Here is a 55,276-nt window from a genome sequence, read left to right as displayed (position 1 = left end):
CTGGTGGGCGGCTGCTTGTCGACAAAGCGGATCTTCACGATCGACTTGGCGCTCTTGAAGCCGTATTTCCACGGCAGCACCATGCGCACCGGCGCACCGTTCTGGTTGGGCAGCACCTCGCCGTACAGGCCGAAGGTCAGCAACGCCAGCGGATGCATGGCCTCATCCATGCGCAGGCCCTCGCTATACGGCCAGTCGAGCACGCCGCTGCTGAGGCCGGGCATCTGCTTCTTGTCGGCCAGCGTGATGAACTGAACGTACTTCGCGCCCGGCTGCGGCTCGACGCGGCGGATCAGCTCGGCCAGCGGATAGCCGATCCAAGGGATCACCATCGACCAGCCCTCGACGCAGCGCAGCCGATAGACGCGCTCCTCCATCGGCGCCAGTTTGGTCAGCTCGTCCAGGTCATAGACCTTCGGCTTCTTCACCAGCCCTTCGACCGCCACCTGCCACGGGCGCGGACGCAGCGTGCCGGCATGGCGTGCCGGGTCGGACTTGTCGGTGCCGAACTCATAGAAGTTGTTGTAGGTGGTCACCTCTTCGTACGGCGTGCGCTTCTCGGTGATGACGTAGGCGTTGTTGGGTGCGGCGGGCAGCCGGGCGCCATGCTGCCCTTGCGCGAAGGCCTGGCGCGCGAACCACGGCGCCAGCGTGCCGCCGGCAGCACCGGCGGCAGCGAGCGCCAGCATGCGGCGGCGCGCTTCGAAGACATGGCGCGGCGTGATCTCGCTGGCGGCAATGTCGCCGCCGCGCAGCCATTTGGGGGAAGGAATCAGCATGTTTTTCCTCGATTGCCTGGTGGTGCCGGCGCTGGTGGCGCCGCGTGCTTGCAGGGTTGGACTCCGGGCTTGGTCGTGGAGTGCGAGCCAGTCCTGACAGTTTTTTGTGATGGCGTCGAAATGACGCGGGCCTGCGCCTGCCATGTGCCGCAAACGAGGCGCGGGTGCGTTATCCGCCCTGGTATTGCTGGTACACCACCTGCGCCAGCGTCAGCAGCCGGGCGCGTTCCAGCGGCCCCGCCAGCGCGAAGCCCAGGTCGCGGTCGATCCAGTAGAACGCCATCATCGGGTCGCGGCCCGGCGCCCGCCGGCGCGCGCCCTCGCCGGTCATGCGCTCGACGCGGAAGCCGGTATCTGGCGTTCCCTGCGCCATGCGCCGCAGCTGCAGCGACAGGCGCGTGCCGTCATCGGCTTCATACATCAGGATGGCCGACGGGCCGCCCTCGGCCACGCCCAGCCGGCCGCCGATCAGGTGAAAGCCCTGCGCGCGCAGGTCGGGCACCTGCAGCGCCGTGCCCAGGCGCCGGGACAGCCAGGCGACCAGATGGGCCTCATCGGTTGCCGCGACTTCCACCGGATGGCGCATCTCCGGGGCGTAGACCGCGTGCGTGGCGAGCGCCTCGCGCGCAAAGCGCTCGCCGGGCGCCAGCACCAGCGTGCCCCCCCCCAGGCGGCTGTGCGCCAGCCAGCCCAGCGTACCGCCCACGGCCAGCAGCGCGACCGACGCGCAAGTGGCCGCCATCGCCATGGTCCAGTGCGTCCAGGGCCGGGCGCCATCACGCCGGCCGTCGCGGCCGCGGTTGCGTCCCTGGTCGCCGTGCAAACCCGGCGGCAGGGCCGCCAGGGGCACCGGTTCATTGAGTACGGGGTCGAGCGCGCGGTGCAGCGCCTCGGCCTGCCGGCGCCAGGCCGCCACTTGTGCCGCCGCGTCCGGGTGCTGCGCCAGGTAGGCCTCGACGGCGGCACGGCGCGCGCCGGCCAGCTGGCCGTCGGCATAGGCGTGGAGATCGGCTTCGTGGATGCCCGGCATCATTTCACCCGTTGCAGCGCATTGGCAGCCGTGGCAGTTCGGTTCGGCGCCGCGCCGTCGAGCAGCCGCCGCATCTGTTCGCGTGCCCGCGCCAGCCGGGACATCACCGTACCTTGAGGGATGTCGAGCACGCGCGCGGCCTCGGCGTAGGTCAATTGTTCCAGGCTGACCAGCAGCAGCACCGCGCGCTGCGGCTCGGGCAGCTGTGCCAGCGCCTGCGACAGGTCGCGGCGCAGGCCCGGGTCTTCGGCGGGGCCGCTGACCTCGGGCAGGGTGTCGGTAGCCACCACCAGGTCCTTGCGGCGCAAAGCGTTCAGGCGCAGGCGGTGCATCAGCGTCAGCAACCACGGCAGCAGGCCATCGGCGCCGTCGCCCCACCACGCGCCGGGACGCAGGCGGAAGCGCCAGCGGTAGCGCAGCGCGCGCTCGAGCGTGTCCTGCACCAGGTCGTCGGCCAGCGCCGCGTCGCCGGTGAGGCCGCGCGCATGGCGCCGCAGCCGCGGCGCCAGCGCAACGAGTTGGCCGTCAAACCCTTCCATGCCGTGATGGCTGCAGTGACCGGGGTGGCTCAGGTGGTGGCTGCCGCGTCAGGGCTTGACCACGTGCCAGACGTTGTTGACGTTGTCGCCGGTGCGGTCGCCCGGCTTGGCGTCCTTGGCGAAGCGGTACAGCGGCAGGCCGCGGTAGGCCCACTGCTTGCTGCCGTCATCGCGCGTGATGATGGTGTACTGGCCCGAACCGCTGGTGCCCGGGGCCGCCATCAGCGGCGGCCAGTTGGTGGCGCAGGGCCCGTTGCAGGCGCTCTTGCCGCTGCCGGCGGTGTCGCGGTCAAAGGTGTACAGCGTCAGGCCCTGCGGATCGGTCAGCACGCCGTTGGTCACCTTGACCGTGGGCGGCAGATTGCCGGCGCTGCCGCCGCCCATGCCCATGCCGGCACAACCGGCGAGCAGGACGGCCGCGCAGCCGAGCGCGAGCGCGCCCGGACGAACCAGGGATGCAGCAGCGTTACGACGCAGACTTGCCATGATCTTGTTCTCCATGCAATTCGGTGCCGCCAGCCGGCACCGTCCCTCCAGTAAACACTGGATGTGATCTCTTTATTCCCGCAGCGGCCAAAAAAATTCAAAAAAACCAAAAAAAAACCTGCCCGAAGGCAGGTCTTTTGCATCGCAGCATGCGCGCGTCAGAGTTCACCGTAGCTGTGCAGGCCCGACAGGAACATGTTCACGCCCAGGAACGCAAAGGTCGTCACCAGCAGGCCGACCAGCGCCCACCAGGCCGCCACCGTGCCGCGCAGCCCTTTCATCAGCCGCATATGCAGCCAGGCCGCGTAGTTCAGCCAGACGATCAGCGCCCAGGTTTCCTTGGGATCCCAGCTCCAGTAGCCGCCCCAGGCCTCGGCCGCCCACAGCGCCCCAAGGATGGTGGCGATGGTGAAGAAGGCAAAGCCGACCGCGATCGCCTTGTACATCACGTCGTCGAGCAGCTCCAGCGACGGCAGGCGCTCGGCCAGGACGCCGCGCTGCTTGAGCAGGTAAGCCACCGCGACCATCGCCGCCAGCGCAAAGGTGCCGTAGCCGATAAAGTTGGCCGGCACATGGATCTTCATCCACCAGCTTTGCAGCGCGGGCACCAGCGGCTGGATCTCCTGCGCATTGCGGCTGACCGTGTACCACAGCAGAAAGCCCACCGCGGCCGACACCACCAGCATCACGAACGGGCCCAGCGCGCGCGTGGCGTAACGGCCTTCGTAGTACAGGTAGAACAGCGAAGTGATCAGGGTGAACAGCACGAAAACTTCGTACAGGTTCGAGATCGGAATGTGTCCGATGTCGGCGCCGAGCAGGTAGGACTCGTACCAGCGCACCAGCATGCCGGTGAAGCCCAGCACCACCGCGCCCCAGCACAGCTTGCTGCCGAGGCTGTACCCCGTGTCCGAGCGCGTGGCCAGCCCAACCCAGTAGAACAGCGTCGACAGGAACACCAGTGCGCTCATCCACAGGATGGCCGACTGGCTCGACAGGAAGTACTTGAGAAAGAAGGCCTGTTCGGCGCGCGCGAGCTGGCCCTGGTAGAGCTGGATCGCGAACAGCGACAGCACCGCCAGCGCTACCATCAGCGGCCGCACCGGCTTCCAGTGCCATCCGAGCAGCGCGAAGGTGGGGACAGCGCCGATCAGCACGGCCTTGTCGTAGCCGTCCATCCACTGCCCGTATTGCGCCAGCGCCACGCCGGCACCGGCGGCCAGCGCCAGCGCGAACAGCCAGTCCACCCAGCTCAGGCGGCGCAGGAAGGAAGGTTCGAGGTAGGCCTCGTCGGCACCGCTAGCGGCGCGCGGCGTGCCGCGCATGGTGCGATCGGCCTGGTTCACATTAGAGGACATAGTACCTGCTCGATTCAGTGGGGAGTGCCGGCGGGCTCCTGGGCGGCGCTGCGGCCCCCTGCGGCGCGGCCGATGTCGTCGCGCAGCGCCGTGAATTCCTTTTCGAAATCCATGGTGCGGCGCTGGGTCGACATCGCCATCAGCACGTGGCTGCCGGCATCGCCGTCGCCGGTGTTGCCCGCGGCGGGCTGGTCGGCAGACAGGTCGGTGGACTTGTCCTTCACCCAGACCCAGACCCGGCGCTCGCGGATATAGAACATTGCGAACACGCCCAGCACCAGCAGCAGACACCCAAGATACACGATGTTCTTGCCCGGCGCACGGGTCAGCTGGAACACGCTGGCCTTGATTTCCTGGAAGTCGTCGAGCTGCAGAAACACCGGAGCGCCGTAGAAGAAACTATCCGACAGCGCATTGATGGCCTGCTGCAGGAAGGCGCCGCTCTGGGCACTGTTGGCCACCACCGGCAGCTGCTCCTGCGCGCGCGCGAGCTGCCACAGTTCCCACATCGAGCCGTTCAGGATCTTCAGCAGCACGTCGGCCGCCTTCTGCTGCTCGGCCGGCGGCACGGACTTTTCCAGGAAGGCGGCGATGGCGGTGAAGCCGCCCGGCGGCGAATCCGGTGTGGGACGCGTCGCCCCCGCGAACAGGTCGAGCGCGCGCAGCGCGCTTTCGGCCAGCTGACGGCGCAGCTCGGCCTTGTCGTCGCCAGGCATCGACGCCAGCGCAAAGCGGCGCGCGGCCTCGCCGCGCAGCGCGCGGTCCTGCAAGGCGGCGCGCAGGCGCATCCAGTCGGCCACGCTGCCCTGGTCATCGGCGGGAATGCGCAGGTAGCGGAACTGCTCGCTGGGCGACTCGCGCATGCCGGCCAGGAACACCGACTGGCCGTCCATCTGCACCGGCACCATGTAGTTGTTGTACTCGCGCGCCTGTCCGGTGCGGTCGCGCAGCTTGTACTGCACCGACGGGCCGACATTGCGCAGGGTCTTGGCGCGGTCGGTGCTGGCGGCGGCGCCGAGATGCTTGTCCAGCGTTTGGTTGAAGGACTTGCGCGCCACGCCGCGCGCATCGGGCTTGCCCGAGGCATCGGTGACGTTCTCGATGTTCATCAGCCGGAAGTCGCTGAACTCCACCGTCAGTCCGTCGCTGTCCGCGCTGGTGCCGGTGCCGGCCAGCGGCTTGTTGCCGCCCACCGCGCCGTCGATGGTGAAGGTGGCATGGCCGCTGCCCTGCATCGGGTAGCCGACGAACTTCAGGCGCGAGCCGCCGTCCTCGAAGCTGGACTGGTAGATGGCGATGCCGTCGACGATCAGCGGCTCGTTCACCTTGATGGTGGCCTCGGTGCGCTTGCCGGTGGCGCGATCGGTCACGACCACGTCCGAGGCAAACAGCTTGGGCATGCCGGTCTGGTAGAAGTCGACCTTGAACTTCTTCAGCGTGATCGCGAACGGCAGGTCCTGCACCAGCGCGCCGTCGGCAATGTTGAGGATGGCGGTGGAGACGGTCGAGCCCTCGGGCACGTAGGCGTTGCCACGAAAGCCGGGGTTGTTCACCGACAGCCGGTGCTGCGGCGGGATCTCGCTGATTACCGCGTTGCCGCGGATCGGGGTCTTGTCGCCCAGCCACATCTGGGCGCGGATCAGCAGGTCGCCGTCGAGCAGGCCGCCGATGCAGATCACCACGATGGCGGTGTGCGCCAGGATATAGCCGGCCTTGTTGGCGGCGCCGGCCTTGGCCGCAAGCAGCGTGGCGCCGTCGTGCTCGACCGCCTTGACGCGGTAGCCGCGGTTGCGCAGCAATGCCGTCAGCCGGCCGACAGTCTCGGCGCGAGCACGCGCGCCGTCGAACTCGCCGCGATGATGGAAGGCGCGCAGGCTGCGCTCGCGCACATGGTCCTTCCATGAGCGCATGTCCGCGATCATCTTGGGCGCGTTGCGCACCAGGCACAGGCTGGTGGACACCACCAGGAAGGCCAGGATCAGCAGGAACCACCACGACCCGTAAACCTTCTGCAGCGACAGCGTGTGGAACACCTCGGCCCAGAACGGTCCGAACTGGTTGACGTAGTTCGGGTACGGCTCGTTCTGCTTGAGCACGGTGCCGATCACGCTGGCGATGGATATCACCGTCAGCAGCGCGATCGCAAAGCGCATCGAGGACAACAATTCGACCGCGTCGCGCAGCACGCGGTGAGAGGTCTTCAGGTGCAGCCCTGAAGTGGAAGCGGTCGACATGTGCAGTGAAACCTAAAACAGCGTACGGCCTGGAAATGAATAAAGGGTGGACATGCTTTGGCAAGCAGGCCACCCTTTTCGATTGTGACAAGCGCGTTCGGTTGCATGCCTGGCCGCGCCATCCGGCGGCGACCGCTCAACCGATGCGCCGGCGCGCAAAGGCGCCAGCGTCGCGGAATCCCGGATCGTCAGCGAACCCCGGCGACGTAGTCCGCCACCGCCTTGATCTCGGCATCCGACATCTTGGCGGCGATGGTCGTCATGACCGGGTTGTTCTTGCGGGTGCCCTGGCGGAATGCCACCAGTTGTGCCTCGGTATAGTCGGCCCACTGGCCGCCGATGCGCGGATACTGCGCCGGCATGCCTGCGCCGGTGGGGCCATGGCAGGCGGCGCAGGCCGGCACGCCCTTGGCGGCGATGCCGGCGCGGTAGATCTTCTGGCCGGCTTCGATGCTGTCCTTGTTCTTGGCGGTGGCCGGCTTGAGCGACTGCTTGGCGAGGTAGGCGCCGACGTTGCGCATTTCCTCGTCGGTCAGCACCGATGCCATTGGCACCATGATCGCGTTGCTGCGGGCCTTGGCCTTGAAGTCCGCCAGCTGCTTGTGGACGTATTCCGGATGCTGCGCGGCCAGCTTGGGATTGGCGGCGGCCGCGCTGTTGCCGGCGGCACCGTGGCAGCTCAGGCAAGCGGGCACATTGCGATCGGGGGCACCTTGCGTGTACAGCGTTTCACCCTTGGCCGGGTCCGCCTTCGCGGCGGCCTGCTCTGCGGCAGATGCCAGACCGGAAAGGGCGGCGGCAGGAACGGCCAGAGCCAGGACACCCAGAATCTTCGCAATGCGGTTCATTCGCACACCTTCTCTGAATTGTTTTGGATACCGTGATGCGTGCCGCTCCGGAGCTTTGCCGGCGGTGAGGACGCGCCGGTGCAAAAGGCTGGAAATCGTGGCGACCCGCGTGCGGCTGACCGATCCGCGCAACGCTGGCCGTGGCGGCAGACCCCGCCAGCCCGCGCCCGCCGCCGCCGCACCGTTCGGTGCAATGCGCGATGCGGGGCAAGGCCTTGCCCACGATGGAACGACACACTAGGCTTCCCGCCCGGACGACGGCAGCCGAGGCACGCGGCATGGATGCCACGCGTCACCCGTTCAGGAGACCGTAAACCGGCGTATTGTACAATAAGTTATGTGCCGGATTGATGCCTTGCGCCTTGTCGTGCCCGCTTCGGGCTGCGCCACATCAAGCCCGGCGGGCGGCTCAGGCCGCAGCCATCCCACCCTGGCGAGACCCCGGCCCTGGCATGCGCTTGCGCGCGGCCTCCGCGGCCCGCCCCACCGCTCTAGCGCATGTCCCTTCTTCACCAGGCCCGCTTCTTCATTACCGTGAACCATCTGCGCGACCTGCCCGCCACAGCCGTGCCCGAAGTCGCGTTCGCCGGCCGCTCCAACGCGGGCAAGTCCACGGCGATCAACATCTTGTGCAACCAGAAGCGGCTGGCGTTCTCGTCGCGCACGCCCGGGCGCACCCAGCACATCAACTATTTCTCGGTGGCGCCGGTCAAGGCGCCCGACCCGCTCGCGTTCCTGGTCGACCTGCCCGGCTACGGCTATGCCGAGGTCTCGGGCTCGGCCAAGTACCACTGGCAGGGCCTGCTCAGCGATTACGTGCAGACCCGCCAGCAGTTGGCCGGCCTGATCCTGATGATGGATGCGCGCCGGCCGTTCACGGATCTCGATTGCCAGATGGTCGAGTGGTTCCTGCCCACCGGACGACCGATCCACGTGCTGCTGACCAAGGCCGACAAGCTCACCAACAGCGAAAACGCCAAGGCCCTGCGCGAGACCCGCAAGATGCTGCAAGGCTATGCCGAGCAGCTGGAAACGCCGGTGCCGATGACGGCGCAGCTGTTCTCCAGCCTGAAGCGCCGCGGCATCGAGGAGGCACAGGGTGTGATCGCCGGCTGGCTGAACCTGCCGGAAGCGCAAAAGGCTGAACGCGGGCCCACCGCCGCAAACACAGTGCCGCCCGCGTCCGATCCTGCCGCGTGACCCTGGCAGCGAGCGCGCAAAAAAAAAGCCCCGTCGCAAGCAACGGGGACAAACTTTCCCGCCAGTGGGGCGGGTACCCGCTCAGGGAGGAGTAGCGGGGGACACCGCGCCACGCAGCGCGCAACGCAAAGTGTCCGCGAGTATGATGGCGGGCACGCACAAAAGTTTAGTTTTTCTTCGGCCAGCCGCACGACGCTGCGCGCGCCGCGCTTGCCGGCCCTGCATTCCGTCCTCTTCCGTCAAGAAGCCGCCATGTCCACCTTCCCCGAGTTCCGCCCGCGCCGCATGCGCCGCGATGATTTCTCCCGCCGCATGATGCGCGAGCATCGCCTGTCCCCGGACAACCTGATCTACCCGGTCTTCATCCTCGACGGCCAGAACCAGCGCCAGGCCGTGGCGTCGATGCCGGGCGTGGAGCGCGTCTCGGTCGACCTGCTGATGCCGGTGGCCGAAGACTGCGTCAAGCTCGGCATCCCCGTGCTGGCGCTGTTCCCGGTAATCGACCCGTCGCTGAAGACGCCCGACGGCATCGAGGCCACCAACGCCAACGGACTGGTACCGCGCGCCGTGCGCGCGCTGAAGGACCGCTTCCCCGAACTGGGCGTGCTGTGCGACGTGGCGCTCGACCCGTACACCAGCCATGGCCAGGACGGCGTGCTCGACGACAACGGCTACGTGATCAACGATGCGACGGTGGAGATCCTGGTGCGCCAGGCGCTGGCGCAGGCCGAGGCCGGGGTCGACATCGTCGCGCCGTCCGACATGATGGACGGCCGCATCGGCGCGGTGCGCACCGCGCTGGAAGACAACGGCCATATCCATACCCGCATCATGGCGTACTCGGCCAAATACGCGTCGGCGTTCTACGGCCCGTTCCGCGACGCGGTGGGCTCGGCCGCCAACCTGGGCAAGGGCAACAAGATGACCTACCAGATGGATCCGGCCAACACCGACGAGGCCCTGCGCGAAGTGGCGCAGGACATCCTGGAAGGCGCCGACATGGTGATGGTCAAGCCCGGCATGCCGTACCTGGACATCGTGCGCCGCGTGAAGGACGAGTTCCGCTTCCCCACCTACGTGTACCAGGTCAGCGGCGAGTACGCGATGCTCAAGGCCGCCGCGCAGAACGGCTGGCTGGACCACGACAAGGTCATGATGGAATCGCTGCTGGCCTTCCGCCGCGCCGGTGCCGACGGCATCCTGACCTATTTCGCGCGCGACGCCGCGCGGCTGCTGCAGGCCTGACGGCCGAACCGACTGCGCATGGAGTTGCTAGGGTTCTCCGCCAGCCAGGTACACCCGCTCGCCTCGCTCACCGAGGCGGGCAGCTTTCTGTCTGGCAATGCCGCGTCGCTGTTCGTGTGGGCGGATTTTTCCACCGAAGAGGTCACCGCGGCGCCCGACGCCTGGCGTGAGCAGGTGCGCCAGCTGGCCGGCGCGCCCATCCTCGACCTGCACCTGGCCGACGCCACCAACGCCGCGCATCCGTCGTACTTCGATACGACCCATGCGTACGACATGGTGATCTTCCGCAAGCTGACCTTCGAAACCAGCCGCGCCATTGTCGAGGCCGAGCCCCAGGACGCCACCGGCACCGCTAGCACCACCAAGCCGGCCGCGGCCGAGGCCGCGGCCCGGCAGAAGCGTTATGCGCCCGGCTTCCTGCCGGCACTGGCCAAGATCGATACCCAGCCGGTCACGTTCTTCATGTTCGACACCGTGCTGGTGACGGTGCGCTCGGGGCCGTCGCGCACCATCGATCAGGTGCGCCAGCGCTTGCTCGAGCTGTGCCAGGCCCCGCGTCCACAAGCCGCGCCCGCGCGTGGCAACGGCCAGTCCCTGCTGCACGGCATCCGTCCGCCGAGCCGGCCCGAGGACCTGATGCTGCGGCTGCTCAACGCCATGGTCGACCGCTACCTGGAACTGCGCGCGCCGCTGACGCGCCAGCTCGACCGCTGGCAGCGCGCGCTGCTGAACTCGCGCCGCAGCTTCTCCAGCTGGGAGGGCCTGCTGGATGCGCGCATCCAGCTGCGCAAGCTGGAACACCTGAGCGAGGAGCAGCGCGACGCGCTGCAGGAATTCCGCGACAGCCTGCTCGACAATCGCTACAGCAGCGACCAGCCGGGCGGCGCGGCCAATGCGCCGGGGCGCGACGAGGTGCTGCTGGTGCGCATCAACGACGTGATGGAGCATATCCAGCGAGTGCTGGCGCATGCTCGCCGGCTGGAGGATTCGATCGAATCGGCGGTGCAGATCCACTTCTCGGCGGTGGCGCACCGGACCAACCGCACCATGCGCGCGCTGACGCTGATCACGGCGCTGTTCATGCCGCTGACGCTGATCACCGGCGTCTTCGGCATGAACTTCGAGCGCATGCCCTGGCTGCAAGAGCCGCAGGGCTTCTGGTGGTCGATCGGATTGATGGGTGCCGTGGCGGTGGTACTGGCGGCGCTGTGGGGACTGGCGCGGCAGCTGGAGCGCTAGCCGCAGGCCTGGGTACGCCTCGCGTGCAGATCAGGTGCGCGTACGCGTACCGAAAGCGCGCTCCAGGCTTTCCAGGAAGCGGTTGGCCGACTGGTAGCCGATCACGCGCACCGGGCGCTCGCGACCATCCGGGCCGAACAGGATGATGCCGGGCGGGCCGAACAGCCCGAAGCGCTTGAGCAGGGCCCTGTCGTCGGCATTGTTGGCGGTCACGTCCGCCTGCAGCAGCACGATCTCCGACAGCCGCGCGCGCACGCGCGGATCGACGAAGGTCATGCGCTCCATTTCCTTGCAGCTGACGCACCAGTCGGCATAGAAATCCAGCAGCACCGGCTTGCCCGCGGCGGCGGCCTGCGCCACGCGGGCGTCGAGCTCGGCCACGCTGCGCACACGCTCGAAGCGCACCACCTCCGCACCGCCGGCGCTTTCGCCGCCGCTACGCGCCACGCTCAAATGCGACAGCGGCTGCAGCGGGTCGCGCCCGCCCGAAGCCACGCCGATCAGCACGATTGCGGCGGCGATGGCAAACAGCACGCCCACGCCCTTGCCCACCCGCACCAGGTTGCGCGGCTCCGGCCCCAGCCCATCGAAGGCACCGAGAAAAACCGCCGCCACCAGCAGCAGCGCCGCCACCAGCAGCATCGTGGTCCATGCCGGCAGCACCGGCCCAAGCATCCACAGCGCCACGCCCAGCAGCAGGAAGCCAAAGAAGCGCTTGGTCACCTCCATCCAGCGGCCGGCGCGTGGCAGCAGGTTGCCCGCGCCCACGCCGACCAGCACCAGCGGCACGCCCATGCCCAGCGCCATCGCGAACAGCGCGGCGCCGCCGATCACGGCATCGCGGCTCTGCGCGATATAGGCCAGCGCCCCCGCCAGCGGCGCCGTCACGCACGGCCCGACGATCAGCGCGGAGATCGCTCCCATCGCCGCGGCCCCGGCCACCTGGCCACCCTGGCGGCGGTTGGACGATTCCGTCAGCCGGGTCTGCCAGCGCTGCGGCAGTTGCAGCTCGTACAGGCCGAACATCGACAGCGCCAGCGCCACCATCAGCGCCGCGAAGGCGCCCAGCACCCAGGGCGTCTGCAGCGCGGCCGACAGCCCCTCGCCGAGCAGGCCCGCGGCCACGCCAACCGCGGTGTACACCACCGCCATGCCCAGCACATAGGCCAGCGACACCAGCAGCGCGCGGCCGCGCGTAACGTGCTCGCCCACCACGATCGATGACAAGATCGGCACCATCGGCAGCACGCACGGCGTAAAGGTCAGCAGCAAGCCCAGGCCGAAGAACAGTGCCGCGATCAGGCCCGGGTTGCGGCTGGCCAGCGCGCCGGCGATGCGGTCGCTGTCGTCGGCGCGCAGGGTCGCGGTCGAACCCGGTACGGCGGGTACCGCGGGTACCGCGGGCGCCGGAACCGGCTCGAACGCCGGGGCGTCGCTGCGGCCGCGCTTGCCGAACAGGTCGGCCAGCGCGCTGTCGCCCACCTTGTGGACGCTTTCCATCGGGGGATAGCACAGGCCCTTGTCGGCGCAGCCCTGCGAGGTCACCGTCAGCGTCCATTTGCCATCGGCTGGCGCTGCCTCGACCGGCACGCGGATGACCACGCTGTCGCGGTAGGTCTCCATCTCCTTGCCGAAGGTCTCGTCGAACTTGACCTTGCCCTGCGGGTAGGCTGGCGCGCCCAGCTTCACTCCGGCCGGCTGCGCGGCGAAGGCAAAGCGCTCTCGGTACATGTAGTAGCCGGGCGCGACGTCAAAGCGCACTTCGATGGTCTTGTCGTCCGGCTGGCTGGCGGCAAAGCGAAAGGCTTGCTCGGGCGGCAGGAAGTCGTCCTCGGTGGCGGCGTGGAGGCTGCCCGCCAGGCACAGCCAGGCCAGCGCCGCCAGCAGCGCTGCGGCAATATGCCGCACCCACATCTGCGCGGGCGTGCCCACCCGCCGTGCCAAACCAATGTTCATGAATCCGATTCCTGTTGGTCTTGATCCTGGGGCGCTGCCGTACCTGGCGCTGCGCCGCGGGCATCGGCGCCCGGTGCCCACGTTCCTGGCTGCGCCGGCACGCCGGCGGATTCGCTGCGCACCCATGCCAGGTAGGGACCGTAGCCCGCTGACACGGGCCACGCGAGCAGCTCCGGCACGTCGTAGGGGTGATGTTGCCGGATCACGGCCTCGAGCGCAGCGTAGCGCGCGCGCGTGGTCTTGATCAGCAGCGGCCATTCCTGCGCCCGTTCGAGCTTGCCCTGCCACCAGTACTCGGATTCCGCCGGGGCCAGACGGTTCACACAGGCAGCCGCGCGCGCCTGCAGCACGGCCCGCGAGAGACGCGCCGCGGTATCGGCGTCGGGTGCATTGGTGACGACGACGAGCACCTCGTCCGGACCGGCACCCTGCTCAGTATGGTTTTGCATCGACACTCTCCGTGCGGCCGTCTGCACCCGGCCCGCGCAAAACAAAAGAGCCAGGCGATTGCCTGGCTCGATTGTAAGCGGTGTGCCCGCAACCGTCGCGCGACGGCAGCGGGCGGGAAACGCACTTATTCCGCGGCTTCTTCGGCCGGGGCTTCGGTGATTTCCGGACGATCCACCAGCTCGACCAGCGCCATCGGCGCGTTGTCGCCCTGACGGAAGCCGAACTTCAGGATGCGGGTGTAGCCGCCCGGACGGGTGGCATAGCGCGGACCCAGTTCGGTGAACAGCTTGGTGACCATGTCGCGGTCGCGCAGGCGTGCGAAAGCCAGGCGGCGGTTGGCAACGGTGTCCTTCTTGGCCAGCGTGATCAGCGGCTCGACAACCTTGCGCAGTTCCTTGGCCTTGGGCACGGTGGTCTTGATCAGCTCGTGCTGGAACAGCGAGTTGGACATGTTGCGCAGCATCGCGAGACGGTGCGACGAGGTGCGGTTCAGTTTCCGCAGACCATGACGGTGACGCATGATGATTCCTTTCAGTTAAGTGTTTGACCAGCTCTTCTATCGTCCGATGCGGCTGGACGCGGGCCGGTACTCATACATGCCCCGGCCACAGCCGGGGCGGTTGCTGCGATGCGGGACGGATGCCCCGCGCCACAATTACTTCTCCAGACCTGCGGGCGGCCAGTTCTCGAGCTTCATGCCGAGGGTCAGGCCACGCGAGGCGAGGACTTCCTTGATCTCGTTGAGCGACTTGCGACCCAGGTTCGGGGTCTTGAGCAGCTCGTTCTCGGTACGCTGGATCAGGTCGCCGATGTAGTAGATGTTTTCGGCCTTCAGGCAGTTGGCCGAACGCACCGTCAGCTCCAGGTCGTCGACCGGGCGCAGCAGGATCGGGTCGATCTGCGGCGTGCGGCTCGAAGCGGCCTCGGCGGCCGACTCGGTGCCTTCCAGCGCGGCGAACACGGACAGCTGGTCGACCAGGATGCGGGCCGACTGGCGGATCGCTTCCTCGGGCGAGATCACGCCGTCGGTTTCGATGTTCATCACCAGCTTGTCGAGGTCGGTACGCTGCTCCACACGGGCGGATTCAACCGCGTACGACACGCGGCGCACCGGCGAGAACGAGGCGTCCAGCACGATGCGGCCGATGACCTTGCCGGATTCGTCGCCGAACTTGCGCACGTTGCCCGGCACATAGCCGCGGCCCTGCTCGACCTTGATCTGCATGTCCAGCTTGCCGCCGGCCGACAGATGGGCGATCACGTGGTTCGGGTTGATGATCTCGACGTCGTGCGGCAGCTCGATATCGGCGGCCGTGACCACGCCTTCGCCATCCTTGCGCAGCGACACCGTGACTTCGTCACGGTTGTGCAGCTTGAACACCACGCCCTTCAGGTTGAGCAGCAGGTTGACGACGTCTTCCTGCACGCCGTCGATGGTGGAATACTCGTGGACCACCCCAGCGATCGTAACTTCGGTCGGGGCATAACCGACCATCGACGACAGCAGCACGCGACGCAGGGCGTTACCGAGCGTATGGCCGTAGCCGCGCTCGAACGGCTCCATCACGACTTTGGCGTGATGGTCGCCCAGAGGCTCGACGGCGATGATTTTTGGCTTGAGGAGTGCTGTTTGCATTAGGTTGTCCTTTTCAATACCCTCGGCTCGTTACACCGATAAGGCTGACGTTTGGAACCTGGAAATCCCATCGTAACGATGGGCGAAGCCCGACGCGCGCCAGGCGCGTCGGGCTGAAGGAGAAGCTTTGCGACGAACGCAAGCTCTGGGCCGGCTGCTCGCGGATTAACGCGAGTACAGTTCGACGATCAGGCTTTCGTTGATGTCGCCCGAGATATCGGCGCGATCCGGGACTTGCTTGAAGGTGCCTTCGAACTTCTTGGCATCCACTGCGACCCAGGTCGGGAAGCCCGACTGCTCGGCCAGCGACAGTGCTTCGGCGATACGGACCTGCTTCTTCGACTGCTCGCGGATGGTGATGATGTCGCCCGACTTGATCTGGGCCGACGGCACGTTCAGGGTCTGGCCGTTCACCAGGATCGCCTTGTGCGACACCAGCTGACGCGCTTCAGCGCGGGTCGAGCCAAAGCCCATGCGGTACACCACGTTGTCCAGGCGCGATTCCAGCAGTTGCAGCAGGTTTTCGCCGGTGTTGCCCTTGCGGCGGTCGGCTTCGGCGAAGTAGCGGCGGAACTGGCGCTCGAGCACGCCGTAGATGCGCTTGACCTTCTGCTTTTCGCGCAGCTGGTTGCCGTAGTCCGAGGTGCGGGCACCCGAGGTGCGGCCATGCTGGCCCGGCTTGCTGTCCAGCTTGCACTTGTCGGCCAGCGAGCGGCGAGAGCTCTTCAGGAACAGGTCGGTGCCTTCACGGCGGGAAAGTTTGGCCTTCGGGCCGGTATAACGTGCCACGTTGTCTTCCTTTGATCGATCACGGCGCCTTCAGGACGCGCCGTGAGTCCGCCAACGCAGTGCTGCCGCAGTGCCTCGGGGCACGCGCCAGACCGTGACGGACGGTGGGCTTATTAAGCGCGCTCCGTTGTTGGAGGCGTCGCTGCAAGCATTTACCAATACGCCGATGCGCAAATGTGCCTTGAAAGACACTGCTCCGGCGCAAAACGAAAACCTGCCGCATTAAAATGCAGCAGGTGAACGCGCGATACTACCATATCCAAAACCGGCAGGTAAACCCGCCGGCTCGGGACACGCCAGCGCATCAGATGCGGCGGCGCTTCGGCGGACGGCAGCCGTTGTGCGGAATCGGCGTGACGTCTTCGATGATCGCGATCTTGATGCCCAGCGCGTTCAGCGCGCGGACAGCCGATTCACGACCCGGGCCGGGGCCCTTGATACGCACTTCCAGGTTCTTGATGCCCTGGTCTTGCGCCACGCGGCCGGCGTTCTCGGCAGCAACCTGGGCAGCGAACGGGGTCGACTTGCGCGAACCCTTGAAGCCCTGGCCACCGGCGGTCGCCCACGACAGGGCGTTGCCCTGGCGGTCGGTGATCGTGATGATGGTGTTGTTGAACGAGGCGTGGACGTGCGCAATGCCGTCGGCAACGTTCTTCTTGACCTTTTTACGCGCGCGAGCGGCGTTATTCGGACCTTTTGCCATTAGTTTCTTCCTCTGCCTTCGGCTTTACTTCTTCAGAGCCACGCCGGCCTTGCGCGGACCCTTGCGGGTACGGGCGTTGGTACGGGTACGCTGACCGCGCATGGGCAGGCCCTTGCGGTGACGCATGCCACGATAGCAACCAAGGTCCATCAGACGCTTGATGTTCATCGTGGTTTCACGACGCAGGTCACCCTCGACCGTGACCTTGCCCACTTCGTCACGAAGCTTTTCCAGGTCGGCGTCGGTCAGATCCTTGACCTTCTTGTCAAACGGTACACCGGTGGCCTCGCAAATCTTGCGAGCGCGCGAGCGGCCGACACCATAAATGGCGGTCAAGCCGATTTCGGTGTGCTTGTGGTTCGGGATGTTAACCCCTGCGATACGTGCCATTCGTCAATCCTCTTTCCGATTAGCCTTGGCGTTGCTTGTGGCGGGGATCCGACGAGCAGATCACGCGCACGACACCGTTGCGCTTGATGATTTTGCAGTTGCGGCAAATGCGCTTAACAGAAGCCAGCACTTTCATAATTTTCCTCTTCCTTCAATTCCTGTTCGCTCACTTCGTCCGGAAGACGATTCGTGCGCGCGACAGATCATATGGGGTCAGCTCGACCGTCACCTTGTCACCCGGAAGGATCCGGATGTAGTTCATTCTCATCTTGCCGGAGATATGGCCCAGCACTACATGGCCATTCTCCAGCTTGACTCGGAACGTCGCATTGGGCAGGTTTTCCAGGACCTCGCCCTGCATCTGGATGACGTCGTCTTTAGCCATACCTAGCCTGTACCGATCCGAAGTCAGCGCAAGGTCAGATTGCCCTTGAAATTCGCCTTCTTCAGCAGCGACTCATACTGCTGCGACATGACATAGGACTGAACCTGGGCCATGAAGTCCATCGTGACGACCACGATGATCAGCAGGGAGGTTCCGCCGAAATAGAACGGAACGTTCCAGCGCAGCACCAGGAATTCCGGCAACAGGCAGACCAGTGTGATGTAGATCGCACCAGCCAGCGTCAGACGCACCAGGATCTTGTCGATATAGCGCGTCGTCTGCTCGCCCGGACGAATGCCTGGAATGAAGGCACCGCTTTTCTTCAGGTTGTCTGCCACTTCACGGCTGTTGTACACCAGGGCCGTGTAGAAGAAGCAGAAAAATACAATCGCAGCAGCGTACAGCAGGATGTAGACCGGCTGGCCCGGCGACAGCGTGGCAGCCAGGTCCTTGATGAACCGGCCGACCGTGCCCGTCGAGTCAGACGTGAACCAGCCCGCGATCGTCGCCGGGAACAGGATGATCGACGATGCGAAGATCGGCGGAATCACCCCTGCCATGTTCAGCTTCAGCGGCAGGTGCGACGACTGGCCGCCGTACACCTTGTTGCCGACCTGACGCTTGGCATAGTTCACCAGGATCTTGCGCTGGCCACGCTCGACGAACACCACGGCGAAGGTCACACCGATCACGATCGCCACGATGAAGATCGCCGCGATGATGCTCATGGACCCCGTGCGGACCAGTTCGAACAGTCCGCCGATCGCGTTGGGCAGACCCGCCGCGATACCGCCGAAGATGATGATCGAGATGCCGTTGCCCAGACCGCGCTCGGTGATCTGCTCACCCAGCCACATCAGGAACATCGTGCCGGTCACCAGCGTGATCACTGCCGTGGCCCGGAACATCAGGCCCGGATCCAGCACCAGCCCCGGCTGCGACTCCAGCGCGACCGCGATCGACAGCGCCTGGAACGTGGCCAGAACCACGGTGCCGTAGCGCGTGTACTGCGTGATCTTGCGCTGCCCTGCCTGCCCTTCCTTCTTCAGCGACTCCAGCTGCGGCAGCACGATCGTCAGCAACTGCATGATGATCGACGCCGAGATGTACGGCATGATGCCGAGCGCGAAGACGGTAAAGCGCGACAGCGCCCCGCCCGAGAACAGGTTGAACATCCCGAGGATGCCACCCGACTGACTCTGGAAAAGCTTCGCAAGCTGCTCCGGATCGATACCGGGCACCGGAATATGAGCGCCGATGCGGTACACGATCAGGGCCAGCACCAGAAACATCAGCCGGCGCTTGAGGTCGCCGTACTTCGCCGTGTTCCTGGCTTGCGCGCTTGCATTGGGTTTCGCCGTGGCCAAACGATGCTCCGACTATGACTGCCTATGCTGCGATGAATGCTGCCGTATCAGGCTGCGATCTGGCCGCCGGCGGCTTCGATCGCGGCCTTGGCGCCAGCGGTGGCGCCCAGACCCTTGATCGTCACCTTGCGGGTCAGCTCGCCGGCCTTGATGACCTTGGCGCTCTTGACCAGGTCGCCGACCAGGCCAGCCTGCTTCAGGACCAGCAGGTCGACTTCGGCCGCTTCCAGGCGCTCGATGTCACGCAGCGTGACTTCGGCGGTGAACGCCTTGGTCAGCGAGGTGAAGCCGCGCTTCGGCAGGCGACGATACAGCGGCATCTGGCCGCCTTCGAAGCCCACCTTGTGGAAGCCGCCCGAACGCGACTTCTGACCCTTGTGACCGCGACCGGCGGTCTTGCCCAGGCCGGAGCCGATACCGCGGCCGACGCGACGCTTGGCGTGCTTCGAACCGGCAGCCGGTTTCAGGTTGTTCAGTTGCATCTTGCTCTCCAAGTCCCGATCAGGCCAGAACCTTGACCAGGTACGAGACCTTGTTGATCATGCCGCGCACGGCGGGCGTGTCCTGCAGCTCCGACACCGAGTTGATGCGGCGCAGGCCCAGGCCACGGACGGTGGCGCGATGATCCTCGCGCGTGCCGATCAGGCTGCGCACGAGTTGCACTTTTACGGTTTTCTGCGACATTGCGTTCACCTTAACCCAGGATGTCTTCGACCGACTTGCCACGCTTGGCGGCGATTTCGCCCGGCGTGCTCATCTTCTGAAGGCCGTCCAGCGTGGCGCGAACCATGTTGTACGGGTTGGTGGAGCCGTGCGACTTGGTCACCACGTTGGTGACGCCCATCACTTCGAAGATCGCGCGCATCGGGCCGCCGGCGATCACGCCGGTACCTTCCTTGGCGGGCATCATCAGCACCTTGGCGGCGCCGTGCTTGCCAACGACTTCATGTTGCAGCGTGCCGTTCTTCAGCGAGACCTTGACCATCTTGCGACGGGCTTCGTCCATTGCCTTCTGAACGGCGACCGGCACTTCCTTGGCCTTGCCCTTGCCCATGCCGATGCGGCCATCGCCGTCACCAACCACGGTCAGCGCAGCGAAACCGAGAATCCGGCCACCCTTCACCACCTTGGTGACACGGTTGACCGAGATCATCTTCTCGCGGAGGCCGTCGTCGCGTTCGTCCTGTTGGACTTTTGCTTGCATCTTTGCCATGACGTATCTCTCTTTATGCGCTTAGAACTTCAGGCCGGCTTCGCGGGCGGCGTCTGCCAGGGCCTTCACGCGGCCATGGAAACGGAAGCCGGCGCGATCGAAGGCGACGGTTTCCACGCCGGCAGCCTTCGCCTTCTCGGCGATGCGCTTGCCCACGACGGTAGCGGCAGCGGCGGTAGCGCCCTTGCCATCCAGTTCCTTGCGCACTTCCACCTCTGCGGTCGAAGCCGAAGCCAGCACCTTGGTGCCGCACTCCGAGAAGACCTGGGCGTAAATATGCGAATTCGTACGGAACACGGTCAGACGATTGACTTTCATCTCCGCGATCTTGGCGCGGGTCTGACGTGCACGGCGCAAACGAGCGTCTTTCTTGTTCATCATTGCACCCCTTACTTCTTCTTGGTTTCCTTCAGGATGACGCGCTCGTCGCTGTAACGCACACCCTTGCCCTTGTAGGGCTCGGGCGGGCGGTACGCGCGGACTTCCGCGGCAACCTGACCGACTTTCTGCTTGTCCGCACCCTTGATCAGGATTTCGGTCTGCGTCGGCGTTTCGGCCTTCACGCCTTCCGGCATCTCATGGATCACGTCGTGCGAGAAACCAAGCTGGAGCTTCAGCGCAGTGCCTTGCAGCTGGGCACGATAGCCCACGCCAACGAGGTTCAGCTTGCGCTCGAAACCGGTGGTCACGCCCTTGACCATGTTCGCCGCCAGGGCGCGCATGGTGCCTTGCAGGGCGTTTGCTTCACGCGACTCGTCAGCCGGCGCGAAGGTCAGCGTGTCGTTCTCGACATTGACCTTGACCAGGCTGTGAATCGGCTGCGACAGCGTACCCAGCGGACCCTTCACGGAGAGCACGCCAGCTGCCACGTTCACTTCCGCGCCCTTGGGGAGCGCGATGGGAGCCTTACCTACACGGGACATGGTTCTCTCCTTAAGCGACGTAGCAGAGAACTTCGCCGCCCACGCCGGTGGCGCGAGCCTTGCGGTCGGTCATCAGACCCTGCGGGGTCGAGATGATCGCCACACCGAGGCCGTTCATCACTTGCGGAATGTCGCTGCGGCCCTTGTACACGCGCAGGCCCGGCTTCGAGACGCGTTCGATGCGCTCGATCACCGGACGGCCGGCGTAGTACTTGAGACCGATGCTCAGTTGTGCCTTGCCGCCATCTTCCTGGACGGCGTAGTCGTCGATGTAGCCTTCGTCCTTCAGGACCTTGGCGATTGCCACTTTCAGCTTCGACGACGGCATGACAACCGACGCTTTCTGCACGCCCTGGGCGTTGCGGATGCGCGTCAGCATATCGGCGATAGGATCGCTCATGCTCATACTGTTTCTCCTGTAGCCTGTGCGTAATTACCAGCTGGCTTTCGTCAGACCCGGGATTTCGCCCTTGAAGGCGATTTCGCGGATCTTGTTACGCGCCAGGCCAAACTTGCGGAAGGTACCGCGGGGACGACCGGTGATCGCGCAGCGGTTGCGCTGGCGGGTCGGGTTCGCGTTGCGCGGGAGCTGTTGCAGCTCGAGACGCGCGCTGTAACGCTCTTCTTCCGACTTTTCTTGGTCGTCGATAATGGCCTTGAGGTTGGCGCGCTTGGCGGCATACTTCGCCACCAGCTTGGCGCGCTTCTTCTCACGTTCAATCAGAGCCAGTTTAGCCACGGTTACCCCTTAATTGCGGAACGGGAACTTGAACGCACCGAGGAGGGCCTTGGCTTCCTCGTCGTTCTTTGCCGTCGTCGTGATGCTGATGTTCAGACCACGCAGTGCGTCGATCTTGTCGTACTCGATTTCGGGGAAAATGATCTGCTCTTTCACACCGATGTTGTAGTTGCCACGACCGTCGAACGAACGGCCCGACACACCACGGAAGTCACGCACGCGCGGCAGGGCCACGGTGACGAAACGATCGAGGAATTCGAACATGCGCTCGCCGCGCAGGGTCACCATCGCACCGATGGGGTAGCCCTGGCGGATCTTGAAGCCGGCGATGGCCTTCTTGGCCTTCGTCACGACCGGCTTCTGACCGGCGATCTTGGTCAGGTCGCCCACGGCGTTTTCAATGATCTTCTTGTCATTGATGGCTTCGCCAAGACCCATGTTCAGGGTGATCTTGGTGATGCGCGGCACTTCCATGACCGACTTGTAGCCGAACTGCTCGATCAGCTTCGGCACAACCTGTTCTTTGTAAAACTCTTGCAGACGTGCTGCCATGCTCAACTCCTATACGTGCCCAGAATCAAGCTGCCACGACGGCGCCGGTGGTCTTCAGCACGCGCACGCGCTTGCCGTCTTCCACCTTGATGCCGACGCGCGACGGCTTGCCATTGGCATCCACGAGCGCAACGTTGGAAATATGCAGCGGCATGACCTTGTCGACCACACCACCGGTAGTGCCCAGCATCGGGTTCGGGCGGGCATGCTTCTTGGCGATGTTCACGCCTTGCACCGCAACCTTGTCGCCGAGGACGGCTTGCACGGTACCGCGCTTGCCCTTGTCCTTGCCGGTCAGCACGATGACTTCGTCGCCTTTGCGAATCTTGTTCATGGCGGCTCCTTACAGCACTTCCGGAGCGAGCGACACGATCTTCATGAAGCGCTCGGTACGGAGTTCACGAGTCACCGGCCCGAAGATACGGGTGCCGATCGGCTCGAGCTTGTTGTTCAGCAGGACGGCGGCGTTGCCGTCGAACTTGATCAGCGAACCGTCAGCGCGGCGCACGCCCTTGGCGGTACGCACGACGACGGCGTTGTAGATGTCGCCCTTCTTCACGCGACCGCGCGGCGCTGCGTCCTTGACGGTCACCTTGATGATGTCGCCAACGCTTGCGTAGCGGCGCTTGGAGCCACCCAGCACCTTGATGCACAGCACTTCGCGCGCACCAGTGTTATCGGCCACTTCGAGCCGGCTTTCTGTCTGAATCATGGTGTTTGTCTTCCCAACTTAATCCGCCAGGTGCGATAGCGCCCGTCGGTCAGTCTTGGTCCCGTCGGTTCCGGCCTTGCGCCAGCACCGTATGGGTTGATCAACTTTGAAGTCGGTAGGAACCTGGCAAATCCGACTGAAAAACATCGGAGCCACCTGGCCCTGGCTCGCTCAACAGGCCCGCCCGGGTGGTACAGCTAAGGCGAACGCAATAAAGCGGAAGTCCAGGATTATAGCTACATAATCCTGGACTTGCAAGTCAAGCTAAGAACGTGTTGTTCTTAGATGACGCGTGCAGCCTCTACCAGCCGGGAAACCACCCAGGACTTGGTCCGCGACAGCGGACGGCCTTCCTGGATTTCGACCTTGTCGCCTTCCTTGTACTGGTTGGCTTCGTCGTGTGCGTGGTACTTCTTGGAACGCAGCACGTACTTGCCGTACAGGGGATGCTTGACGCGGTTTTCCACCAAGACCGTAACGGTCTTGTCCATCTTGTCGCTCACGACACGGCCGACCAGGGTACGGCGAAGCGACTTTTCCGTTTGTGCAGCTTCAGTCATTTCGCGTTCGCCTTTTGAGTCAGCACGGTTTGCACGCGCGCGATGTCCTTGCGAACCTTCTTCAGCTGGCTGGTGTTCTGCAGCTGTTGGGTTGCCTTTTGCATGCGCAGGCTAAATTGGGCCTTCAGCAGCTCGGAGAGCTCCTGGTTCAGGCCTGCGGCGTCCTTGCCGCGAAGTTCGGATGCTTTCATTCCTGCTCTCCTTACGTCCCGACCTGGCGCACCACGAAATTGGTGGCGATCGGCAGCTTGGCCGCCGCGAGGCGGAACGCCTCACGTGCCAGGTCTTCGCTCACGCCATCCATTTCGTACAGCATCTTGCCCGGCTGGATTTCAGCCACGTAGTATTCCGGATTGCCCTTGCCGTTACCCATACGGACTTCGGCGGGCTTCTTCGAGATCGGCTTGTCCGGGAAGATCCGGATCCAGATGCGGCCGCCACGCTTGATGTGACGGGTCATCGCACGACGTGCCGACTCGATCTGACGAGCGGTCAGACGGCCACGGCCCATTGCCTTCAGGCCGAATTCGCCGAAAGACACGGCGTTGCCACGGGTAGCCTTACCCGTGTTGCGGCCTTTCTGCTCCTTGCGGTATTTTCTGCGCTTAGGTTGCAGCATCGTTATTCTCCACTCTTCCCATCTGCGCCAGGCGCAGCGCGACGACCGGCACCGGCACCGCCACGGCGGTTGCCACCCGGACGGCCTTCGCCTTCACGGCGGCGGCCTTCCGGACGACCCGGGCGACGACGACGCTCGTCTTGCGGCTCTTCCACCACCGGCGCATCATTGCGGCCGAGGTGATCCCCCTTGTAGACCCACACCTTGACACCGATGATGCCGTAGGTGGTTTCTGCTTCGGAGAAGCCGTAGTCGATGTCGGCGCGCAGGGTGTGCAGGGGCACACGGCCTTCGCGGTACCACTCGGTACGGGCGATTTCGATACCGTTCAGACGGCCGGCGCTCATGATCTTGATACCCTGGGCGCCCAGGCGCATCGCGTTCTGCATGGCGCGCTTCATGGCGCGGCGGAACATGATGCGGCGCTCGAGCTGCTGGGTGATCGAATCGGCGATCAGCTGAGCATCGGTTTCCGGCTTGCGGATTTCCTCGATGTTCACGTGCACGGGCACGCCCATGCGACGCTGCAGTTCGGCCTTCAGCAGTTCGATGTCCTCACCCTTCTTGCCGATCACCACGCCCGGACGCGAGCTGTAAATGGTGATGCGGGCATTGCGGGCGGGGCGCTCGATCACGACGCGGCCAACCGATGCGTTCTTGAGCTTCTTCTTCAGGAAGTCGCGAACTTCGATGTCTTCCTTCAGCATGCCGGCGAACTTCGTGTTGCTGGCGTACCAGCGCGAAGCCCAGTTACGGCTGACAGCCAGACGGAAGCCAGTCGGATGAATCTTCTGTCCCATCGTGACTCCTTAGTTGCCGAGCGTCACAGTGATGTGACAGGTTTGTTTCTCGATGCGGTTGCCGCGGCCCTTTGCCCGTGCCGTGAAGCGCTTGAGCGAGGTTGCCTTGTCGACGTAGATCGATTTGACCTTGAGTTCGTCGATGTCGGCGCCTTCGTTGTGCTCGGCGTTGGCGATGGCCGATTCGACCACCTTCTTCACGATCCCGGCAGCCTTTTTCGGGCTGAACGTCAGGACATTGAGCGCACGCTCGATCGGCAGACCACGGATCTGGTCAGCGACCAGGCGCGTCTTCTGGGCGGAGATGCGGGCACCGCGATGAATCGCTTTCACTTCCATGATGGCACCTTACCTCTTCGCTTTCTTGTCAGCCGCGTGGCCCTTGAACGTGCGAGTAATCGCAAATTCGCCGAGCTTGTGGCCAACCATGTTTTCCGTCACGTACACCGGCACGTGCTGACGGCCGTTGTGCACGGCGATCGTCAGGCCGATGAATTCCGGCATGATGGTCGAGCGGCGCGACCACGTCTTGATGGGCTTCTTGTCCTTGCCGCTGACTGCAACTTCCACCTTCTTCAGCAGGTGGGCGTCGCAGAACGGACCCTTTTTAGCGGAACGAGTCATATCTTTAGCTCCTACCTACCGATTAGCGCTTGTGGCGCTTCTGGACGATCATGCTGTCCGTGCGCTTGTTGCTGCGGGTACGGTAACCCTTGGCCGGGGTACCCCACGGCGAAACCGGATCACGACCAGCAGCAGTCTTGCCTTCACCACCACCGTGCGGGTGATCCACCGGGTTCATCACGACACCACGCACCGTCGGGCGGATACCGCGCCAGCGGGTCGCACCGGCCTTGCCGATGACACGCAGGCTGTGCTCTTCGTTGCCCACTTCACCAATGGTGGCGCGGCACTCGATGTGCACGCGGCGGACTTCACCCGAGCGCAGACGAACCTGGGCGTACAGGCCTTCACGAGCCAGCAGCACGGCGGAACCGCCGGCGGCACGTGCGATCTGCGAACCCTTGCCGGGCAGCATTTCCACGTTGTTGATCGTGGTACCGACCGGGATGTTGCGGATCGGCAGGTTGTTGCCCGCCTTGATCGGCGCTTCCGAGCCGTTCATCAGCGGTTGGCCGGCAACCATGCCCTTGGTGGCGATGATGTAGCGGCGTTCGCCGTCGGCGAACACGACCAGCGCGATGTTGGCGCTGCGGTTCGGATCGTATTCCAGGCGCTCGACCTTGGCGGGGATGCCGTCCTTGTCGTTGCGCTTGAAGTCGACCACGCGGTAGTGGTGCTTATGACCACCGCCCTTGTGGCGGGTGGTGATATGACCATTGTTGTTACGGCCCGACTTCTGGAATTGCTTTTCCAGCAGCGGAGCGTGCGGGGCGCCCTTGTGCAGGTCCTTGTTGACGACCTTCACCATCGAGCGACGACCCGGGGAAGTCGGCTTGGTCTTGACGAGTGCCATGATTACTTGGCCTCCGCTTCAAAATTGATTTCCTGACCCGGCTTCAGCGACACGTAAGCTTTCTTCACGTGGTTGCGACGGCCCATGAAACGGCCGAAGCGCTTCTGCTTGCCCTTCTGGTTCAGGATCTGAACGGACTGCACCTCGACCTTGAACAGCAGTTCGACGGCGGCCTTCACTTCCGCCTTGTTGGCATCGCGAGCCACTTCGAACACGACTTGTTCATTCTTGTCGGCGACCAGGGTTGCCTTTTCGGAAACCACCGGCGCGAGCAGCACCTGCATCAAACGATGATCGTTCTTGGCTACTTGCGTCATTTCAGCAACTCCTCGATCTGCGCGACGGCTGCCTTGGTCACCAGCACCTTCTTGTAGTGCACGAGCGACAGCGGATCAGCCTGGCGCGGCTCGACAACTGCCACGTGCGGCAGGTTGCGCGAAGCCAGGTAGAGGTTTTCGTCGAGGCTGTCGGTGATGATCAGCACCGAGTCCAGGCCCATGGCCTTAAACTTGTCGGCCAAGAGCTTGGTCTTGGGCGCGTCGACGGTGAAACCGTCCACCACATTGATACGACCTTCACGTGCGAGTTGCGAGTAAATCGAGCGCATGCCGGCACGGAACATCTTCTTGTTGACCTTCTGGCTGAAGTTTTCTTCCGGCGAATTCGGGAAGATACGGCCGCCCCCGCGCCACAGCGGCGAGGAAGACATACCGGCACGAGCACGGCCCGTACCCTTCTGGCGCCACGGCTTCTTGGTCGTGTGCTTGACCTCTTCACGATCCTTCTGCTTACGGTTGCCGCTGCGAGCGTTGGCCTGGTAAGCGACGACGATCTGGTGAACGAGGGCTTCGTTGTAGTCACGGCCGAACACTTCGGGCGACGCGTCAACGCCGGCGCCGATCTGGCCATTGTCCTGGAGGAGCTTGAGTTCCATTACATGCGCTCCTTAAGCTTTGGCTTTGGCCTTGACGGCCGGGGTAACGATGACCTTGCCGTTCTTGGAGCCGGGAATGGCGCCCTTGACCAGCAGCAGCTTGCGCTCTGCGTCGATCTTGGCGATCTCCAGGTTCTGCACGGTGCGGGTGACATCGCCCAGGTGACCGGTCATGCGCTTGCCCGGGAACACGCGGCCCGGATCCTGCGCCATACCGATCGAGCCCGGCACGTTGTGCGAGCGCGAGTTACCGTGGGTGGCACGGCCGGAGGCGAAGTGGTAGCGCTTGATGGTACCGGCGTAGCCCTTACCGATGGTCACGCCCTGCACGTCGATCTTCTGACCGACTTCGAACAGGTCGACCGACAGCGAACCGCCAGCTTGCAGTTCGGCAGCCTTGGCTGCGTCGATACGGAATTCGCGGATGATTTCGCCGGCTTCCACGCCGGCTTTGGCGAGGTGACCCGCCAGCGGCTTGGTGACGCGGCTTGCGCGTCGTGCGCCGAAGGTGACTTGAACCGCGGTATAACCGTCGGTCTCGTCCGTCTTGATTTGCGTCACGCGGTTGTCGCCGACCTCGACCACGGTCACGGGAATCGCTTCACCGTCGTCCGTGAAAATACGGGTCATGCCAACCTTGCGACCTACAAGGCCAAGGCTCATGGTTTGCTCCATTCCCAGCTGCGATTGGCCGGGGCTGATTGATACACGAAAACTGTGCTTGCGCTTGTGCGCGGATGGACTTGCGCTAAACAAGACTGCGCGCGGCCAAAATGGCCAGCCCACTACCCGAGGAAACGGGTAGCCTTACACTATATCGCAGCAGTTTGGAAAGGGCAATATGAATTGCGGATTTGCCTGCAATGTTGTAGGCAGGGATGCCGCGGCAGTGACGCTTGCGCTTCCTGACTGTGGTGTCGGGGCGACGGGCCGCTATCGGAGCGGCCCATCAAGCACAACAAAAGCAGGCAATCAGGCTGCGATGCGGACGAAATCGCCGCCATAGAAAACCAGCGGTTCGCCCTCACCCGCGGTGAACGCTTCGACGGCCCCGACGATCAGCAAGTGGTCGCCTACCGGGTCGGCGCGCTCGACCCGGCACGACAGCGTCGCCAGCGCCTCGTCCAGGTAAGGCACGCCGCGCGGGCAGCGGCGATGGCCAACGCCGGCAAACTTGTCCGGCGACGGCCTGGCAAAGCGGCGCGCCAGTTCACCGTGGCCCGCGCGCAGGATGCTGACGCCGAACGGCGCGCCCGGTGCGAACAGGCCCGCATTGGGCGAATGCGTGGCCAGGCTCCACAGGATCAATGGCGGCGCCAGCGACAGCGACGCGAACGAGTTGACGGTGATGCCGACCGGCCGCTGCTGCGCCGTACAGGCACCGATGACCGCCACGCCGGTCGCGTAGCGGCCGCAAACCCGGCGCAGTTCACGCGGATCGAGCGAGGCAGCTGCATGGCTGGCGGTGTCCATGTCAGGCCGCCTGCGGCAGGTGGTGGTCGATCAGCTGGTGGCAGGCTTGCGGGTCCATCCACCACGGGAAGTAGTCCGGCGGATTATCGAAGCCGTTGGCGATGCGGGCCGCCAGCGCCGGCGCTTGCCCCGCGGCTCCCAGCAGCGCCAGGATGTGCGGCGGCGGCGGTGTCAGCAGCGAGTTGGTCCACGCCACCACATCGCCGGCGTAATGCCAGTAGCGGGCGAAGGTCTGTTCCATCCAGCCGCGGTCGTACGGCTGCCCGTCGTGCTCGACGATCGCATCGAGATAAACCTTGCAGCACTTCGCGGCATTGTTCGAGCCCTGGCCCGTGATCGGGTCGTTGACCACCACGGCATCCGCCATGCCGAATACCAGTCGGCCCGAAGGCAGCGTCAGTACCGGCTTGCGTACCGTCGGCGCAAAGCGGCCGGCAAGGATCCCGTTGTCGTCGGTCAGCGCCACGCGCTCGCAGCGCTCGGCCTCCCAGGGCGCATAGGTGCGCAGGATGCGCAGGCTTTCGGCGAGGTGCTGTTCGGGCGTGCGGGCATCGGCCCAGCGGTCCATCGGGCCGCCCGGGATGCCCTCGAACACCATGATCTCGCACGGACCCGACAGCGTCAGCGCAGGGAAGACGAAGTACTCGCCAACACCCGGAATCAGATTGAAGCAAACCCGCGAGAACGGCTCGCGCGGCACCATGCCGGTCACGTAGGTGAGCGCCAGCGCGCGCTGGGGCCGGTCGAACGGGCTGCGCGACGCATCGCGCTCGAAGCGGCTGACGATCTCGCCCTTGCCAGCGGCCAGCAGCACCAGATCATGCTCGCTGGTCAGATCTTCCAGTTCGTCGATCCCGACATCGACGATGCGCAGGTCGCCGCCGCGCGTGACAAAGGCTTCCATCCATGCCGGCATCTTCAATCGCTGGTCGACCGCCTGTGCCGGCCGGTCCAGCGGCGCGGCCCAGTCGATGGCTTTCGCGTCGGGCAGCTCGGGATGCGGCACGGCCAGGCCGATGCCCTGCACCGGCGGGCACGGGTCGTCCCACCAGTTCAGGCCGAGCTCGCGCTCGGTCTGCAGCGCGCGGTCGAACATGCACTGGCTGGACATGACCTTGCCGGCGCGAACCTGTTCCGGCGTGCGGTTGGACAGCAACGTGACGCGGTAGCCGTGGGCCTGCAGCCCGAGGGCCATTTGCAGGCCCGACTGGCCCGCTCCGACGATGGCGATGCGTTGGGGCATGAGGTGGTCTCCTGAAGGATCGTTGCGGGGCGTTCAGCCGGCCAGCTTGCCGATGGCGGGCACGTTCTGCTCCGGACCCATGGCGGAATAGCCACCGTCGACGGCATAGTCCGCGCCGGTGACGAAGCTCGCGTGATCGGAGCAGAGGAAGAGCACCACCTGCGCTACCTCGTCCGGCTCGCCGACGCGCCCGAGCAGGTGGAACGGCGCGGCCACCGCATCGGTGCGGGCGCGGTTGCCGCCGCTGACCTCGTCCATCAGCCGGCACCAGGTCCAGCCGGGCGAGACCGAGTTCACGCGGATGCGGTCCGGCGCCAGGTCCATCGCCATGCTGCGCGTCAGTTGCGCGATCGCGGCTTTCGACACCGGATAGAGCCAGCGCCCGGTCTGCGCCACGCTGGCGGAAATACTGGTGAAGTTGACGATGGCGCCGCCGCCGCGCTCCCGCATATGCGGATGCACCGCTTGCGCCAGCATCACGCCCGAGACCACGTTGACGTCGAGCGCCGCCAGCCAGTCGGCCCGGTTCGATCGAAAGCCGTCGTCGAGATAGGTGCACGCCAGGTTGACCAGGAAATCCACGCCGCCAAAGCGCTGCACAGCCTGGCCGACCGCATCGTGGATCTGCTCGTTCCGCGTGATGTCGGCCGCGATGAAGAGCGCATCCTTGCCCAGCCCGGCGGCGACCCGCTCGCCGTTGGCGGCGTCGATATCGAAGATCGCCACACGCGCGCCGGCCTCGACGAAGGCCCGGGCCACGGCTGCGCCGATCAGCGTGGCGCCGCCGGTGACGATGGCCACCTTGTCCTGCAATCCCTTCATGGTTGTCTCCTGGTTTAGCACCGGTGTCCGGTGCGGGGCAGGCCTCTGCGGGCCGGCTCCCGTTCGGTGCCGCCTTGCCTACTTGCCTTCGCTCTGCTGCCAGCGCGCCATCAGCGTGTTGGACGGCAGGGTTTCATCCAGCAGCTTGCGCGCGGTCTCCACGCCCGCCACCGGCAAACCCGCCGGATCCAGCTTGCCGATCTGCACCAGCACGCTGGCCTGGTCCCAGTAGATGTGCTCGTGGTACAGCTTGTCGCCACGGAACTTGACGATGGCGATGAGCGGGATCTCCACGCGCCTGCCGGTCGGCGGCACGCCTGGCAGCATCCAGTCGATCTCGCTGGTGTGGGTAAAGCAGAACAGCAGCTCGTCGACGATCTGCGAGGCGCCGACCGTGCGCGACAGCGGGATCAGCGTGGTGTCGGGCGGATTGCTGTGGACGAAATGGTTTTGGTAGAAGCGGCGCAGCTGCGCATGGCCGACGCCGCCGGTCATGGTCGGGATATGGTTCACGTAGGGCTGCGCCACCATCGTCGCCATGGTCGCATCGACATCGCGGCTGGCGAATTCATACTCGCAGTGCTTGTCCCACAACGCCGAGAAGTCGTAGTGCGGACCCAGCTCGCGGCGCAGCGCGGCGATCGAGCGCTGGTGCGCCATCAGCGCCGAGGGCTTGTCGAAATGCTCGCCGCCGGACCGCGCAAAGGCATGATCGACGCCGGCATAGACGTACACCTCGATGTTGTCCCGGCCGGCCAGCGCCTCGCGGATCGCCGCTTGCGCCTGCGGCGGGCAGAAGCCGTCCTTCTCCGCGATATGCAGCACCAGGCGGCCACGTGCGTTGGCGGCCTCGCCCAGCGCGTGCTCGATGCCGACGCCGTAGTACGCCACCGCACAGGCCACGTCGGGCAGCCGGCAGGCCGCCAGGTAGGCCAGCTTGCCGCCCAGGCAGAAGCCGAGCACGCCGGTCTGGCCGACGCATTCGGGCCGGGCGCGCAACGTCTCCAACGCCGCGCCCACATCCTGCACGCCCCTCGCTTCGTCAAACTGCTGATAGAGGCCGAGCGCGCGCTGGAAGTCCTCGCCGCGGTCGGTCAGCTCGATGCCCAGTGCGATGCGCCAGAACAGGTCGGGCACCAGCACCGTATAGCCTTCCTCGGCGTAATAGTCGGCCACCTGGCGCATGGTGGCATTGACGCCGAAGATCTCCTGGCACAGCACGATGCCGGGGCCCTTGCCCGCCGCCGGGGTGGCGAGATAGCCGCTGAAACTGCCTTCGGGGGTCTGGATCTGGATGGTCTGGCCCATGGCCTGCGCTCCTTGTCGTTCTCTGTTGGCTGACAGCTGGTGGAGATTTGCGCTGCCGTGCTGGGTCCCATGATGGTGGCTCCGCACCGCAGCAAACTAGCCGCTGGCTGCAGCGGCTATCCGATTAGTGCAGGAAAGTTAAGCTTCGGTCAATGCAAGGCCGGGGTCGCGCAGGTCGATCCGCTATAGTGGTTCCGTGGACCATGCTGCGCGCATGGCGACCCGGCCCGCCGCCGTGGACGCCAGCCAGCGCCGCGGCCACGCCAGAGGAGCGAGACCATGTTGCAGCTGCCCCCGACTGCCCGCGCGCCGGCGCCGCTGGCGCATGCCCTGCTACACGATGCCGGGCGGCAGGTGTTCGCCTCGACCGACCTCGGGCAGACGCGCGCGGCGGTCGGCAAGGTCTTCAAGCCTCACCGGCTCGATATCCGCGGGACCAGCCTGTCGGCCCGCATGCACCACGCGCCGCTGGGCGCGGTGTCGCTGAACCGGCTAGCCTACGGAGCCGATGTCACCATCGACCCGGGGCCGCTCGGAGACTTCTTGCTGGTGCAGATGCCGCTCTGCGGCCAGGCTGAGATCCGTTGTGGCGCGCAGCAGATCGTGTCGACGCCGGACTGCGCTTCCGTGCTTACGCCCAGCGATCCGCTGCTGATGCGCTGGAGCGCCGACAACGACCAGCTGATCGTGCGCATCGAGCGCAGCGCGCTGGAACGCGTGTGCGCCGCCTATCTTGGACATCGCCCGGACCCGCCGCTGCGCTTCCAGCTGGGCATGGCCTGGCGCAGCGCCGGCTGGTATTCATTGATGGAGTATCTGGCGCAGATGCTGTCGGTGGCGCCGGCAGCGGCGCGCCATCCGCTGACGGCATGTCAGCTCGAGCAACTGGTGATCGGCGCGCTGCTGACGCTGCAGCCGCACAGCCTGTCGGAGGCGCTGCAGCGGCACGGCAAGCCACTGGCGCCGCGCCATGTGAAAGTGGTCGAGGAGTATATCCACGCTCATGCCGCCGCCGCGCTGACGCCGGCGCTGCTGGCGGAGATCGCGGGCGTCAGCCTGCGCAGCCTGTATGCGGGGTTCCGCGAGCATCGCGGGCTAAGCCCGATGGCCTATCTGCGCACGGTCCGGCTGGACCGGGTACGGCACGACCTGCTCAACGATGCGGCGCTGGCGTCGGTGACGGGCGCCGCGCTGCGCTGGGGCTTTACCCACCTGGGGCGCTTCAGCGCCGAGTACCGGCGCGCGTTCGGCGAGTGCCCGGCCGAGACGCTGCGCCGGCGCGGCAGCGTGTAAGTGACCGGCGGATGCCGCCGTGCGACGCGCCACCAAACAAAAACGGCGAACCGAGGTTCGCCGTTTTGCTGCAGCAGGCTGCGCAAGCAGCCCGAAGCATGATTACACCTTGATCTCGACGTCCACGCCTGCCGGCAGGTCGAGCTTCATCAGCGCGTCAACGGTCTTGTCGGTCGGGTCGACGATGTCCATCAGGCGCTGGTGGGTGCGGATCTCGAACTGATCGCGGCTGGTCTTGTTGACGTGCGGCGAACGCAGGATGTCGAAGCGCTGGATGCGGGTCGGCAGGGGCACCGGGCCCTTGACGATCGCGCCGGTACGCTTGGCGGTATCCACGATTTCGGCAGCCGACTGGTCGATCAGGCGATAGTCGAAAGCCTTCAGGCGGATACGGATCTTCTGGTTCTGCATGATATTTCCTTAAAAGAGCGATTGGGCAAGCTGCCCGTTGAATGGGGACATGCCCGCGGGCATGTCCCAGGAAGTGCTTAGTCGAGGATCTTTGCCACGACGCCGGCGCCGACGGTACGGCCACCTTCGCGGATAGCGAAGCGCAGGCCTTCTTCCATGGCGATCGGGGCGATCAGCTTGACGGTGATCGACACGTTGTCACCCGGCATGACCATTTCCTTGTCCTTCGGCAGCTCGATCGAGCCGGTCACGTCGGTGGTACGGAAGTAGAACTGCGGGCGATAGTTGTTGAAGAACGGGGTGTGACGGCCGCCCTCGTCCTTCGACAGGATGTACACCTCGCCGGTGAAGTGGGTGTGCGGCTTGATCGAACCCGGCTTGCACAGCACCTGGCCGCGCTCGACGTCTTCACGCTTGGTGCCGCGCAGCAGCAGACCGACGTTGTCGCCAGCCTGGCCCTGGTCCAGCAGCTTGCGGAACATTTCCACGCCGGTGCAGGTGGTCTTCACGGTCGGCTTGATGCCAACGATTTCGATTTCTTCGCCGACCTTGATGATGCCGCGCTCGATACGGCCGGTCACCACGGTGCCGCGACCCGAGATCGAGAACACGTCTTCCACCGGCATCAGGAAGGTACCGTCAACGGCACGCTCCGGCGTCGGGATGTAGGTGTCCAGCGCATCGGCCAGGCGCATGATGGCTTCTTCGCCCAGGTCGCCCTTGTCGCCTTCCAGTGCCAGCTTGGCCGAACCCTTGATGATCGGGGTGTCGTCGCCGGGGAACTCGTACTTGCTCAGCAGCTCGCGCACTTCCATCTCGACCAGCTCGAGCAGTTCGGCGTCGTCCACCATGTCGCACTTGTTCAGGAACACGATGATGTACGGCACACCAACCTGGCGGGCCAGCAGGATGTGCTCGCGGGTCTGCGGCATCGGGCCGTCAGCGGCCGAGCAAACCAGGATTGCGCCGTCCATCTGCGCAGCGCCCGTGATCATGTTCTTCACATAGTCAGCGTGGCCCGGGCAGTCAACGTGCGCGTAGTGGCGGTTGGCCGTCTCGTATTCGACGTGGGCGGTATTGATGGTAATACCGCGGGCCTTTTCTTCCGGCGCTGCGTCGATTTCGTCGTACTTCTTGGCGGCACCGCCGAACTTCGCTGCCAGCACCGTGGCGATCGCTGCGGTCAGCGTGGTCTTGCCATGGTCAACGTGACCAATCGTACCAACGTTCACGTGCGGCTTGGTCCGCTCGAACTTTTCCTTTGCCATTTTTTTCAGCTCCTAATGGAATGCAGTCTTGTCGATTCATCACGCCGCCGCACCCCGGTGGGTGCGGCGGCATACAGCTTATTTACTTGCCCTTGGCCGCCATCACTGCTTCGGCGATGTTCTTCGGTGCCTCGGCGTAGTGCTTGAATTCCATGGTGTACGTGGCGCGGCCTTGCGTGGCCGAGCGCAGCGACGTCGAATAACCGAACATTTCCGACAGCGGGACTTCGGCCTTGATGATCTTGCCGCCGCCCACCATGTCGTCCATGCCCTGCACGATGCCGCGGCGGGACGACAAGTCGCCCATCACGGTACCGGTGTAGTCTTCCGGCGTTTCCACTTCCACCGCCATCATCGGCTCGAGCAGAACCGGGCTGGCCTTGCGCATGGCTTCCTTGAAAGCCATCGAGCCGGCCATGCGGAACGCGTTTTCGTTCGAGTCCACGTCGTGGTACGAACCGAACGTCAGCGTGACCTTCACGTCCACCACCGGGAAGCCAGCCAGAATACCGGCCGTCAGCGTGTCGACGATACCCTTTTCGACCGCCGGGATGTATTCGCGAGGAATCACACCGCCCTTGATGGCGTCGATGAACTCGAAGCCCTTGCCCGGCTCTTGCGGTTCCAGCGTGATCACGGCGTGACCGTACTGGCCGCGGCCGCCCGACTGCTTGACGAACTTGCCCTCGACGCCTTCGGCGGTCTTGCGAATGGTTTCGCGGTAGGCCACCTGCGGCGCGCCGATGTTGGCTTCCACGCCGAATTCGCGCTTCATGCGGTCGACCAGAATTTCGAGGTGGAGCTCGCCCATGCCCGAAATGATGGTCTGGCCCGATTCTTCATCGGTACGCACGCGGAACGACGGATCTTCGGCGGCCAGGCGGTTCAGGGCGATGCCCATCTTTTCCTGGTCAGCCTTGGTCTTCGGCTCGACAGCCTGCGAGATCACCGGCTCCGGGAACACCATGCGCTCGAGCACGATCGGCGCAGCCGGATCGCACAGCGTATCGCCCGTGGTGGCATCCTTCAGGCCCACCGCGGCGGCGATGTCGCCGGCCAGCACTTCCTTGATTTCTTCGCGCTGGTTGGCGTGCATCTGCAGAATACGGCCCAGACGCTCCTTCTTCTGCTTCACCGGGTTGTACACGGTGTCGCCCGAATTGATCTTGCCCGAGTAGACGCGGAAGAAGATCAGCTGGCCAACGAACGGGTCGGTCATGATCTTGAACGCCAGTGCCGAGAACTTTTCGTTGTCGTCGGCCTTGCGCTCGAGCTTCTTCTCGCTGTCGTCCTCGTCCGTGCCCGTAACCGGCGGAATGTCGACCGGCGACGGCAGGAAGTCGATCACGGCGTCGAGCATACGCTGCACGCCCTTGTTCTTGAACGCAGTGCCGCACAGCATCGGCTGGATTTCGCAGGCGATGGTACGGTCACGCAGCGCCTTGACGATCTCGGCGCGGGTCAGCTCTTCGCCGCCCAGGTACTTTTCCATCAGCTCTTCGCTGGCTTCGGCGGCGGACTCGACCATCTTCTCGCGCCATTCGTCAGCCGTGGCTTGCAGTTCGGCCGGAATGTCCTGGTATTCGAACTTCACGCCCTGGCTGGCTTCGTCCCAAACGATCGCCTTCATTTCCAGCAGATCGACGACGCCCTGGAAGCCGTCTTCAGCGCCGATCGGCACCACGACGGGCACCGGGTTGGCCTTCAGGCGGGTCTTCAGCTGGTCGTAGACCTTGAAGAAGTTCGCGCCGGTACGGTCCATCTTGTTGACGAATGCCAGACGCGGAACCTTGTACTTGTTGGCCTGACGCCAGACGGTTTCGGACTGCGGCTGCACGCCACCCACTGCGCAGTACACCATGCACGCGCCGTCCAGCACGCGCATGGAACGCTCCACCTCGATGGTGAAGTCCACGTGGCCCGGGGTGTCGATGATGTTGAAGCGGTGCTCGGGGTAGTTGCCGGCCATGCCCTTCCAGAAGGCGGTGGTGGCAGCGGAGGTGATGGTAATACCACGCTCCTGCTCCTGCTCCATCCAGTCCATGGTGGCCGCGCCGTCGTGCACTTCACCGATCTTGTGGTTCACACCGGTGTAGAACAGGATGCGCTCGGTCGTGGTGGTTTTACCCGCGTCAATGTGAGCCGAAATACCGATGTTACGGTAACGCTCGATGGGAGTCTTACGAGCCACTTTAATCCTCTATTCGTCCGTGAGGCGCCGGCATCTCATGGCCCGCGCCCCTAACACAAACGGGCGAGATGTGTAAAAACACAACCCGCCCGGCAACCAACAATGTTTTCGCTCGCTTTAGAAGCGGAAGTGCGAGAACGCCTTGTTGGCTTCGGCCATGCGGTGCACTTCGTCGCGCTTCTTCATCGCGCCGCCACGGCCTTCCGATGCTTCCAGCAGCTCACCTGCCAGGCGCAGCGCCATCGACTTCTCGCTGCGTTTCTTCGCGGCCTCGCGCAGCCAACGCATCGCCAATGCCAAACGACGCGACGGACGGACTTCGACCGGAACCTGATAGTTGGCGCCGCCCACGCGACGGCTCTTCACTTCCACCACCGGCTTCACGTTGTTGATCGCAACGGAGAACACCTCGATGGGGGCCTTGCCTGCCTTCTTTTCGATCTGGTCGAACGCGCCATAAACGATACGTTCGGCAACCGACTTCTTGCCGTCCAGCATCAGCACGTTCATGAACTTGGCAACTTCAACGTTGCCGAACTTCGGATCAGGCAGAACATCCCGCTTGGGGACTTCACGACGACGTGGCATCTTCTTTCCTTTAGATTCAGTTGAGAGCGCGGTCAGAGTTTCCCGCTCTCCGGCCACCAACTAGCTTGCATGCAAAGACAGCAAATTCGCCGGGTGACCACTTACTCGACGGCACGGTTGCCAAAAAGGCGCTCCGTTGTACCGCCGCCTGGTGACAGCACCATGACTCACGCCACAGGCTATCGTCTGTTGCTTCGGGCCTCGCGGGCCCAGGCTGCCAAAACTTAGGCTGCCTTCGGACGCTTCGCGCCGTACTTCGAACGGGCCTGCTTGCGGTCCTTCACGCCTTGCAGATCCAGCGAACCACGGACGATGTGGTAACGCACACCCGGCAGATCCTTCACACGACCGCCGCGGATCAGCACGACCGAGTGTTCCTGCAGGTTGTGGCCTTCACCGCCGATGTACGAAATGACTTCGAAACCGTTGGTCAGGCGCACCTTGGCGACCTTACGCAGTGCCGAGTTCGGCTTCTTCGGCGTCGTGGTGTACACACGGGTGCACACGCCACGACGCTGGGGGCAGTTCTCAAGCGCCGGGCTCTTGCTCTTGACGACTTCCGAGACGCGCGGCTTGCGAACCAGTTGGTTGATAGTTGGCATTGTTCAATCCAGCTTGGTTTTACGAAAAACGCCCCTCGCGCCGGCATGCGCCAGGCTGGAGAGGCAACTACGGGTTTTGGGCGGGAGAGGTGAGCGGGCGCTCTGGAGACGGGACTGTGCGGTAACAGCATGCCAAAGAGCGCGAGCCGGCACCCGGATCCCGCGTCTGCCGCCACCCGTCCATGGAAACCCAGTCCGGTAGGCTTGCCGGCAGCGACCTGAAGGCCACTTATCCGACGGGCGAGCGAAATCCAAAGCCAAAAACTCGAATCTGGCATCCTAGCAGCGGAATCGTATACCGTCAAGCCGTATACCCGACTGGCAAACCGTAGCGGCTAGGCTCCGCGCAGGGTGTCGAGGATGCCCTGCCCGTAGCGCTCCAGCTTGGAGGCGCCAATCCCGGGGATGCCTTGCATCGCCGAGAGCGAATCCGGCGCGGTGCGCGCCAGTTCGGCCAGCGTGGCGTCATGGAAGATCACGTAGGCTGGTACGCCATGCTCGCGCGCGGCCTCGGTACGCCAGCGGCGCAGCGCTTCCCAGTTGGCCAGCGTATCGGCGTCCATGTCGGCGGTATGGTCGATGCGCGTGCCGCGCGCCGCGCGCTCGCCGGACTTGCCCGGCTTGGCAGCCTGGCGTCGAAGGATGATCTGCCGCTCGCCCTTGAGCACTTCGCGCGCGCGTTCGCCCAGCAGCAGCGCGCCGTGGCCGCCATGGTCGATGGTCAGCAAGCCCTGCGCAATCAGCTGGCGGAACACCGTGTGCCATTCATGCACCGAGCGTTCCTTGCCGATGCCGAAGGTCGATACCTTGTCATGGCCCCACTGCTTGATCTTTTCCGAGGCATTGCCGCGCAGCACATCGACCAGATGGGTCGCACCGAAGTGGATGCGGCTTGCCTGCGCGGTGCGGTACACGCAAGACAGCGCCATCTGCGCCTCGCGCGTGCCATCCCAGGTGGCCGGCGGCTCCAGGCAGGTATCGCAGTTGCCACAGGGCTCGCTGGCTTCGTTGAAGTAGGCGAGGATGCGCTGGCGGCGGCAGCCGGCGGTTTCGCACAGACCCAGCAGCGCATCGAGCTTGGACGACGACACACGCTTGAACGCCTCGTCGGCCTCGGACTCGTCGATCATGCGCTTCTGCTGCACCACGTCGCCCAGCCCGTAGGCCATCCAGGCATTGGCGGGCAGCCCGTCGCGGCCGGCGCGGCCGGTTTCCTGGTAATAGCCCTCCATGCTCTTGGGCAGGTCCAGGTGGGCGACAAAGCGCACGTCGGGCTTGTCGATGCCCATGCCGAAGGCGATCGTCGCCACCATTACCAGCCCTTCCTCTTCGCGGAAGCGCGCCTGGTGGTGCTGGCGCACCTGGGCGTCCATGCCGGCATGGTAGGCGAGCGCGTTGATGCCGTGGCCGCTCAGCCACTGCGCGGTGTCCTCGACCTTCTTGCGCGACAGGCAATAGACGATGCCGCTGTCATGGGTGCCGTCGGCCGCGGTATGTTCCGCCTTGATAAAGGCAAGCAACTGCTGGCGCGCATTGTCCTTCTCGACGATGCGGTAGCGGATGTTGGGCCGGTCGAAACTGGAAATGAAGATGCGCGCGTCGTGCAGCGCCAGCCGCTCGACGATCTCGTCGCGCGTCAGCGCGTCGGCGGTCGCGGTCAGCGCGATGCGCGGCACGTAGGGGAAGCGCTCGTGCAGCACCGACAGCTGGATGTATTCGGGCCGGAAGTCGTGGCCCCATTGCGACACGCAGTGGGCCTCGTCGATCGCGAACAGGCCGACGCGGGTGCGCTCCAGCAGGTCAAGGAAGCGCGGCGTCATCAGACGTTCCGGCGCCACGTAGAGAATCTCGATGCGCCCTGCCAGCAGGTCGCGCTCGACTGCGGAGGCCTCGGCCCCGGTCAGCGTCGAGTTGAGCACCGCGGCGCGCACGCCGGCCTCGGTCAGCGCCGCGACCTGGTCCTGCATCAGCGCGATCAGCGGCGACACCACGATGCCGACACCGTCGCCGGCGCGCTGGCGCAGCAGCGCCGGAATCTGGTAGCACAGCGACTTGCCGCCGCCGGTCGGCATCAGCACCAGGCAATCACCGCCGGTGGCGACGTGGTCGATGATCTCGGCCTGGCGCCCGCGGAAGGCGTGGTAACCGAAGACATCCTTGAGGATCGCCAGTGCTTGCGACATGGACAACGGAAATGCTGGAGCCGGAAAAGCCGTAACCTTACCACTAAGGGGGCCGGCCGCCGCGCCTACGCGCCAAACTCTCCGATGTTTCTCACTAAAGGCGCCGCCGTGCGCGGACGAAAAAAAAGCCCGGCTGGATCAGCCGGGCTTTGGTCCGCCTTGCGGCGGCCATTGCTGCTACGAGATCAGGCGTTGTCGCCTTCGCCCTCGGTCGCCTGCACCACCGGCGGCTCGATGAAGAGCGACTGCTCTTCTTCGGCGATCGCCTGGGCGCGTTCGCGCTCGGAGGCCTCGCGCGCCTTGCGGGCACGGTGGTAGGCCAGGCCGGTACCAGCCGGGATCAGACGACCCACGATCACGTTTTCCTTCAGACCACGCAGGTCGTCGGTCTTGCCCATGATCGCGGCTTCGGTCAGCACGCGCGTGGTTTCCTGGAACGATGCCGCCGAGATGAAGCTGTCGGTCGACAGCGACGCCTTGGTAATACCCAGCAGCAGGTTCTCGTAGGTTGCCGGACGCTTGCCTTCGGCGATCACGCGGTCGTTCTCGTCGAGCAGTTCCGAGCGCTCCACCTGTTCACCCGGGATGAACTTGGTGTCGCCCACGTCGGCGATCTGCACCCGACGCAGCATCTGGCGAACGATCACCTCGATGTGCTTGTCGTTGATCTTCACGCCCTGCAGACGGTACACGTCCTGGACTTCGTCGACGATGTAGTGCGCCAGCTCTTCGATGCCCTTCAGGCGCAGGATGTCGTGCGGGTCCGCCGGACCTTCCACGATCATTTCGCCCTTGTTCACCACCTGGCCGTCGTGCACCAGCACCTGCTTTTCCTTCGCGATCAGGAACTCGTGGGCATTGCCGTCCAGGTCGGTAATGACCAGGCGCTGCTTGCCCTTGGTGTCCTTGCCGAACGAGGTCGTGCCGGTGACTTCCGCCAGCACGGCGGCGTCCTTCGGCGAACGCGCTTCGAACAGCTCGGCCACACGCGGCAGACCACCGGTAATGTCGCGGGTCTTCTGCGATTCGGTCGGGATACGCGCGAGCACTTCACCCACGTGCACCTGCTGGCCGTCCTTCACGGTAATCAGCGCGCCGACCTGGAAGCCGATGGTCACGGAGTGGTCCGTGCCCGGGATCTTCACTTCCTGGCCGTTGGCGTCGAGCAGCTTCACCTGCGGGCGGATGCCCTTGGTTGCAGCCGTGCGGCGCTTGGCGTCGATCACCACCAGGGTCGACAGGCCCGTCACTTCGTCCATCTGCTTGGCGACGGTCACGCCCTCTTCGACGTTCTCGAACTTGATCGTGCCCGAGTACTCCGAAACGATCGGGCGCGTCAGCGCGTCCCACGTGGCCAGTTGCGTGCCGGCCTTGATCGACTGGCCGTCCTGCACCAGCAGCGTGGCGCCGTACGGGATCTTGTGGCGTTCGCGCTCGCGGCCGTGGTCGTCGGTGATCAGCGCCTCGCCCGAACGCGAGATCACGATCAGTTCGCCCTTGGCGTTGGTGACGTAGCGCATGGTCGCGGTGAAGCGGACCGTACCGGTCGCCTTCGCTTCCACGCTCGAGGCCACTGCCGCACGCGATGCCGCACCACCGATGTGGAAGGTACGCATGGTCAGCTGCGTGCCCGGCTCACCGATCGACTGAGCGGCAATCACGCCCACCGCTTCGCCCGAGTTCACCAGCACGCCGCGGCCCAGGTCGCGGCCGTAGCACTTGGCGCACAGGCCGTAGCGCGTGTCGCACGACAGCGGGGTGCGGACCTTGACCTCGTCCACGCCGATGTTGTCGATCAGCTCGACCAGGTCTTCGTCCAGCAGCGTGCCGGACTCGATCGCGGTTTCCTGGGTTTCCGGGTTGACCACGTCGGCCACGGTCACGCGGCCAAGGATACGGTCGCGCAGGGCTTCGATCACTTCACCGCCTTCGACCAGGGCCTTCATGGCCACGCCGTTGGAGGTGCCGCAATCGTCTTCAACCACGACCAGATCCTGCGTCACGTCGACCAGACGACGGGTCAGGTAACCCGAGTTCGCGGTCTTCAGTGCGGTATCGGCCAGGCCCTTACGGGCGCCGTGGGTCGAGATGAAGTACTGCAGAACGTTCAGGCCTTCACGGAAGTTCGCCGTAATCGGCGTTTCAATGATCGAGCCATCCGGCTTGGCCATCAGGCCACGCATGCCGGCCAGCTGGCGGATCTGTGCGGCGGAACCCCGTGCGCCCGAGTCGGCCATCATGTAGATGGAGTTGAACGACTCTTGCTTCACGGTCTTGCCTTCGCGGTCGACCACGTCCTCGTGCTGCAGCTGCTCCATCATCGCCTTGCCCACCTGGTCGCCGGCGGCGCCCCAGATGTCCACGACGTTGTTGTAGCGTTCCTGATCGGTCACCAGGCCCGACATGTACTGCTTGTCGTATTCCTTCACCTTGGCCGAGGCCTCGGCGATGATCTTTTCCTTCGCCGGCGGCACCAGCATGTCGTCGATCGCGATCGAGATACCGGCGCGCGTAGCCAGGCGGAAACCCGACTGCAGCAGCTTGTCGGCGAAGATCACGGTCTCGCGCAGGCCGCAGCGGCGGAACGCCGTGTTGATCAGGCGCGAGATTTCCTTCTTCTTCAGCGGCTTGTTCAGCACCGAGAACGGCAGGCCCTTCGGCAGGATCTCGGACAGGATCGCGCGGCCGACCGTGGTGGCCTGCAGCGTGATCTTGGGCGCGAAACGCGCGTCGGCTTCGGCGTCCTTGTCGACCAGCTCATACTCGGTGATACGCACGTTCACGCGCGAAGCCAGTTCGACTTCCTTGTTCTCGTACGCGCGGATCACTTCGCTGATGTCGGCAAAGGTCATGCCTTCGCCACGACCGTTGATCTTGTCGCGGGTGGTGTAGTACAGGCCCAGCACCACGTCCTGCGACGGCACGATCGACGGGTCGCCGTTGGCCGGGAACAGCACATTGTTGGAGGCCAGCATCAGGGTGCGGGCTTCCATCTGCGCTTCCAGCGACAGCGGCACGTGGACAGCCATCTGGTCACCGTCGAAGTCGGCGTTGAACGCCGCGCAGACCAGCGGGTGCAGCTGGATCGCCTTGCCTTCGATCAGCACCGGCTCGAACGCCTGGATACCCAGGCGGTGCAGCGTCGGCGCACGGTTCAGCATCACCGGGTGCTCGCGGATCACCTCTTCGAGGATGTCCCACACCACCGGGGTCTGGCTTTCGACTTCCTTCTTCGCCGCCTTGATGGTGGTGGCGATGCCCATCGTTTCCAGCTTGTGGAAGATGAAGGGCTTGAACAGCTCGAGCGCCATCAGCTTGGGCAGGCCGCACTGGTGCAGCTTGAGCGTCGGGCCCACCACGATGACCGAACGGCCCGAGTAGTCGACGCGCTTGCCCAGCAGGTTCTGACGGAAACGGCCGCCCTTGCCCTTGATCATTTCGGCCAGCGACTTCAGCGGACGCTTGTTGGCACCGGTCATCGCCTTGCCGCGACGGCCGTTGTCCAGCAGCGAGTCAACCGCTTCCTGCAACATGCGCTTTTCGTTGCGCACGATGATCTCAGGCGCCTTCAGCTCCAGCAGGCGCTTCAGGCGGTTGTTACGGTTGATGACGCGGCGATACAGGTCGTTCAGGTCCGAGGTCGCGAAGCGGCCGCCATCCAGCGGCACCAGCGGGCGCAGCTCGGGCGGCAGCACCGGCAGCACCTCGAGGATCATCCACTCGGGCTTGATGCCCGAACGCTGGAAGGCCTCGAGCACCTTCAGGCGCTTGGCGAACTTCTTGATCTTGGCTTCGGAACCGGTGGCCTGCAGCTCGGCGCGGATCTGTTCGATCTGCTTCTCGATGTCGATACCGCGCAGCAGTTCACGGATGCCCTCGGCACCCATCATGGCGACGAACTCGCCCTCGCCGTACTCGTCGCACTTCGCGAGGTAGTCGTCTTCGGACATGATCTGGCTCTTCTTGAGCGGGGTCATGCCGGGTTCGATCACCACGAATGCTTCGAAGTACAGCACGCGCTCGATGTCGCGCAGCGTCATGTCCAGGACCATGCCCAGGCGCGACGGCAGCGACTTCAGGAACCAGATGTGCGCGGTCGGCGCGGCCAGTTCGATGTGGCCCATGCGCTCGCGGCGCACCTTGGCCAGCGTCACTTCAACGCCGCACTTCTCGCAGATCACGCCACGGTGCTTCAGGCGCTTGTACTTGCCGCACAGGCACTCGTAGTCCTTGATCGGGCCAAAGATCTTGGCGCAGAACAGGCCGTCGCGTTCCGGCTTGAACGTACGGTAGTTGATCGTTTCCGGCTTCTTCACTTCGCCGTACGACCACGAACGGATCTTCTCGGGCGAGGCCAGGCCGATCTTGATCGCGTCGAACTGCTCTTCCTGCTGTACCTGCTTAAAGAGATCGAGCAATGCTTTCATTGCAACTCCTTGTTTCGCCACCGTCCCGGAGTCTGTCCGGGTCGATGGCATTCATCCTGTGGGAAATCCTTCGCTGGTGGGTGCCCGCCGTGGCCGGCCCCCGCATCGTCTCGATCAGTAGCGATCGAGGTCGATGTCGATACCCAGCGAGCGGATTTCCTTCACCAGCACGTTGAACGATTCCGGCATGCCGGCATCGATCGAGTGCTCGCCCTTGACGATGTTCTCGTACACCTTGGTACGGCCGTTCACGTCATCGGACTTGACCGTCAGCATTTCCTGCAGCACGTACGACGCGCCGTAGGCTTCCAGTGCCCACACTTCCATCTCACCGAAACGCTGGCCACCGAACTGGGCCTTGCCGCCCAGCGGCTGCTGCGTCACCAGCGAGTACGGGCCGGTGGAGCGCGCGTGCATCTTGTCGTCGACCAGGTGGTGCAGCTTCAGCATGTGCATCACACCCAGCGTGACCGGACGCTCGAACGCTTCGCCGGTGCGGCCGTCGTGCAGCGTGACCTGCTGCTTGGAAGCCGTCAGGCCCTTTTCGCGGGCGACGTCGTCCGGGTAGGCCAGGTCCAGCATGCGGCGGATTTCGTCCTCGTGGGCACCGTCGAACACCGGCGTCGCGAACGGCACGCCCTTCTTCAGGTTGGTCGCCAGTTCCAGCACTTCGGCGTCGGAGAGGCTGTCGAGGTCTTCCGGCTTGCCGCTCTCGTTGTAGATCTGCGAGAGCAGGGTGCGCAGTTCCTGCGCCTTGGCCGAGGCCTTGAGCATGTCGCCGATGCGCTGGCCCAGGCCGCGCGCGGCCCAGCCCAGGTGGGTTTCCAGGATCTGGCCCACGTTCATCCGCGACGGCACGCCCAGCGGGTTCAGCACGATGTCGGCCGGGGTACCGTCCGCCATGTACGGCATGTCTTCGATCGGGACGATCTTCGACACCACACCCTTGTTACCGTGACGGCCTGCCATCTTGTCGCCAGGCTGCAGGCGGCGCTTGACGGCCAGGTACACCTTGACCATCTTGATCACGCCCGGCGGCAGTTCGTCGCCCTGCGTCAGCTTCTTGCGCTTTTCCTCGAAGGCCAGGTCGAACTCGTGGCGCTTCTGCTCGATGGCTTCCTTGACGGCTTCCAGCTGGGCAGCCAGTTCCTCGTCGGCCGGACGGATGTCGAACCAGTGGTACTTGTCGATGTCCGCCAGGTACTCCTTGGTGATCTTGGCGCCCTTGGCCAGCTTCTTCGGACCGCCATTGACGGTCTTGTCGACCAGCAGACGCTCCAGACGCTGGAACGCGTCGCCTTCCACGATACGCAGCTGGTCGTTCAGGTCCAGGCGGTAGCGCTTCAGTTCGTCGTCGATGATCGACTGGGCACGCTTGTCGCGGGTCACGCCTTCGCGGGTGAAGACCTGGACGTCGATCACGATGCCGCTCATGCCCGACGGCACGCGCAGCGAGGTGTCCTTCACGTCCGACGCCTTCTCGCCGAAGATCGCGCGCAGCAGCTTCTCTTCCGGGGTCAGCTGGGTCTCGCCCTTCGGCGTGACCTTGCCCACCAGCACGTCGCCGGCTTCGACTTCAGCACCGATGTAGGTGATGCCCGACTCGTCCAGGCGAGCCAGCTGGGCTTCGGCCAGGTTCGAGATATCGCGCGTGATTTCCTCCGGTCCCAGCTTGGTGTCGCGGGCGACGACCGACAGTTCCTCGATGTGGATCGAGGTATAGCGGTCTTCGGCCACCACACGCTCCGAGATCAGGATCGAATCCTCGAAGTTGTAGCCGTTCCACGGCATGAACGCCACCAGCATGTTCTGGCCCAGCGCCAGTTCGCCGAGGTCGGTCGAGGCGCCGTCGGCGATGACGTCGCCGCGGGCCACGTGGTCGCCCACCTTGACCATCGGACGCTGGTTGATGTTGGTGTTCTGGTTCGAGCGCGTGTACTTGATCAGGTTGTAGATGTCCACGCCGACTTCACCGGCCACGGCTTCGTCGTCGTTCACGCGGATCACGATACGCATCGCGTCGACGTAATCGACCACGCCGCCACGCATCGCCTGCACGGCCGTCCCCGAGTCGACCGCGACGGTGCGCTCGATGCCGGTGCCGACCAGCGGCTTGTCCGGACGCAGGCAAGGCACGGCCTGACGCTGCATGTTCGCGCCCATCAGTGCACGGTTCGCGTCATCGTGTTCCAGGAACGGCACCAGCGAGGCAGCGGCCGACACGATCTGCGACGGCGCCACGTCGATGTATTGCACGCGATCCGGCGTCACCATACGGGTTTCACGCTCGGAACCTTCACGCGCCGATACCAGTTCGTCGGTCAGGTTGCCGTCGGCATCGACCGTCGCGTTGGCCTGCGCCACCACGTACTTGCCTTCCTCGATCGCGGACAGGTAGTCGACCTGGTCGGTCAGCTTGCTGTTCTCGACCTTGCGGTACGGGGTTTCCAGGAAGCCGTACTCATTCAGGCGCGCATACAGTGCCAGCGAGTTGATCAGACCAATGTTCGGACCTTCCGGCGTTTCGATCGGGCACACGCGGCCGTAGTGGGTCGGGTGCACGTCACGGACTTCAAAGCCTGCGCGCTCGCGGGTCAGGCCACCCGGGCCCAGTGCGGAGACACGACGCTTGTGCGTGATCTCGGACAGCGGGTTGGTCTGGTCCATGAACTGCGACAGCTGCGACGAACCGAAGAACTCGCGGATCGCCGACGAGATCGGCTTCGAGTTGATCAGGTCGTGCGGCATCAGGTTCTCGGTCTCGGCCTGGCCCAGACGTTCCTTGACGGCACGCTCCACGCGCGACAGGCCGGCGCGGAACTGGTTCTCGGCCAGTTCGCCGACGCAACGCACGCGACGGTTGCCGAGGTGGTCGATGTCATCGACCTCGCCCTTGCCGTTGCGCAGGTTGACCAGGATCTTGATGGTCTCGAGGATGTCCTCGTCCTGCAGCACCATGGCGCCTTCGCCGCTGGGGCGACCCAGGCGGCTGTTGACCTTCATGCGGCCAACGCGCGACAGGTCGTACGACTCTTCGCTGTAGAACAGGCGCTGGAACAGCGCTTCCACGGCTTCTTCGGTCGGCGGCTCACCCGGGCGCATCATGCGGTAGATCGCGATACGCGCGGCGGTCTGGTCGGCGGTCTCGTCCACGCGCAGCGTCTGCGACATGTACGGGCCCTGGTCCAGGTCGTTGGTGTACAGGGTCTGGATCTGCTTGACGCCGGCTTCGCGCAGGTTTTCCAGCAGCGCTTCGGTCAGCTCGTCGTTGGCGTTGGCAATCACCTCGCCGGTATCCGGGTCGATGATGTTCTTGGCCAGCACCCGGCCCAGCAGATAGTCTTCCGGCACGCTGATCAGCTTGGTGCCGGCCGAGTCCAGGTCGCGGATGTGCTTGGCGTTGATCCGCTTGTCCTTCTCGACCACCACGCGGCCGTTCTTGTCGGCGATGTCGAAGCGCGCGACTTCACCGCGCAGGCGCTCGGGCACGAACTCCAGCTGCGCGCCTTCCGACTGCAGCGTGAAGTTGTCGAACACGAAGAAGTGCGCCAGGATCTGTTCCGGGGTCAGGCCGATCGACTTCAGCAGGATCGTCACCGGCATCTTGCGGCGGCGGTCGACGCGGAAGTACAGGATGTCCTTCGGATCGAATTCGAAGTCCAGCCACGAACCGCGGTAGGGGATGATACGTGCCGAGAACAGCAGCTTGCCCGAGCTGTGGGTCTTGCCCTTGTCGTGCTCGAAGAACACGCCCGGCGAGCGGTGCAGCTGCGAGACGATGACACGCTCGGTGCCGTTGATGACGAACGAACCCGTGGAAGTCATGAGCGGAATCTCGCCCATGTAGACTTCCTGCTCCTTCACTTCCTTGACCTTGCCCGGATTCTCGCGATCGTTGATGATCAGGCGAACCTTGGCGCGCAGGGCCGAATGGAACGTCAGGCCACGCTGTTGACATTCCTTGACGTCGAACGGCGGGTTGGACAGGTGATACGAGACGAACTCCATACGGGCGAGCCCGTTATGCGAGGAGATCGGGAAGATTGCGTTGAAAGCGGCCTGGAGGCCTTCGGTCTTGCGACGCGCGGTCGGCGTTTCCGCTTGCAAGAACTGGGTGTAGGATTCAATCTGGGTGGCAAGCAGGAATGGAACCTGATGTACCGTAGCGCGCTTCGCAAAGCTTTTGCGAATGCGCTTCTTTTCGGTGAAGCTGTACGCCATGGGATCTCCGAATCATCGCAGGGCGGCTGGACCTGGCCGCGCCTGAGGTGTTCAGCGACTGGGAGGGGATTTGGCGGTTGGCCGCTACCAACCTCTGGCTGACGGTGTCCGCACGCTGCGGGCGGTGTGGTCGTCGCTTCAGCGCAACGCCTGTACTCGCCCGGGGGACACCCGACCAAACTTGTCTTCTGCAGTCGGTTCAGAAGACAAACATCAGCAGCAACCACTTAGTGTGCCACTGATGTTTGGCCTCTGCTGAATCGCTGGCAAATTGAACCTCGCCGCGAGTCGCAAACATCACTTTTACTGCGATTCGCGCTGTGCCGAGTGGTGACTAAAACACAATCGCACAAGCGCAAAAAGGCTGGCGCCGGGAAATCTCCCTTTGCCAGCCCCATTCGCGTGCCGCGAGGGCACGCGAGTACAGCATTACTTGACGTCGACCTTGGCGCCGGCGTCTTCCAGCTTCTTCTTGGCTTCGGCAGCAGCGGCCTTGTCCACGCCTTCCTTGACGGGCTTCGGTGCGCCATCGACCAGGTCCTTGGCTTCCTTCAGGCCCAGACCGGTGATTTCGCGAACAGCCTTAATCACGCCGACCTTGTTGGCGCCGACTTCGGCCAGGATCACGTTGAACTCGGTCTGCTCTTCGGCAGCAGCAGCACCGCCAGCGCCCGGAGCAGCAGCCACGGCCATGGCAGCAGCCGACACGCCAAACTTCTCTTCGAACGCCTTGACCAGGTCGTTCAGTTCCATCACGGACATCGCGCCAACGGCTTCCAGGATGTCGTCTTTGGTGATTGCCATTTGAAATACTCCTACTAGATTTGATTCGGTATCGGTAATGCGATCTTTCGATGCGCGGCCTGGATTGCCTTAGGCGCCGGCAGCTTCCGCTTCCGCGGGAGCGCCTTCTTCCTTCTTGGCGGCCAGGGCAGCCAGCAGACGGGCGAAGCCCGACACCGGTGCCTGCATCACGCCCAGCAGCTGAGCAATCAGTTCGTCGCGGCTCGGGATCGAGGCCAGCGCCTTCACGGCAGCAGCGTCGAGAACCTTGCCGTCATACGACCCGGCGCGCAGGACCAGCTTGTCGTTGGTCTTGGCGAAGTCGTTCAGAACCTTGGCCGAGGCCACTGCATCTTCGGAAATACCGTAGATCAGCGGGCCGGTCATCTGCTCTGCGAGGCCTGCAAACGGCGTACCTTCGACGGCGCGGCGGGCCAGCGTGTTCTTCAGAACGCGCAGGTACACGCCTTGCTGGCGAGCGGTAGCACGCAGCTTGGTCAGATCGCCAACCGCAATGCCGCGATATTCGGCGACGACGATGGTCTGGGCCTTGGCGACTTGCGCCGAGACCTCAGCAACGACGGCCTTCTTATCTTCAATATTGAGTGGCACGGTTAAGCTCCAAAATGACGCTGTGTCTCCGGCAATACCGGAGCCTTCACGTCAGCACAAACGAACGGCGTCCGATTGGCCCGAATCATCCGGGTCGAGGCCCGGCTTCATCAATCCCTTCGGGTGCGCCATCTGCGCTGGCTGGCCGGAAGACATGGCTAGGGCGTGATGCCTTCGCTCCTGCTCCGACCGATTAAGCCCCTCTCCGCCCTACTGCCGCGGACCAGGACACCAGCGGTCTTTGATAACCAGCGGTGCCGCCGATGCTTGCGCATCCATTACGGCACCACTGCCCAAAGCCTTGCTCCATTCCTTGCGGTCCGGAGACGACCCCCGCCAGCGGCCGGGATCTTCAATTCTTCTTGCCGACCGGTGTTATCGGGTCCCGGTCAGCAATTTGCCGTCAGCTCAGGCTGCCAGCGTAGCCTGGTCGACGCGCACGCCCACGCCCATGGTCGACGAGACCGCGACCTTGCGCAGGTACACGCCCTTGCTGGTGGCCGGCTTGGCCTTGACCAGCGCGTCCAGCAGCGCCGCCAGGTTGCTCTTCAGCGCGGCGTCTTCGAACGAACGGCGGCCGATGGTGGCGTGGATGATACCGGCCTTGTCGACACGGAACTGAACCTGACCGGCCTTGGCGTTCTTCACGGCCTGGGCCACGTCGGGGGTCACGGTGCCAACCTTCGGGTTCGGCATCAGGCCGCGCGGGCCCAGGATCTGGCCCAGCGTACCGACGATACGCATCGTGTCCGGCGAAGCGATCACGACGTCGAAGTTCAGGTTGCCGGCCTTGACTTGCTCAGCCAGGTCTTCCATGCCGACGATGTCGGCACCGGCGGCCTTGGCAGCCTCGGCCTTTTCGCCCTGGGCGAACACGGCCACGCGCACCGACTTGCCGGTACCGGCCGGCAGCACCACGGAACCACGCACCACCTGGTCCGACTTCTTGGCGTCGATGCCAAGCTGCACGGCCACGTCGATCGACTCGTCGAACTTCGCCGAGGCGCAGCCCTTCACCAGGCCCAGGGCCTCGTCGATCGGGTAGAACTTGGTACGCTCGATCTTCGCCTTGTTGGCGGCGACGCGCTTGGAAACCTTAGCCATTTACAGACCCTCCACGGTGATGCCCATCGAACGAGCCGAACCGGCGATGGTACGCACGGCAGCGTCCAGGTCGGCGGCGGTCAGGTCAGCGTTCTTGGCCTTGGCGATTTCTTCAGCCTGGGCGCGGGTGATCTTGCCAACCTTGTCGGTGTGGGGCTTCGGCGAACCCTTGGTGATGCCGGCTGCCTTCTTGATCAGCACGGTCGCCGGCGGCGACTTCATCACGAAGGTGAAGCTCTTGTCGGCGAAGGCGGTAATCACCACCGGCACCGGCAGACCGGGTTCCATACCCTGGGTCTGGGCGTTGAACGCCTTGCAGAACTCCATGATGTTCAGACCACGCTGACCCAGTGCGGGACCAACGGGCGGGGAGGGATTTGCCTTACCAGCCGGAATCTGCAGCTTGATAAAGCCAATGATCTTCTTGGCCATCTCTACTCCAATCCGGACCGCTCCACGGAGGGGTTGCGATCCTGTTGAGTCGTAACGCGCTGTCGCCGCACCGGTGGCACGGCCTCACGCTCCTCTTTGGCAGCGCCCTGGGGCACTGCCGTTGCCCGTTGCCGACCTTGCGGCCGACAACCGGCAAATTTCTTAAACCTTCTCGACCTGACCGAACTCGAGCTCGACCGGCGTGGCCCGCCCGAAGATGGTGACCGAGACGCGCAGGCGCGATTTTTCGTAGTTCACTTCTTCGACGTTGCCGTTGAAGTCGGTGAACGGGCCGTCCTTGACGCGCACCATTTCGCCCACTTCGAACAGCGTCTTGGGACGCGGCTTCTCGACCCCTTCCTGCATCTGGGTCATGATCTTGTCGACTTCGCGCTGCGAGATCGGGCTCGGACGATTGCGGGCGCCGCCTACGAAACCGGTGACCTTGCTGGTGTTCTTCACCAGGTGCCAGGTCTCGTCGGTCATCTCCATTTCCACCAGCACGTAGCCGGGGAAGAAGCGACGCTCGGTGACCGACTTGTGGCCACCCTTGATTTCCACGACTTCCTCGGACGGCACCAGGATGCGGCCGAACTTGTCCTGCATCTCGGCGCGCTCGATGCGCTCCTGCAGCGCGCGTTGCACGCTCTTCTCCATCCCGGAGTAGGCATGCACGACATACCAGCGCTTCTTCGACGAAGGCGATTCCGGCGCGATGGTTTCCTGCTGAGCGTTATCCGTCATGTGCTACCTCTTATTTCCAGCCCAATACGAGCGAAAACACGATCCACTCGATGAGCTTGTCTGCCGACCACAGGAACAGTGCCATGACGACGACAAAGACGAAGACCAGTCCCGTCATCTGCCCGGATTCCTTGCGCGTCGGCCAGACGACCTTGCGAACTTCCCGATACGATTCTTTGGCGAACCCAATGAAGTCCTTGCCCGGTGCAGACACCAGTGCAACGACTACGCCCAGTGCAATACCGCCGAACAGCGCAGCGCCACGTACATAAGACGGTTGCTGTGCGAGTGCATAGAAACCGATGACGCCGGCAACCACCAGCAGCACCGCGACGCCGAGCATCCACTTGCCGCTGTTGGCGTTCACGGTTTCAACATTGGGATTGGCCATGTTTCGCAAACGAGACTAAGCCGCGTCACGATTGCTCCTCGCGACGCGGCTGATTGATTTGGCAGGGGCAGAGGGAATCGAACCCCCAACCTTCGGTTTTGGAGACCGACGCTCTGCCAGTTGAGCTATACCCCTAAAACAACTTCGGGGTCGACGCTTGCGCCAACCCCTCTGGCAACGAATGCGGCCGGTTGGTGCCGCATTCGCTATCGAACAGCTTAGTCGAGGATCTTTGCCACGACGCCGGCGCCGACGGTACGGCCACCTTCGCGGATAGCGAAGCGCAGGCCTTCTTCCATGGCGATCGGGGCGATCAGCTTGACGGTGATCGACACGTTGTCACCCGGCATGACCATTTCCTTGTCCTTCGGCAGCTCGATCGAGCCGGTCACGTCGGTGGTACGGAAGTAGAACTGCGGGCGATAGTTGTTGAAGAACGGGGTGTGACGGCCGCCCTCGTCCTTCGACAGGATGTACACCTCGCCGGTGAAGTGGGTGTGCGGCTTGATCGAACCCGGCTTGCACAGCACCTGGCCGCGCTCGACGTCTTCACGCTTGGTGCCGCGCAGCAGCAGACCGACGTTGTCGCCAGCCTGGCCCTGGTCCAGCAGCTTGCGGAACATTTCCACGCCGGTGCAGGTGGTCTTCACGGTCGGCTTGATGCCAACGATTTCGATTTCTTCGCCGACCTTGATGATGCCGCGCTCGATACGGCCGGTCACCACGGTGCCGCGACCCGAGATCGAGAACACGTCTTCCACCGGCATCAGGAAGGTACCGTCAACGGCACGCTCCGGCGTCGGGATGTAGGTGTCCAGCGCATCGGCCAGGCGCATGATGGCTTCTTCGCCCAGGTCGCCCTTGTCGCCTTCCAGTGCCAGCTTGGCCGAACCCTTGATGATCGGGGTGTCGTCGCCGGGGAACTCGTACTTGCTCAGCAGCTCGCGCACTTCCATCTCGACCAGCTCGAGCAGTTCGGCGTCGTCCACCATGTCGCACTTGTTCAGGAACACGATGATGTACGGCACACCAACCTGACGGGCCAGCAGGATGTGCTCGCGGGTCTGCGGCATCGGGCCGTCAGCGGCCGAGCAAACCAGGATTGCGCCGTCCATCTGCGCAGCGCCCGTGATCATGTTCTTCACATAGTCAGCGTGGCCCGGGCAGTCAACGTGCGCGTAGTGGCGGTTGGCCGTCTCGTATTCGACGTGGGCGGTATTGATGGTAATACCGCGGGCCTTTTCTTCCGGCGCTGCGTCGATTTCGTCGTACTTCTTGGCGGCACCGCCGAACTTCGCTGCCAGCACCGTGGCGATCGCTGCGGTCAGCGTGGTCTTGCCATGGTCAACGTGACCAATCGTACCAACGTTCACGTGCGGCTTGGTCCGCTCGAACTTTTCCTTTGCCATTTCGCGACTCCTGTCTCGGTAGCGATATTGCCAGTGCGTGGTATTTGGTGCCCATGGGCAGGATCGAACTGCCGACCTCTCCCTTACCAAGGGAGTGCTCTACCACTGAGCCACATGGGCGAAACTAGACGTACTACTTTGTGACAGCAACCGCGACTGGAGCGGGTGAAGGGAATCGAACCCTCGTCGTAAGCTTGGAAGGCTTCTGCTCTACCATTGAGCTACACCCGCCTGGGTCTTTCCTGCTTCTTCACCGGCGTTGCCGGCTGCTGTCTTGCATTCTGGTGGAGAGGGCTGGATTCGAACCAGCGTAGGCGTAAGCCAACAGATTTACAGTCTGCCCCCTTTAGCCACTCGGGCACCTCTCCGCAGAGAACTATCGATTATGGGCTTCCTCGCCGCTCCTGTCAAGCACTTTCCGTTGCGGATGCTGTGCTGCCATGGATCGGGAGGGCGTTCAGGCTTCACATCTGGCGCTGCCTGACCGCTCCCACAAGCGCAGTTTAGATTTCTGCGTTCTCACCCTATAGGGGTTTTGCCGGACGGCTCCTGGACGCTCTGGAGTAGGCTGGCGGAGCTGCGCGGCGTCGCGCGAACGGGCTTCCGGA

General features: G+C 64.4%; 59 protein-coding genes, 4 tRNA genes and 1 pseudogene (1 of these 64 cut by a window edge). 4 read left to right on the top strand and 60 right to left on the bottom strand.

The features are described from left to right. The 7 genes from msrP to MKD50_RS21560 form a co-directional block, all read right to left on the bottom strand. Nucleotides 1-779 carry the 5' portion of a protein-methionine-sulfoxide reductase catalytic subunit MsrP gene (msrP, locus tag MKD50_RS21590; RefSeq protein WP_115705167.1) on the bottom strand. Its footprint begins 223 nt before the window's first position, so only the first 779 of its 1,002 coding nucleotides appear in the window; it begins with the start codon at nt 777-779; its stop codon lies off the left edge, out of view. A 169-nt stretch (nt 780-948) separates the two neighbouring features. After that, nucleotides 949-1,812, bottom strand: coding sequence for an anti-sigma factor family protein (locus MKD50_RS21585; RefSeq protein WP_240072886.1), 864 nt, complete (start codon nt 1,810-1,812; stop codon nt 949-951). Continuing rightward, the gene (locus MKD50_RS21580) at nt 1,809-2,348 is read right to left on the bottom strand and encodes an RNA polymerase sigma factor (RefSeq protein WP_115705171.1); all 540 of its coding nucleotides are present in this window, start codon (nt 2,346-2,348) and stop codon (nt 1,809-1,811) included. The genes MKD50_RS21585 and MKD50_RS21580 overlap by 4 nt, the downstream gene beginning before the upstream one ends. 48 nt (nt 2,349-2,396) lie before the next feature. After that, nucleotides 2,397-2,834: a COG4315 family predicted lipoprotein gene (locus MKD50_RS21575; RefSeq protein ID WP_115705229.1), complete on the bottom strand. Its 438-nt coding sequence runs from the start codon at nt 2,832-2,834 to the stop codon at nt 2,397-2,399. Between the two features lie 158 nt (nt 2,835-2,992). Further along, nucleotides 2,993-4,159 carry a c-type cytochrome biogenesis protein CcsB gene (ccsB, locus tag MKD50_RS21570; protein ID WP_115705231.1) on the bottom strand — a complete coding sequence of 389 codons (1,167 nt, stop codon included), beginning with the start codon at nt 4,157-4,159 and terminating at the stop codon, nt 2,993-2,995. A gap of 47 nt (nt 4,160-4,206) precedes the next feature. Further along, entirely contained in the window at nt 4,207-6,426 is a 2,220-nt protein-coding gene (locus tag MKD50_RS21565) for a cytochrome c biogenesis protein ResB (RefSeq protein WP_252668592.1), read from the bottom strand. Nucleotides 6,427-6,614: 188 nt separating this feature from the next. After that, complete coding sequence (locus MKD50_RS21560; protein ID WP_252668591.1) at nt 6,615-7,274, bottom strand: c-type cytochrome; 660 nt, start codon at nt 7,272-7,274, stop codon at nt 6,615-6,617. A gap of 498 nt (nt 7,275-7,772) precedes the next feature. On the opposite strand from MKD50_RS21560, the gene yihA reads away from it, so the two are divergent. From yihA to MKD50_RS21545, 3 genes are all read left to right on the top strand, one after another. Then, nucleotides 7,773-8,474 carry a ribosome biogenesis GTP-binding protein YihA/YsxC gene (yihA, locus tag MKD50_RS21555; protein WP_115705175.1) on the top strand — a complete coding sequence of 234 codons (702 nt, stop codon included), beginning with the start codon at nt 7,773-7,775 and terminating at the stop codon, nt 8,472-8,474. Nucleotides 8,475-8,726: 252 nt separating this feature from the next. Next, entirely contained in the window at nt 8,727-9,719 is a 993-nt protein-coding gene (hemB, locus tag MKD50_RS21550) for a porphobilinogen synthase (protein WP_172582576.1), read from the top strand. A gap of 18 nt (nt 9,720-9,737) precedes the next feature. Beyond that, nucleotides 9,738-10,958 (top strand): magnesium transporter CorA family protein, encoded by a 1,221-nt coding sequence (locus MKD50_RS21545; protein ID WP_115705178.1) that lies wholly within the window; start codon nt 9,738-9,740, stop codon nt 10,956-10,958. Nucleotides 10,959-10,988: 30 nt separating this feature from the next. On the opposite strand, the gene dsbD is transcribed toward MKD50_RS21545, so the two are convergent. The 34 genes and pseudogenes from dsbD to MKD50_RS21375 form a co-directional block, all read right to left on the bottom strand. Beyond that, nucleotides 10,989-12,914, bottom strand: a complete 1,926-nt coding sequence (gene dsbD, locus MKD50_RS21540) for a protein-disulfide reductase DsbD (protein ID WP_252668590.1) — start codon at nt 12,912-12,914, stop codon at nt 10,989-10,991. Nucleotides 12,915-13,015: 101 nt separating this feature from the next. Then, nucleotides 13,016-13,363: pseudogene (gene cutA / locus MKD50_RS21535) on the bottom strand (divalent-cation tolerance protein CutA); the annotation flags it as partial. Nucleotides 13,364-13,488: 125 nt separating this feature from the next. Then, complete coding sequence (rplQ, locus tag MKD50_RS21530) at nt 13,489-13,884, bottom strand: 50S ribosomal protein L17 (RefSeq protein WP_010812373.1); 396 nt, start codon at nt 13,882-13,884, stop codon at nt 13,489-13,491. Nucleotides 13,885-14,019: 135 nt separating this feature from the next. Continuing rightward, the gene (locus tag MKD50_RS21525; RefSeq protein ID WP_010812374.1) at nt 14,020-15,000 is read right to left on the bottom strand and encodes a DNA-directed RNA polymerase subunit alpha; all 981 of its coding nucleotides are present in this window, start codon (nt 14,998-15,000) and stop codon (nt 14,020-14,022) included. Between the two features lie 165 nt (nt 15,001-15,165). Then, nucleotides 15,166-15,789, bottom strand: a complete 624-nt coding sequence (rpsD, locus tag MKD50_RS21520) for a 30S ribosomal protein S4 (RefSeq protein ID WP_063241270.1) — start codon at nt 15,787-15,789, stop codon at nt 15,166-15,168. Between the two features lie 304 nt (nt 15,790-16,093). Beyond that, nucleotides 16,094-16,492 (bottom strand): 30S ribosomal protein S11, encoded by a 399-nt coding sequence (rpsK, locus tag MKD50_RS21515; protein WP_010812376.1) that lies wholly within the window; start codon nt 16,490-16,492, stop codon nt 16,094-16,096. Nucleotides 16,493-16,516: 24 nt separating this feature from the next. Further along, on the bottom strand, nt 16,517-16,882 hold the full coding sequence (gene rpsM / locus MKD50_RS21510; protein ID WP_010812377.1) for a 30S ribosomal protein S13: 366 nt from the start codon (nt 16,880-16,882) through the stop codon (nt 16,517-16,519). A 19-nt stretch (nt 16,883-16,901) separates the two neighbouring features. Next, nucleotides 16,902-17,018 carry a 50S ribosomal protein L36 gene (gene rpmJ, locus MKD50_RS21505; protein WP_008642959.1) on the bottom strand — a complete coding sequence of 39 codons (117 nt, stop codon included), beginning with the start codon at nt 17,016-17,018 and terminating at the stop codon, nt 16,902-16,904. Between the two features lie 30 nt (nt 17,019-17,048). Beyond that, nucleotides 17,049-17,267 carry a translation initiation factor IF-1 gene (gene infA, locus MKD50_RS21500; RefSeq protein WP_010812378.1) on the bottom strand — a complete coding sequence of 73 codons (219 nt, stop codon included), beginning with the start codon at nt 17,265-17,267 and terminating at the stop codon, nt 17,049-17,051. A 23-nt stretch (nt 17,268-17,290) separates the two neighbouring features. Then, a complete protein-coding gene (gene secY / locus MKD50_RS21495; protein ID WP_062801963.1) occupies nt 17,291-18,634 on the bottom strand; it encodes a preprotein translocase subunit SecY in 1,344 nt (447 codons plus the stop codon). A 47-nt stretch (nt 18,635-18,681) separates the two neighbouring features. Continuing rightward, nucleotides 18,682-19,116, bottom strand: coding sequence for a 50S ribosomal protein L15 (rplO, locus tag MKD50_RS21490; RefSeq protein ID WP_012354135.1), 435 nt, complete (start codon nt 19,114-19,116; stop codon nt 18,682-18,684). A 19-nt stretch (nt 19,117-19,135) separates the two neighbouring features. Continuing rightward, nucleotides 19,136-19,318, bottom strand: a complete 183-nt coding sequence (gene rpmD, locus MKD50_RS21485) for a 50S ribosomal protein L30 (protein ID WP_010812381.1) — start codon at nt 19,316-19,318, stop codon at nt 19,136-19,138. Between the two features lie 10 nt (nt 19,319-19,328). Then, complete coding sequence (rpsE, locus tag MKD50_RS21480) at nt 19,329-19,847, bottom strand: 30S ribosomal protein S5 (protein ID WP_006160449.1); 519 nt, start codon at nt 19,845-19,847, stop codon at nt 19,329-19,331. 21 nt (nt 19,848-19,868) lie between these two features. After that, the gene (rplR, locus tag MKD50_RS21475; RefSeq protein ID WP_010812382.1) at nt 19,869-20,225 is read right to left on the bottom strand and encodes a 50S ribosomal protein L18; all 357 of its coding nucleotides are present in this window, start codon (nt 20,223-20,225) and stop codon (nt 19,869-19,871) included. An 11-nt stretch (nt 20,226-20,236) separates the two neighbouring features. After that, on the bottom strand, nt 20,237-20,770 hold the full coding sequence (gene rplF, locus MKD50_RS21470; RefSeq protein WP_012354137.1) for a 50S ribosomal protein L6: 534 nt from the start codon (nt 20,768-20,770) through the stop codon (nt 20,237-20,239). A gap of 10 nt (nt 20,771-20,780) precedes the next feature. Continuing rightward, the gene (gene rpsH, locus MKD50_RS21465; protein ID WP_010812384.1) at nt 20,781-21,176 is read right to left on the bottom strand and encodes a 30S ribosomal protein S8; all 396 of its coding nucleotides are present in this window, start codon (nt 21,174-21,176) and stop codon (nt 20,781-20,783) included. A gap of 27 nt (nt 21,177-21,203) precedes the next feature. After that, nucleotides 21,204-21,509: a 30S ribosomal protein S14 gene (gene rpsN / locus MKD50_RS21460; protein ID WP_010812385.1), complete on the bottom strand. Its 306-nt coding sequence runs from the start codon at nt 21,507-21,509 to the stop codon at nt 21,204-21,206. A 9-nt stretch (nt 21,510-21,518) separates the two neighbouring features. Continuing rightward, nucleotides 21,519-22,061 (bottom strand): 50S ribosomal protein L5, encoded by a 543-nt coding sequence (gene rplE / locus MKD50_RS21455; protein WP_010812386.1) that lies wholly within the window; start codon nt 22,059-22,061, stop codon nt 21,519-21,521. 25 nt (nt 22,062-22,086) lie between these two features. Beyond that, nucleotides 22,087-22,395 carry a 50S ribosomal protein L24 gene (gene rplX, locus MKD50_RS21450; RefSeq protein WP_010812387.1) on the bottom strand — a complete coding sequence of 103 codons (309 nt, stop codon included), beginning with the start codon at nt 22,393-22,395 and terminating at the stop codon, nt 22,087-22,089. A 9-nt stretch (nt 22,396-22,404) separates the two neighbouring features. Continuing rightward, complete coding sequence (rplN, locus tag MKD50_RS21445) at nt 22,405-22,773, bottom strand: 50S ribosomal protein L14 (protein ID WP_010812388.1); 369 nt, start codon at nt 22,771-22,773, stop codon at nt 22,405-22,407. 281 nt (nt 22,774-23,054) lie between these two features. After that, nucleotides 23,055-23,333 carry a 30S ribosomal protein S17 gene (rpsQ, locus tag MKD50_RS21440; protein WP_010812389.1) on the bottom strand — a complete coding sequence of 93 codons (279 nt, stop codon included), beginning with the start codon at nt 23,331-23,333 and terminating at the stop codon, nt 23,055-23,057. Beyond that, nucleotides 23,330-23,524, bottom strand: coding sequence for a 50S ribosomal protein L29 (rpmC, locus tag MKD50_RS21435; protein WP_010812390.1), 195 nt, complete (start codon nt 23,522-23,524; stop codon nt 23,330-23,332). The genes rpsQ and rpmC overlap by 4 nt, the downstream gene beginning before the upstream one ends. Nucleotides 23,525-23,535: 11 nt before the next feature. Continuing rightward, nucleotides 23,536-23,952 carry a 50S ribosomal protein L16 gene (rplP, locus tag MKD50_RS21430; protein WP_010812391.1) on the bottom strand — a complete coding sequence of 139 codons (417 nt, stop codon included), beginning with the start codon at nt 23,950-23,952 and terminating at the stop codon, nt 23,536-23,538. A gap of 2 nt (nt 23,953-23,954) precedes the next feature. Next, a complete protein-coding gene (gene rpsC, locus MKD50_RS21425) occupies nt 23,955-24,752 on the bottom strand; it encodes a 30S ribosomal protein S3 (RefSeq protein WP_115705184.1) in 798 nt (265 codons plus the stop codon). Nucleotides 24,753-24,761: 9 nt separating this feature from the next. Next, on the bottom strand, nt 24,762-25,091 hold the full coding sequence (gene rplV, locus MKD50_RS21420) for a 50S ribosomal protein L22 (RefSeq protein WP_003271370.1): 330 nt from the start codon (nt 25,089-25,091) through the stop codon (nt 24,762-24,764). A gap of 9 nt (nt 25,092-25,100) precedes the next feature. Next, nucleotides 25,101-25,376, bottom strand: a complete 276-nt coding sequence (gene rpsS, locus MKD50_RS21415; RefSeq protein ID WP_115705186.1) for a 30S ribosomal protein S19 — start codon at nt 25,374-25,376, stop codon at nt 25,101-25,103. 22 nt (nt 25,377-25,398) lie between these two features. Further along, nucleotides 25,399-26,229, bottom strand: a complete 831-nt coding sequence (gene rplB, locus MKD50_RS21410) for a 50S ribosomal protein L2 (RefSeq protein WP_115705188.1) — start codon at nt 26,227-26,229, stop codon at nt 25,399-25,401. 2 nt (nt 26,230-26,231) lie between these two features. Further along, complete coding sequence (rplW, locus tag MKD50_RS21405) at nt 26,232-26,546, bottom strand: 50S ribosomal protein L23 (RefSeq protein WP_006576245.1); 315 nt, start codon at nt 26,544-26,546, stop codon at nt 26,232-26,234. Next, on the bottom strand, nt 26,543-27,163 hold the full coding sequence (gene rplD, locus MKD50_RS21400; RefSeq protein ID WP_022536862.1) for a 50S ribosomal protein L4: 621 nt from the start codon (nt 27,161-27,163) through the stop codon (nt 26,543-26,545). Before rplD ends, rplW begins: the two co-directional genes overlap by 4 nt. A 12-nt stretch (nt 27,164-27,175) precedes the next feature. Continuing rightward, entirely contained in the window at nt 27,176-27,826 is a 651-nt protein-coding gene (gene rplC, locus MKD50_RS21395) for a 50S ribosomal protein L3 (RefSeq protein ID WP_010812397.1), read from the bottom strand. A gap of 309 nt (nt 27,827-28,135) precedes the next feature. Further along, entirely contained in the window at nt 28,136-28,636 is a 501-nt protein-coding gene (locus MKD50_RS21390) for a flavin reductase family protein (RefSeq protein WP_240072899.1), read from the bottom strand. A 1-nt stretch (nt 28,637) separates the two neighbouring features. Beyond that, complete coding sequence (locus tag MKD50_RS21385; protein ID WP_252668588.1) at nt 28,638-29,879, bottom strand: styrene monooxygenase/indole monooxygenase family protein; 1,242 nt, start codon at nt 29,877-29,879, stop codon at nt 28,638-28,640. A 33-nt stretch (nt 29,880-29,912) separates the two neighbouring features. Further along, on the bottom strand, nt 29,913-30,701 hold the full coding sequence (locus MKD50_RS21380; RefSeq protein WP_252668586.1) for an SDR family oxidoreductase: 789 nt from the start codon (nt 30,699-30,701) through the stop codon (nt 29,913-29,915). 78 nt (nt 30,702-30,779) lie between these two features. Continuing rightward, on the bottom strand, nt 30,780-32,009 hold the full coding sequence (locus MKD50_RS21375) for a dienelactone hydrolase family protein (RefSeq protein WP_252668584.1): 1,230 nt from the start codon (nt 32,007-32,009) through the stop codon (nt 30,780-30,782). A 279-nt stretch (nt 32,010-32,288) separates the two neighbouring features. Between MKD50_RS21375 and MKD50_RS21370 the strand changes: the two genes are divergently transcribed. Beyond that, nucleotides 32,289-33,302 (top strand): AraC family transcriptional regulator, encoded by a 1,014-nt coding sequence (locus tag MKD50_RS21370; RefSeq protein ID WP_252668582.1) that lies wholly within the window; start codon nt 32,289-32,291, stop codon nt 33,300-33,302. Between the two features lie 102 nt (nt 33,303-33,404). On the opposite strand, the gene rpsJ is transcribed toward MKD50_RS21370, so the two are convergent. From rpsJ to MKD50_RS21275, 19 genes are all read right to left on the bottom strand, one after another. Beyond that, the gene (gene rpsJ, locus MKD50_RS21365) at nt 33,405-33,713 is read right to left on the bottom strand and encodes a 30S ribosomal protein S10 (protein ID WP_006160488.1); all 309 of its coding nucleotides are present in this window, start codon (nt 33,711-33,713) and stop codon (nt 33,405-33,407) included. 77 nt (nt 33,714-33,790) lie between these two features. Beyond that, nucleotides 33,791-34,981 (bottom strand): elongation factor Tu, encoded by a 1,191-nt coding sequence (tuf, locus tag MKD50_RS21360; protein WP_062801974.1) that lies wholly within the window; start codon nt 34,979-34,981, stop codon nt 33,791-33,793. 82 nt (nt 34,982-35,063) lie between these two features. Beyond that, nucleotides 35,064-37,172: an elongation factor G gene (gene fusA, locus MKD50_RS21355; protein WP_115705200.1), complete on the bottom strand. Its 2,109-nt coding sequence runs from the start codon at nt 37,170-37,172 to the stop codon at nt 35,064-35,066. Nucleotides 37,173-37,289: 117 nt separating this feature from the next. After that, entirely contained in the window at nt 37,290-37,760 is a 471-nt protein-coding gene (rpsG, locus tag MKD50_RS21350) for a 30S ribosomal protein S7 (RefSeq protein WP_010810459.1), read from the bottom strand. 224 nt (nt 37,761-37,984) lie between these two features. Then, the gene (gene rpsL / locus MKD50_RS21345; RefSeq protein ID WP_010810460.1) at nt 37,985-38,362 is read right to left on the bottom strand and encodes a 30S ribosomal protein S12; all 378 of its coding nucleotides are present in this window, start codon (nt 38,360-38,362) and stop codon (nt 37,985-37,987) included. Between the two features lie 335 nt (nt 38,363-38,697). Continuing rightward, the gene (gene recQ, locus MKD50_RS21340) at nt 38,698-40,545 is read right to left on the bottom strand and encodes a DNA helicase RecQ (protein WP_115705201.1); all 1,848 of its coding nucleotides are present in this window, start codon (nt 40,543-40,545) and stop codon (nt 38,698-38,700) included. A 185-nt stretch (nt 40,546-40,730) separates the two neighbouring features. Then, nucleotides 40,731-44,972, bottom strand: coding sequence for a DNA-directed RNA polymerase subunit beta' (gene rpoC / locus MKD50_RS21335; RefSeq protein ID WP_252668580.1), 4,242 nt, complete (start codon nt 44,970-44,972; stop codon nt 40,731-40,733). A 114-nt stretch (nt 44,973-45,086) separates the two neighbouring features. Continuing rightward, nucleotides 45,087-49,193 carry a DNA-directed RNA polymerase subunit beta gene (rpoB, locus tag MKD50_RS21330; RefSeq protein ID WP_115705205.1) on the bottom strand — a complete coding sequence of 1,369 codons (4,107 nt, stop codon included), beginning with the start codon at nt 49,191-49,193 and terminating at the stop codon, nt 45,087-45,089. 429 nt (nt 49,194-49,622) lie between these two features. Further along, nucleotides 49,623-49,997 carry a 50S ribosomal protein L7/L12 gene (gene rplL, locus MKD50_RS21325; RefSeq protein WP_010810464.1) on the bottom strand — a complete coding sequence of 125 codons (375 nt, stop codon included), beginning with the start codon at nt 49,995-49,997 and terminating at the stop codon, nt 49,623-49,625. A gap of 69 nt (nt 49,998-50,066) precedes the next feature. Next, on the bottom strand, nt 50,067-50,588 hold the full coding sequence (rplJ, locus tag MKD50_RS21320; RefSeq protein ID WP_115705207.1) for a 50S ribosomal protein L10: 522 nt from the start codon (nt 50,586-50,588) through the stop codon (nt 50,067-50,069). A 408-nt stretch (nt 50,589-50,996) separates the two neighbouring features. Further along, entirely contained in the window at nt 50,997-51,692 is a 696-nt protein-coding gene (rplA, locus tag MKD50_RS21315) for a 50S ribosomal protein L1 (protein ID WP_115705209.1), read from the bottom strand. After that, the gene (gene rplK, locus MKD50_RS21310) at nt 51,693-52,124 is read right to left on the bottom strand and encodes a 50S ribosomal protein L11 (protein WP_010810467.1); all 432 of its coding nucleotides are present in this window, start codon (nt 52,122-52,124) and stop codon (nt 51,693-51,695) included. 162 nt (nt 52,125-52,286) lie between these two features. Then, entirely contained in the window at nt 52,287-52,868 is a 582-nt protein-coding gene (gene nusG / locus MKD50_RS21305; protein WP_115705211.1) for a transcription termination/antitermination protein NusG, read from the bottom strand. 10 nt (nt 52,869-52,878) lie between these two features. Further along, a complete protein-coding gene (secE, locus tag MKD50_RS21300) occupies nt 52,879-53,259 on the bottom strand; it encodes a preprotein translocase subunit SecE (protein ID WP_115705213.1) in 381 nt (126 codons plus the stop codon). Nucleotides 53,260-53,318: 59 nt separating this feature from the next. Then, nucleotides 53,319-53,394: transfer RNA gene (locus MKD50_RS21295), tRNA-Trp, on the bottom strand. 83 nt (nt 53,395-53,477) lie between these two features. After that, nucleotides 53,478-54,668: an elongation factor Tu gene (tuf, locus tag MKD50_RS21290; protein WP_062801974.1), complete on the bottom strand. Its 1,191-nt coding sequence runs from the start codon at nt 54,666-54,668 to the stop codon at nt 53,478-53,480. A gap of 45 nt (nt 54,669-54,713) precedes the next feature. Continuing rightward, nucleotides 54,714-54,788, bottom strand: a tRNA-Thr gene (locus MKD50_RS21285). 37 nt (nt 54,789-54,825) lie between these two features. Then, nucleotides 54,826-54,899 (bottom strand) — tRNA-Gly (locus MKD50_RS21280). A gap of 51 nt (nt 54,900-54,950) precedes the next feature. Beyond that, a tRNA-Tyr gene (locus MKD50_RS21275) sits at nt 54,951-55,036 on the bottom strand. Nucleotides 55,037-55,276: the final 240 nt, after the last annotated feature.

The sequence above is a fragment of the Cupriavidus mimosae genome, from assembly GCF_023952485.1.
GTDB lineage: Bacteria > Pseudomonadota > Gammaproteobacteria > Burkholderiales > Burkholderiaceae > Cupriavidus > Cupriavidus taiwanensis_C.
Note: the sequence above shows the minus strand (reverse complement) of the source record. Positions and strands in the feature narration are given on the sequence as shown.

Excerpts from the sequence above, each read along its gene's own strand:
- MKD50_RS21585 (WP_240072886.1), bottom strand. The coding sequence starts at position 1,812 with ATGATGCCGGGCATCCACGAAGCCGATCTCCACGCCTATGCCGACGGC.
- MKD50_RS21580 (WP_115705171.1), bottom strand. The coding sequence starts at position 2,348 with ATGGAAGGGTTTGACGGCCAACTCGTTGCGCTGGCGCCGCGGCTGCGG.
- MKD50_RS21575 (WP_115705229.1), bottom strand. The coding sequence starts at position 2,834 with ATGGCAAGTCTGCGTCGTAACGCTGCTGCATCCCTGGTTCGTCCGGGC.
- ccsB (WP_115705231.1), bottom strand. The coding sequence starts at position 4,159 with ATGCGCGGCACGCCGCGCGCCGCTAGCGGTGCCGACGAGGCCTACCTC.
- MKD50_RS21565 (WP_252668592.1), bottom strand. The coding sequence starts at position 6,426 with ATGTCGACCGCTTCCACTTCAGGGCTGCACCTGAAGACCTCTCACCGC.
- MKD50_RS21560 (WP_252668591.1), bottom strand. The coding sequence starts at position 7,274 with ATGAACCGCATTGCGAAGATTCTGGGTGTCCTGGCTCTGGCCGTTCCT.
- yihA (WP_115705175.1), top strand. The coding sequence starts at position 7,773 with ATGTCCCTTCTTCACCAGGCCCGCTTCTTCATTACCGTGAACCATCTG.
- hemB (WP_172582576.1), top strand. The coding sequence starts at position 8,727 with ATGTCCACCTTCCCCGAGTTCCGCCCGCGCCGCATGCGCCGCGATGAT.
- MKD50_RS21545 (WP_115705178.1), top strand. The coding sequence starts at position 9,738 with ATGGAGTTGCTAGGGTTCTCCGCCAGCCAGGTACACCCGCTCGCCTCG.
- dsbD (WP_252668590.1), bottom strand. The coding sequence starts at position 12,914 with ATGAACATTGGTTTGGCACGGCGGGTGGGCACGCCCGCGCAGATGTGG.
- rplQ (WP_010812373.1), bottom strand. The coding sequence starts at position 13,884 with ATGCGTCACCGTCATGGTCTGCGGAAACTGAACCGCACCTCGTCGCAC.
- MKD50_RS21525 (WP_010812374.1), bottom strand. The coding sequence starts at position 15,000 with ATGCAAACAGCACTCCTCAAGCCAAAAATCATCGCCGTCGAGCCTCTG.
- rpsK (WP_010812376.1), bottom strand. The coding sequence starts at position 16,492 with ATGGCAAAAGGTCCGAATAACGCCGCTCGCGCGCGTAAAAAGGTCAAG.
- rpsM (WP_010812377.1), bottom strand. The coding sequence starts at position 16,882 with ATGGCACGTATCGCAGGGGTTAACATCCCGAACCACAAGCACACCGAA.
- rpmJ (WP_008642959.1), bottom strand. The coding sequence starts at position 17,018 with ATGAAAGTGCTGGCTTCTGTTAAGCGCATTTGCCGCAACTGCAAAATC.
- infA (WP_010812378.1), bottom strand. The coding sequence starts at position 17,267 with ATGGCTAAAGACGACGTCATCCAGATGCAGGGCGAGGTCCTGGAAAAC.
- rplO (WP_012354135.1), bottom strand. The coding sequence starts at position 19,116 with ATGCAACTGAACAACCTGAAACCGGCTGCCGGTTCGAAGCACGCCAAG.
- rpmD (WP_010812381.1), bottom strand. The coding sequence starts at position 19,318 with ATGTCGCAGAAAACCGTAAAAGTGCAACTCGTGCGCAGCCTGATCGGC.
- rpsE (WP_006160449.1), bottom strand. The coding sequence starts at position 19,847 with ATGGCAAAGATGCAAGCAAAAGTCCAACAGGACGAACGCGACGACGGC.
- rplR (WP_010812382.1), bottom strand. The coding sequence starts at position 20,225 with ATGAACAAGAAAGACGCTCGTTTGCGCCGTGCACGTCAGACCCGCGCC.
- rplF (WP_012354137.1), bottom strand. The coding sequence starts at position 20,770 with ATGTCCCGTGTAGGTAAGGCTCCCATCGCGCTCCCCAAGGGCGCGGAA.
- rpsH (WP_010812384.1), bottom strand. The coding sequence starts at position 21,176 with ATGAGCATGAGCGATCCTATCGCCGATATGCTGACGCGCATCCGCAAC.
- rplE (WP_010812386.1), bottom strand. The coding sequence starts at position 22,061 with ATGGCAGCACGTCTGCAAGAGTTTTACAAAGAACAGGTTGTGCCGAAG.
- rplX (WP_010812387.1), bottom strand. The coding sequence starts at position 22,395 with ATGAACAAGATTCGCAAAGGCGACGAAGTCATCGTGCTGACCGGCAAG.
- rplN (WP_010812388.1), bottom strand. The coding sequence starts at position 22,773 with ATGATTCAGACAGAAAGCCGGCTCGAAGTGGCCGATAACACTGGTGCG.
- rpsQ (WP_010812389.1), bottom strand. The coding sequence starts at position 23,333 with ATGACTGAAGCTGCACAAACGGAAAAGTCGCTTCGCCGTACCCTGGTC.
- rpmC (WP_010812390.1), bottom strand. The coding sequence starts at position 23,524 with ATGAAAGCATCCGAACTTCGCGGCAAGGACGCCGCAGGCCTGAACCAG.
- rplP (WP_010812391.1), bottom strand. The coding sequence starts at position 23,952 with ATGCTGCAACCTAAGCGCAGAAAATACCGCAAGGAGCAGAAAGGCCGC.
- rpsC (WP_115705184.1), bottom strand. The coding sequence starts at position 24,752 with ATGGGACAGAAGATTCATCCGACTGGCTTCCGTCTGGCTGTCAGCCGT.
- rplV (WP_003271370.1), bottom strand. The coding sequence starts at position 25,091 with ATGGAAGTGAAAGCGATTCATCGCGGTGCCCGCATCTCCGCCCAGAAG.
- rpsS (WP_115705186.1), bottom strand. The coding sequence starts at position 25,376 with ATGACTCGTTCCGCTAAAAAGGGTCCGTTCTGCGACGCCCACCTGCTG.
- rplB (WP_115705188.1), bottom strand. The coding sequence starts at position 26,229 with ATGGCACTCGTCAAGACCAAGCCGACTTCCCCGGGTCGTCGCTCGATG.
- rplW (WP_006576245.1), bottom strand. The coding sequence starts at position 26,546 with ATGACGCAAGTAGCCAAGAACGATCATCGTTTGATGCAGGTGCTGCTC.
- rplD (WP_022536862.1), bottom strand. The coding sequence starts at position 27,163 with ATGGAACTCAAGCTCCTCCAGGACAATGGCCAGATCGGCGCCGGCGTT.
- rplC (WP_010812397.1), bottom strand. The coding sequence starts at position 27,826 with ATGAGCCTTGGCCTTGTAGGTCGCAAGGTTGGCATGACCCGTATTTTC.
- MKD50_RS21390 (WP_240072899.1), bottom strand. The coding sequence starts at position 28,636 with ATGGACACCGCCAGCCATGCAGCTGCCTCGCTCGATCCGCGTGAACTG.
- MKD50_RS21385 (WP_252668588.1), bottom strand. The coding sequence starts at position 29,879 with ATGCCCCAACGCATCGCCATCGTCGGAGCGGGCCAGTCGGGCCTGCAA.
- MKD50_RS21380 (WP_252668586.1), bottom strand. The coding sequence starts at position 30,701 with ATGAAGGGATTGCAGGACAAGGTGGCCATCGTCACCGGCGGCGCCACG.
- MKD50_RS21375 (WP_252668584.1), bottom strand. The coding sequence starts at position 32,009 with ATGGGCCAGACCATCCAGATCCAGACCCCCGAAGGCAGTTTCAGCGGC.
- MKD50_RS21370 (WP_252668582.1), top strand. The coding sequence starts at position 32,289 with ATGTTGCAGCTGCCCCCGACTGCCCGCGCGCCGGCGCCGCTGGCGCAT.
- rpsJ (WP_006160488.1), bottom strand. The coding sequence starts at position 33,713 with ATGCAGAACCAGAAGATCCGTATCCGCCTGAAGGCTTTCGACTATCGC.
- tuf (WP_062801974.1), bottom strand. The coding sequence starts at position 34,981 with ATGGCAAAGGAAAAGTTCGAGCGGACCAAGCCGCACGTGAACGTTGGT.
- rpsG (WP_010810459.1), bottom strand. The coding sequence starts at position 37,760 with ATGCCACGTCGTCGTGAAGTCCCCAAGCGGGATGTTCTGCCTGATCCG.
- rpsL (WP_010810460.1), bottom strand. The coding sequence starts at position 38,362 with ATGCCAACTATCAACCAACTGGTTCGCAAGCCGCGCGTCTCGGAAGTC.
- recQ (WP_115705201.1), bottom strand. The coding sequence starts at position 40,545 with ATGTCGCAAGCACTGGCGATCCTCAAGGATGTCTTCGGTTACCACGCC.
- rpoC (WP_252668580.1), bottom strand. The coding sequence starts at position 44,972 with ATGAAAGCATTGCTCGATCTCTTTAAGCAGGTACAGCAGGAAGAGCAG.
- rpoB (WP_115705205.1), bottom strand. The coding sequence starts at position 49,193 with ATGGCGTACAGCTTCACCGAAAAGAAGCGCATTCGCAAAAGCTTTGCG.
- rplL (WP_010810464.1), bottom strand. The coding sequence starts at position 49,997 with ATGGCAATCACCAAAGACGACATCCTGGAAGCCGTTGGCGCGATGTCC.
- rplA (WP_115705209.1), bottom strand. The coding sequence starts at position 51,692 with ATGGCTAAGGTTTCCAAGCGCGTCGCCGCCAACAAGGCGAAGATCGAG.
- rplK (WP_010810467.1), bottom strand. The coding sequence starts at position 52,124 with ATGGCCAAGAAGATCATTGGCTTTATCAAGCTGCAGATTCCGGCTGGT.
- nusG (WP_115705211.1), bottom strand. The coding sequence starts at position 52,868 with ATGACGGATAACGCTCAGCAGGAAACCATCGCGCCGGAATCGCCTTCG.
- secE (WP_115705213.1), bottom strand. The coding sequence starts at position 53,259 with ATGGCCAATCCCAATGTTGAAACCGTGAACGCCAACAGCGGCAAGTGG.
- tuf (WP_062801974.1), bottom strand. The coding sequence starts at position 54,668 with ATGGCAAAGGAAAAGTTCGAGCGGACCAAGCCGCACGTGAACGTTGGT.